This is a genomic window from Pseudotabrizicola sp. 4114 (genome assembly GCF_031457365.1).
Taxonomy (GTDB): domain Bacteria; phylum Pseudomonadota; class Alphaproteobacteria; order Rhodobacterales; family Rhodobacteraceae; genus Pseudotabrizicola.
Genome location: NZ_JAVDWP010000009.1, coordinates 57,672 through 115,148, shown reverse-complemented (window position 1 = coordinate 115,148; position 57,477 = coordinate 57,672). Strand labels below are relative to the sequence as shown.

Sequence of the window (57,477 nt, the reverse complement as noted above, 5' to 3'; positions counted from 1 at the left end):
CAGTTCCAGCCGCAGGCGGCGCGCGCCGTGGTGATGCAGCGCCAGCGTGGCACAAAGCCGGTCCAGCAGGCGCGAAAGGCCTGCCATCACATCCGATTGCAGGCCTATCGGCTCCGGCAGGGTCATCCGCACCCCGAAATGCGGCGGCTCCGCCCCGGCGGCAACCGGCTCTGGCTGGTGACCCAGCAGCTGATCCAGACGCAGCACCAGCCCTTGACCAAAGCGGCGGGCCAGAGGTGCGCGCGGTTGAGCCAGAAGGTCGCACATCTGCGACAGGCCGACACGGGCCAAGGCCTCTGCCGTGGCATGGTCGATGCGCAGGGCAGAGACCGGCAAGCGGCTGATGCCCGCCGCCAGATCGCCATCGGCAATGATCCCGCCGCCATGGCGGGCCAGCGCATGCGCCGCCCCGCGCGTGCCTGCAATGGCGCTGCGGACCGACAGCCCGGCACGCTCCAGCCGCGCGTGCAGATCCGCGCGCAACTCTCCCTCGCCGCCAAAAAGATGTGCGACCCCGGTGATGTCGGCCATCAGCCCGTCGGTGCCGTCGCTGGCGACCATCGGCGCATAGCGGCTGGCCCAGCGGCGCAGACTGGCCAGTGCCACCGTCTCCCGCGCCAGATCGGCGGGGCGGGTGGAGAGATCGGGGCAGATCGCGCGGGCATCGGCCAGCGGCATGCCACGGTGAACGCCGCGCCGTTCCGCCGCAGGGTTCAGACAATGCAGGTGATCGGCATTGCCCGACCGATGGGTCAGGGCAAACGGCCCTTCAACGGGCCGGTTCCGCAGGCTGGCGTCGCTCGCCAGTCTCGGAAACCAGATCGAAAGCAGCCGACGCACCATGCCAGTTCAACACCCAATGCCCAAGTGTTCCCTTTTTGTTCTTACTAAGAGCCCAGCGATGTAGAGTCGAGTCCGCTGCCGCATGTGTCGCAGGCCCGGACACAGGAACGTGTGCAGACACAGGGTCGCAGCGCCAGCGCGTCTCGGTGGCAGAGCTGCCTTGGCCCTCGCGGATCAGCATCAGCCCGGTGGTCCGCCCGGTCTCTGCCGCCAGTTGCAACCGACGGCCTGCGGTCAGGGACAAGAGCTGCTGCGGCTCGGCAATGACCAGCGCGACCGGGGCCGCGCGCAGCGCCTCTTCAACGCACCACAACAGATCCGTCTCGCTCCTAGGGGTCAGCAGCAGCAACCGCTCGGACAGACCCGCAGGCAGACCGCGCAACATCGGCCGTTGCGGCTCATGCGCGGGCAGCACCCAGAGCACCGCGCCGGGATGGCGCAGGATCTGGAACAGCGCAAAGCTGCGCCGCCCCGGGCCCTCGGCCTCATGCACCCGGGCGCGCGTCAGGGCGAACGGATCGGCAAGTGCCGGGCGGGGGGCAAGGTTATGCAGGGTCGTCACGCGCATCCTCCACCACAATGTCCAGCTCGCCATCCGGCAGGGGGCGTTGCAGATGCAGCGCCTGTTCGATGGGGGCAGTCAGCCAGGCGCGCCATTCTTCGGGGCGGACCAGAATGACCGGCATCGCCTTGGGGTGAATGCGCTCCACCTCACGGTTGGGCGCACAGGTGAGGAAGCCAAAGGCATCCACCGTCACCTCGCCCTCCTTGAGTTTACGCACCGAGGTCCAGTCGGTGCGGATGCCCGCAAAGAATGCATGCGGCTGATCTTCACCAAGCGCGAACCACACCGGTTTGCCTTTGCCGGGGCCCGGGCGGCTGTCCGGCTCGGCAAAGCTGGTGAACGGCACAAGGCACCGATGTTCCACCCCCAGCCAGCGCCGCCAATATGGTGAGGCGAGGTTGCGGATGTTGGTGACACCGGGATCAGTGCGCTTGCCCGCCAGAAACTGCGGTGGCGTCGGCATGCCCCAGCGGGCCATCGACAGCTGCCAACCGCCCTGCGGTGCGTGCCGAAACACCGGCGCGGAGTAATCCGGCCAGATGTCTGGCATCGGTGGCAGGTTGCCGGTCAGGTCGTCAAACGTCTCACCAGCTTCAACGATGTCGTCAAACACATGACGCATCGCGTCCTGGCTTTTGGTCTGGGAATAGAGATTGCACATGGGCGGGGTCCGGAATCGGGAAGGCCCAAGGGTGCGAACATTTGGGGAACTTGTCCAGTGTCAGATTGCGATGTTGCTCGTGTCCCCACTTCGGCCACCTGAGCCCCGGTGGGGCGATGAATGCGCGGCACGGCCGCTGTAGCCCAAGGCTGAACCTTGGCCCGTCGCTCCGGTAGCCCGGCTGCCATCCCGAAGAATGCAGCCCTCTTCGTCCTTCAGGTCGCGCTTTGGCGGGCGGTCTTTATATGATCAAGGACAAGCGCGGCGATTTTCTCAGGCTGGTCTTCCGGCGCGAAATGTCCGCACGCGTCAAGGACAGTCAACCGCGACCCGGGGATCGCGCGATGGAGCTTGTGCGCCCAGTCGATCACCTGCCAGTGGTCATCAGCGCCCCAGATCAGGTGCACCGGCAGTTGCCCCAGTTCGGACAGCCTGTCCGCAACCTCCAGAGTGTGGATGGGATCGTAATGCCGCACCTGATGCTGAAACAGGCTCGGCTGACCGATCCAGCCGGAAATGTAGTCCAGATAGGTCTCGAGCGGGCCATCGGCGAAGCGCGCCTTGTTATGGACGGCGCTCAACAGCCAGGCGCGGAAATGGCGCCGGTGGTCGTCATCCGGCATCTTTGTCAGCACGTCCAGACCCTTCTCCATCTGCAGCCGGGTGCGCGGTGACGGGTAGCTGTCATAGCTGACCACATCAATCAACGTGAGCGACAGCAGCCGCCCCGGGTGAAAGATGCCGAACCGCTGGGCGATACCGCCCCCGATGTCATGCGCCACGAGGTGAAACCGATCAAGGCCCCAATGATCCAGCATGGCCAAAAGGATCTTTACCTGCGCGGTCATCGAGGTATCGACCTGCGGATCCTGCGGACGTTCCGACAGGCCGAAGCCCAACAGATCGAAGACATGGGTGCGGAAGCCCTGCTGGGCCACGCGCGGGGCAACGTTGCGCCAGATCAGTGATGAAGATGGCGTGCCGTGCAGAAAGACCACAGGCGCGCCGTCTCCGTGACTTCCGCTGGCGATGCGGTGGCCGTTCACAACGACCTGTTCCGTGATGAGCTGGTTCATGGGGGTTCTCTCCATAATCGCATTCAGCACCCAGGATAAATCGTCCGCTACATGCGGTAAAACACAGTGTTTGACGAAAATGATCGAAATCTGTCATGTCTCTGACTATGACAAAGCTGGAAATCGGGGCGCTTCAGGCCCTCTGCGCGATTCAGGACCAAGGCGGCGTGTCCCGCGCCGCAGCTGCGCTTGCGCTGTCGCAATCGGCCGTTTCTCACAAGATCAAGCGGCTGGAGGACGTGCTTGGCTGCGCCCTGCTGGACCGCCGGACCGGCCGCCCCCGCTTCACACAGGAGGGCGAGAAGCTGCTTGGCTATGCACGCCGCATCCTCGCCCTGCAGGACGAGGCACTTCATGCGCTGAGCACTGAGCCTTTGAGCGGCCGGATAAGGTTGGGCGTGACCGAAGACATGACAAGCAGCGGGGTGTCCCGCGTCCTTGGTCGCTTTACCCGTCTTTACCCCGCGATATCGGTGCAGATCAGCGTTGCGCAAAGCCGGGTGATCGCGGATCGCCTAGACCGGGGTGAACTGGATGCAGGCGTCTTTCAGGTGTTCGCAGACGAGCGTCGGCCAGATGACGTGACGCTGTTCGAGGACAGCCTGAACTGGGTCAAATCGCCTGAACTGGCACTGGACATGGATCGGCCGATACCGCTCTTGGCCTTCGATGACGACTGTTTCTACCGCGACTGGGCGCTTCACCGCGCCCCGCAACCGGGGGCAGGGTTCCGCCTCGTCATGGAATGCGCGAGCATTGCCGGCATGACATCAGCAATCCGCGCCGGACTGGGTGTCAGCCTTCTGAACGGTCGGCATGTCGAGCCCGGTTTCGACGTTCTGACAGGCCACGTCCCGCCGCCGCCCAACCTTGCCTGTATCGTTCGCACCGGTCCGAAAGCGCGCAATGCGACCATCATGGCCCTGATCAGGATCGTGGCTGACGAACCCGGCTGGCATGCGGACAAGAGTCTTGGGAAAGCCGTTGATCTTGTGAAAGGCCGGAACAGACGCGGCACCGCTGCGCCATAAGTCATGGTCGAGAGTCGGCTGCTTTGGCAGGGTCAGCTTGGCGCGTGGTCAGGCTGATCCAGAGGCGCAAAGGCTTGCGCGTCTTGCTTTGAGTGATCGACGCCCGTTCCTTAACGTGGCCCGCAGCATAATCGTCGTTCACCTTCAGGCAGATCAGTAAGTGACGACCACCACAACCCTGTCAAAGTAAGTCCCGACCATCCCTTGCTGACCAGCAAGAAGCCTGCCGAAAACGGTCAGGACCTGTTGAGCTCCGGTGCCGACGCTTGTCGCGAGAGTTCCGGCGCCAAGCCCCCAGTTCTGGCTGCGCGATGCGTCATGGTAAAGACCGTAGGCAAGCAAATGCCCGCCGTTTTCCATCCGACGACCCGACGCGCCTGTGTCGACGGCGTGAAGTCCCTGATCCAGACCCACCGTGTAGGCGGACCCATTGGTGCAGGACACGGATATACTGGCGGTCTCGTCCACCGGGGTCACGATCGCGGCCTCAATGGTCCCGAAATCCATGTTGGACACGTTGACCGTGCAGCTTGCGACGACTGTCGCCTGAACCGTGAATGACGTTGCGGTGCCCGTCTGATCGCAGGCCGCCTCGCCATAGGCCAGCAGGACATCTGCGCCAGCCTCAAACCGGGACATGTAAGGTCCGATCGTGGCCTGAGCGCCGATCGAGGTGACTTCGGCATAAATCGTCGGCACAATCGTGGCGCTGCCCGACGCATCGAGCGCGAGGGCGAAACCGGCGGTCTGCCATGTGATACCACCGGCCGAGACCACGTTGTTTGCTGTCAGCTGATACGCAAGCGAAGCTGCCCCGGTCCCCGACAGAAGCCGCGGCGTCAGGCCCGGGCCGCTGCCGCCGCTGCCCGCCCCGATCGTCACGCAGGCCACAGCCGATGCGCCCGGTGTGCCGCCCGAGCAGGAGATGGTCACCGGGCCGCTGGTTTGTGGCGATTGCCCGTCACGCACCGAAATCTGGCCGAAATCCAACGGCACCAGATCTGCTTCGCAGACCAACGCCGCGCGGGCGGGAAGTCCGGCACTGGCAAGGATCACCACGCCTGCGCCCAGAATCAAGGATCGGCCTGTCATCTGCACTCCACTCCCTCGATGTATACCTGATCCTCTGCCTGCCTGGCATAAGCGAAACTGGCGGAGCAGTTGCCACCGGCTGTCTGCGCCGTGATCTGATTGCGTGCCCCGAGCCCGGTGATCCAGACCTCGCCATCGTATCCGACCGGAAACGCCGCAGATGACCCGGCCAACCGGACCTCGGTCCCGGGGGCCAGAAACGTGCCGTTGGCGTCGCGCAGCACCACCAGCGCGGCAGCGTCGGGCTGGCCGCCGAAATCCAGCACCACGCCAGAGCGCCGCGCCGGAACCACATCCATTGCCGTCGCGGCGATGCTGGCCTCTGACGGCAGGTCAAGTGGGTCTATGGAAACCCGGTTCAGTCGATATGATCTGAGGTCCGGTACCAACGCCCGGCCCTGTGGGCCGGTCTGGGCCACCTCTCGATTGTTCAGGCTGACCGGGACACCCGCAAGCCCCAGATCAAGCACGGCAAAGCCATCCTGAATCCGGTTGCTTGCAAACACCCCGCCGCCTGCCATTACCAAAGCCCCGTCAAATGTTGCACTTGCGCTTGCGCCAGCTGTGCTGTCGCGCAGCGCAAGATCCGCCCGGCCAAAGCGGCTCTGATAGGTCGCACCAAAGGCGCGGTTCTGACGCGAAAGGTTGGCCCGGTAGCCATAGCTTCCTGCCCGGCGATCCGCTGCGCGTGACAGGCTGGTGACGGTGTCGGTGCGCCCGTATCGGTCGCGCTGCAAGCCAACGCTCGCATGGTCGGACGTTCCAAGCAGCATGGACAGGCCGATCGAAGCCCCAAAGCCGCCGTCGCCCGCGACATCCTTGAACGCGTTGACCCGCACCGACGCCGCCCGCCAAGGAAGCTGCCGTGCATAGGAAACCGAGAAAATGGTGTTGGTCAGAGCGGCCCGTTCGGAATTGATCAGACTGAGCCCCAGACTGCTGGTGTTGGCCAAGACCGGAAAGGTCAGTGTGAGCGCATCGAGGGCTGTGATGTCCCCAAAAGAGGATATGCCCGGCAAAGTCTCGCCCGACCCGTCAGGCGAGGTCACCGTGGCCAGATCCTGAAACGCGCCAAATGTCCGCCGGCTGCTGAGCCGGACGGCAACGCCGCCGACTTCGGTGCGCATGGCGCCAAAAACGAAACTGCCGGTGTCAGGCCCATTGACGCTTTTGCCGCCCGCCAGAGTGACTTCGGCCCGGTTGAACAGAACCGTGTGAACCCCGAACCCGGCCATCTTCAAGGCGCCAAGCGTTTCGGCGCGGGCCTCGAGTGTCAGGCGATCCGAAACACCGTAGCGCAGACTGGCCGCAACGGCAGTGCCCTTGCCATAGGAAGACCGCCCGTCGCCATAGGGCAGACGCGCGCGCCCGGCTTCGAAGGAATAGTCCAGCATGCCGCCGGTCAGAAGGTTCTGGGTGGCGAAGAAGGGCACCATCGTGGTCTGTTCATTGCCAGCAGCGTCGCGCAGCACAAAGATGGCCTCGCCGCCGCTTGTGATCATCGGAACATTCGACAGATTGAACGGCCCGGCGGCGACCGCCCCGGAATAGGCACGCACGTTGTCGACATAAACCTCGAGGCTGGAGGGAACGGCGGGCGATCCGGAAAAGGACAGCAATGGGCTGGTCACCACATCGTCGCGCAAGGAAAAATCGCGGCGGATCTGAAGCCCGCCAAGGCGCACGGGCCGCGCCCAGGCCGGGCCGGATGTCGTGAAATCCCCCGCAGTCAGCGACATCATCCGGCCGGGGCTGGACACGGTGAAAGCGGTGTCATGGCGGTTGAACGCGGCCGAGACAGGCTCGTTGAACCGGGAGCTGACGGTGCCTGTGGTGGTCAGCACCCCAAGTGGGGTGAAGGCCCGCAGATCCAGGCTGGCAAAGGCCTCTTTGGGTCGAAATCCGTCGGCGAAGAGGTTATCGCCCAGATTGGCCGTGACCCGGTAGTTCAGGACCACCCCAAAGCCCGCCTGAGCTTCGGGCCGGTCCTGTCTTGGCACCGCGGAAATCTCGACAGGAATCAGGGCTGCACCCCGGGCAGTCAGATGCAGGGCTTGCCCGGGTGCATCATAAACAAAGGCAAGGCCCGGTATCTGGTCCAAAAACAAGCTCTGCCCCAGATGGCGTGGCGCCGAGATGCCAATGCCTTCCAGTTCGTGGCGCTGCACTGTCATGCGCTGCGACTGACGCGACAACGCGACCTCGGCCACCAGACCTGTATCGCGTCCGTTGATCGAAATCAGCAGGAACAAGGCTTCATCGGCATCAGGGTCATAGTCTGATCCGCCGCCATTGGCCGCAGGTTCGGCTGACAACTGCGCAATTTCGTCACGCGTTTGCGCGCCCGAGGCAAGGACAGAGGCCCATCCGACGATACAGAGGCCGATCGCCGTTACGGGGAAGTGGGTCCAACTGCGCACTGGTGTTCCCCCTTGTGTCGGACGGCAGCGCAGAGGTGCGCTGCCGCAAGCGCCATCGTGGTCAGACCGGAGGGCCAAAGCACAGGGGCACAGAGTGACGCACGGTGAACTTCACCACCTGATCTTGCTGGCTGGAACCCGGCAGCTGATCCACCAGAACCCGGTAGCACTCTTCACCCCGCACGGCGGACTTGGCGGTACGCACCAGGCGGATGGTCAGTTCCTGGTTCGGAGCCATGCGCATGGCGGGCGGGCTGGCCACAACATCGCGCGTCGCCGTCAGCCTGTTCTTGCCGCCGTCACGGTGCCAGCGCATCACGCGGACCTGACCCAAAGTGGCACCGGGCCCGCCCGCCTTTACGGTCAGCGTCGCCGTCTTGGTTCCGGCGGCAACTTTTATGGAGGTCGGGGAAACGGTGAACTCATTCGCGAGGGCGGGACCGGCTAGCGACAGCACGCTCAGCAGAACGGCAGCGCATATCTTTGACCGTGCAAACATCGACATGTCATGAACCTTTCTGCGCCTCATGGCGCATAGACTGCAGTCAAGATGACCGTGTCGCCGTAGGTGCCCATCGGGTAAGCAGAGTTCGGCTGGATCTTGCCATAAAGAGTCGTGTTGTACGTGTTGGTTGTTCCCACCCGCACCAGCGTGACCGCGCCTTCGGTGGCGATATCCGCACCGCCCGCCTCCAGCACATGCAAGGTGTATGGCACCAGATCAGACCCCGAAGCCAGGTTGCGCTGCGTGGTGGGTGGGGCCGCGTTGGCCCCCATCCCGACCAGAATGGTGGTGACCGTCGAGGTGCCGTTGCACACCAGGGTCACGACAGCAGACCCGTTGGTGACTGCCGAGACGCTCAGCGTACCAAAGGCGAGCGGAGCCGCGGACAGTGTGCAGGTTCTGCTGACCGTCGCGGACACACCCATTTCACCGACGGCGGTCTGTGCCTGAGCCAGACTGACGGCAGCAAGCATCATTCCTGCGGCAACCGCAGGGACAGAGCGAATGTTCATTGGGTTGTTCCTTGTTCGGAACCGGCAGTCCCGAATGCAGCCCGTCATTAAGACCAGCTATGGTTAACATGGCCATTTTCAGCTGAGTTGCAATGCATTTGCACAGCTTCAGGTTGACTGCTTGATGCATCTTTGTGCAATGCCACCCCAAAAACTGACTGGCGCGCGGAATGGTTTCAATGGCCAGCGGTGGGAACGCGTTGAAATCGCATGGTAACTCAAAAAGTAACCTGAACTACAGCAGCAAACGCCAAAGGGTCAACAGGGCCTGAACTTTCTGAGCCAGACCCTTATGCGGGCCTGTACGGCGCCGACAATTCCTGCCCCCTGTGCGCAGTGACGCGGAGCGCGACACCGATCACCCCTTTTCAAGGGCTTCCAGAATACCCCCGTGAGCCGCGTCTTGGTCCGCGACGACATCCGCGACAAGCCTGGACCACTGCCTGATCGTCATTCCCTCGGATCAGGGGAATTTTCTGGGCGATCATTGGCTGGGCGAAAAGACCTTCGGTCACGACGCCTCGGTCAACGCGACCCGAGGCAGGGCGGGCGGCCATAGCTTTTGTCGCAAGGTCCACAATATGGCGTCGCTGAACTGGTATTCTCGTGCTTTCTTCCCTCGCCCACCTGTCCTGGGTCTTATTTGGGTTGCCAGAAGCGGATTTGCAGAAATACTATCTGCGTCAGAGGTTGCGGGTGGTTCCATCTGATGGACGCACCCGAGGGTTGGGAGGCCCTTTCCACCTGAAGGAGGATAGCACATGCAGTTGACCGACACCCGGTCGGAACCTGAAGCGGCGCTTGGCGGTATCGAGACGATGACCGAACCGAAGCGGGCCGAAGGCTGGATGCGTCCGGTCGAATGTCTGGCCGCAGCACTGCTGCTGGTGATGATCACCATGGTGCTGGCGAATGTGTTCTTTCGCTATGTGCTGGCCACGCCGCTGATCTGGGGGGATGAAGTTGCCTCGCTCAGCTTTATCTGGATGGCGATGCTGGGCGCTGCAATCGCGGTGGACCGGCACGAGCACATGAAGCTGACAATCTTTTTGCCGATGATGCCCCCCGCAATTGCCCGCATGGCCGAGATCGCGGGACAGGTGCTGGTCTGTGTCCTGTTGTTGCGCCTGCTGCCGGTGGCGGTCGAATATGCCTATGAGGAATCCTTTATCACCTCGCCCGCGCTGGGTCTGCCGATGACCTGGCGGGCGGCGGCATTGCCGGTGGGAATGGGGCTGATGACGGTGCTGATGGTGCTGTCGGTGGTGCGTACCCGCGAATGGCGGATCATCGCGGCAACCTTGGTGGTGACAGCGGCTGTCGTGGCGCTGCTGTGGTTTGTCCGCCCGACGATGCTGGGGATCGGCAACTGGAACCTGCCGCTTTATCTTGGCCTGTTCGTGGCGGTGCTTCTGGTGGTGGGGGTGCCGATTGCCTTTTGCTTTGCGCTTGGCACGCTGTCTTATCTGACTTTTGCCACCAATGCCCCGGTGTTCGTGATGATCGGGCGGATCGACGAAGGGATGTCGTCGCTGATTTTGCTGTCGGTGCCGGTATTTGTTCTGCTGGGGTGTATCCTTGATGCCACTGGCATGGGCCGGGCCATTGTGATGTTTCTTGCCTCGCTGATGGGGCACATCAAGGCCGGGATGAGCTATGTGCTGCTAGGCTCGATGTTTCTGGTTTCGGGGATTTCGGGGTCTAAGGTGTCGGACATGGCGACGGTGGCCCCGGCGCTGTTCCCCGAGATGAAGCGGCGCGGCCATTCGCCGCCCGAGATGACGGCGCTGCTGGCGACCGGGGCGGCGATGGCCGATACCGTGCCGCCGTCCATCGTGCTGATCGTGCTGGGCTCGGTGGCGGGGGTGTCGATTGCAGGGCTGTTCACGTCGGGCTTTGCCATCGCCATGGTGCTGCTGGTGGTGCTGGCCCTGCTGGCGCGCTGGAAGGCCCGGCACGAGATCATGGACGGCATCCGCCGCGCCAGCCCGCGCGACATTGGCCGTGCGCTGCTGATCGCCGTGCCGGCGCTGGTCTTGCCGTTCATGATCCGCAGTCTGGTCGGCGGTGGCGTGGCAACCGCGACCGAGGTGTCGACCATCGCGGTGGTCTATGCCTTTGTGATCGGGATTGTCCTTTACGGCGGCATTCCGCGCGCAAGATTGCTGCCGATGCTGGTGGAAACTGCCGCGATGTCGGGGGCGATCCTGCTGATCCTGGGGGCTGCATCCTCTATGGCCTGGGCGCTGACCCAATCGGGCTTCGCGCGCGACCTGATGGCCATCGTGACGGCCCTGCCCGGCGGTTGGGCCACGTTCATGCTGGCCTCGGTCGTGATCTTTCTGGTGCTGGGCTGCATTCTGGAAGGGTTGCCTGCACTGGTGCTGCTGGCCCCGATCATGTTCCCCATCGCCCGCAGCCTTGGCATCCACGACATCCATTACGCCATGGTCATTGTCACCGCGATGAACATCGGGCTGATGGCACCGCCCATCGGCATCGGTTTCTACATCGCCTGCAAGATCGCGAAGGTGCCCGCCGACGCGGTGATGGGCCGGATCTGGCCCTATCTGGTGGCCTTGCTGATCGGGCTTGGCGTCATCGCCGCCGTGCCCTGGTTTTCGACCGCATTGCTTTGAACCCTTAAGGAGGAGGAACCCTTATGACCATCACCCGCCGCACCATCCTGATGAGTGCAACCGCATCCGCAGGCCTGCTCGCCGCGCCCTTTGTGCGCCGCGCCGACGCCCAGGCTGCCGAATTCACCTACAAGTTCGCCAACAACCAGCCGCTGACCCACCCCAGCAACATCCGCAGCGCCGAAGCCGCCGCTGCGATCCTTGAGCAATCCGGCGGGCGTGTCGACATCCAGATTTTCCCGTCGAACCAACTGGGCGCAGACACCGACGTGCTGGGCCAGCTGCGCGCCGGTGGGGTGGAGTTTTTCCTGTTGTCACCGCTGATCCTGTCGACGCTGGTTCCCAACGCCTCGATCAACGGGATCGGCTTTGCCTTCCCGGGTTACGATGCGGTCTGGAAAGCAATGGACGGCGACCTTGGTGCCTATGCACGCGGGCAGATCGAAGCTGCGGGACTCGTGGTGATGGACGCGATCTGGGACAACGGGTTCCGGCAGATCACCACCTCGACCAAGCCGATTGAGACCCCTGCCGATCTTGAGGGCTTCAAGATCCGGGTGCCGGTGTCGCCGCTCTGGACCTCGATGTTCACCGCCTTTGGCTCCGCCCCGGCCTCGATCAACTTTGCCGAGGTCTATTCGGCCTTGCAGACCGGGATTGTCGACGGGCAGGAAAACCCGCTGTCGATCCTGAAGGTCGCCAAACTGTGGGAGGTACAGAAATATTGCTCTGTCACCAACCACATGTGGGATGGGTTCTGGCTCTTGGGCAACCGGCGGGCATGGGCCGCCCTGCCCGAGGATCTGCAACAGATCGTGGCCACGAACTTCAATGCCGCCGGGGTGAACCAGCGCGCCGATCTTGCCACGCTGAACGCATCCTTGCGAGCAGAACTGGAAGCCGAGGGTTTCACCTTCAACGAACCCGATCCTGCCCCGTTTGAGGCCAAACTGCGTGAGGCCGGGTTCTATGCCGAATGGAAAGGCACCTATGGCGACGAAGCCTGGGCCATTCTGGAAAGCGCCGTGGGGCGCACGCTGGCCTGAGGACGAAAGGTCATGACCCTGCCGATGCAAGACCCGGATGTGACGGCCACCTCGCAAGGGGCGACCGGCGCACAGGCCGTGCAGCGGGCGCTGTCGCTTTTGTCGCTGGTCGGCAGGGGGGGCAGCGCGGGTCTGGGGCTTGCACAACTGACAGCGGCGGCGCGGCTGACCCGGCCAACCGTCCGCCGTCTGCTTCTGGCGCTGGGGACCGCGCGTCTGGTGGAGCAGGATGCGGTAACGCGGCGCTACCACCTTGGCCCCGAAGCGTATCTGCTGGGCAGCCTTGCCAGCCCGCGGCACGGGATGCTGCGCCATGCCGCCGATGCCGTGCAACGGCTGGCAGATGAGACCGGCGACACCGCCTTTCTTTCGGTGCAGCAGGACGATCATGTGCTGTGTCTGATGCATCAGGAGGGTCGCTTTCCCATCCGTACGCAGGCGCTGAAGACAGGTGACCGCAACCCTATCGGTCTGGGGGCGGGCGGGCTTGCCCTGCTCGCGGCGCTGCCAGAGGCCGAGGCGGACACGCTGTTTGCGCGCATCACCCCTCTCGTGACGCGGATTGCCATCGCTGATCTGCGCGCCGATGTGGCACGTGCCCGCATCTGCGGTCATGCGCTGAATCCGGGACGGGTGGTGCCGGGGTCCTGGGCGCTTGGCGTCGCCGTGCGCTGGCCCGATGGCCGCCCCGCCGCGGCCCTGTCCGTCGCCGCCATCGAGAACCGGATGGCCCCCGACCGCCAGCCTGCACTTGTGGCGCTGTTGCAGCGCGAGGCGGCACTGGTCGAGGCGCGGCTGGCGCAGCATTTTGTATCCTCCGAACGACAGGACACCGCATGACCGATCCGATGATCGTGGGCTGGGCCCATAGCAAGTTCGGCAAATCGCCCGCGCCGGACACCACCAGCCTGATGGCCGAGGTGGCAAAACCTGCGCTTGACCACGCCGGCATCCCGCCCGATGCGGTGGATGGCATCTTTGTCGGCGTCTACAACAACGGCTTTTCGCGGCAGGATTTTCAGGGCGCACTGGTGGCGATGGGCACGCCCGAGCTTGCCGGCATCCCCTTTATGCGCTGCGAGAATGCCTGCGCCACCGGGTCGGCGGCGCTGTATGCCGCAGCGGATTTCATCGCCTCGGGGCGCGGGCGGGTGGCGCTGGTGATCGGCGCCGAAAAGATGACCGCCACCCCGATGGCCGAGGTCGGCGAGATTCTGCTGTCAGCCAGTCATGTCCCCGAGGAAGCCGGGATCGACGGCGGCTTTGCCGGAGTGTTCGGCCAGATCGCCAACAGCTATTTCCAGCGCCACGGCGACCGGTCAGAGGAAATGGCCCTGATTGCCGCCAAAAACCATGCCAATGGCCTGCGCAACCCCTTGGCGCATATGCAAAAAGACTTCGGGTTCGATTTCTGCAACCGACCGTCCGACAAGAACCCGCTGGTCGCAGGCCCGCTGCGGCGTACCGATTGTTCGCTCGTGTCGGATGGTGCGGCGGCCATTGTGCTGGCCGACGCGGATGTGGCGGCGAGTCTGGCCCGCGCGGTGCGGTTCCGGGCACGGGCGCAGGCGGGCGACATCCTTGCCCTGTCGCGGCGCGATCCGATTGCCTTTGACGGCGCGCGGCGGGCCTGGGCAGCGGCCTTGGCGCAGGCAGGCTGCGGCGTGATGGACCTTGATCTGGTGGAAACCCACGACTGCTTTACCGTGGCCGAGATGATCGAATACGAGGCGATGGGTCTCGCCCCCCCCGGCATGGGCTGGCGGGTGGCGCGCGACGGCACCACGGCGCGCGGCGGTGCCCTGCCCGTGAACCTGTCGGGCGGTCTCAAGTCGCGCGGCCATCCGATCGGGGCGACAGGTGTGTCGCAGCACGTGATGGTGGCTGCGCAGCTGATGGGAGAGGCGGGCGACATGCAGTTGCCGGGTGCCACGCTTGGCGGGGTGTTCAACATGGGTGGCGCGGCGGTGGCCAATTATTGCTCGATCCTTGAGAGGGCGCGATGACAGAACCGAAGGGCGGCGTCACCCCGGTTTCGACGCGGGTGATGAACCTGGCCACCTTGCTGAGCCAGTCGGCCCGGCGCGACCCGGGCGGCATCGCGCTGGTGATGGGCGATACCCGCTGGACATGGAGCGCGTTCGAGTCGCGGACCGATGCGCTGGCCGCCGGGTTGCAACAGCGGTTGGGGCTGGCCAAGGGTGACCGGGTGCTATGCCAGTCACAGAACTGTCTTGAAATGTTGCAGGCCATGTTCGCGGTCTGGCGGGTGGGCGCGGTCTGGGTGCCCGCCAATTTCCGCCAGACGCCGGAAGAAGTGGCCTACCTCGCCCAGTCTTCGGGCGCCCGGCTGATGCTGTGCAACGCGGGTTTTCCGGCGCATGCGGCGGCCTGTCCGGGGGTGGAGGTGCTGTCCTTTGGCGAGTCCGGTTTTGCGCCTTCGGTTCAGGCGCTGACCGAGGCTTTCACGGGCCAGCGTCCGCAGGTGGCGGAGGTGGATCGCGACGATCCGTGCTGGTTCTTCTATACCTCGGGCACCACGGGGCGGCCCAAGGCATCGGTGCTGACCCATGGCCAGATGGCCTTTGTCGTGAACAACCACCTTGCCGACCTGATGCCCGGGTTGACGGCTAATGATGCGTCGCTTGTGGTGGCCCCCTTGTCGCATGGCGCGGGCGTACACCAGCTGACCCAGATCGCGCGGGGGGTGAAGACGGTTCTTTTGCCGACCGACCGCTTTGATGTGCCGGTGGTCTGGGCACTGGTCAGGGAGTGGCGCATCTCCACCATGTTCACCGTGCCGACGATCCTGAAACTGCTGGTAGAGCATCCGTCTGTGGCCGGGGCCGACACCTCATCGCTGCGCTATGTGATCTATGCGGGCGCGCCGATGTACCGCGTCGATCAGCAAAAGGCGCTGGAAACGCTGGGGCCGGTTCTGGTGCAGTACTTCGGTCTGGGTGAGGTGACAGGGGCAATCACCGTGCTGCCTTGCGCGCTGCATCAGGCCGAGGACGGCCCGCTGGCGCGCATCGGCACCTGCGGCCATGCGCGGACCGGCATCGAGGTGCAGGTACAGGATGCAACCGGAGCCGAGGTGCCCCCGGGCCAGACCGGCGAGATCTGCGTCATCGGTCCGGCGGTGTTCACGGGCTATTACGACAACCCCGCGGCCAACGCGAAAGCCTTCCGCAACGGCTGGTTCCGTACCGGTGATCTTGGCCACATGGATGCCGAAGGGTTTCTCTACATCACCGGGCGCGAGTCCGACATGTATATCTCTGGCGGGTCCAACGTCTATCCGCGTGAGGTTGAAGAAAAGATCCTGACCCATCCGGCAATATCGGAGGTGGCCGTGCTGGGCATGCCCGACCCGCTGTGGGGCGAGGTCGGCTGGGCGGTCTGTGTCCCCGTCCCGGGCGGACAAGTGACCGAAGACGAAATCCTGTCGCATCTGGACGGCCAGCTTGCCCGCTACAAGCTGCCCAAACGGGTTGTGCTGTGGGAGGCGCTGCCGAAATCGGCCTATGGCAAGATCACCAAAAAGATGATCCGCGAAGAACTGGCCGCCCGTGGCCTGACCGGAGAGGACGCATGATCCACCCCGGCCCCCGAAGTGCCGACCGTGTGCAGGCGGTGCACACCACACTGATCCCGGTGCGGGGTGTGCTGCCGGCGGGTACGACGGTGATGCAGGCGGTGGGCGATCTGTTCGCGGCGCATGGCTGCAAGGGCGGGGTGCTGGCGCTGGATGGGGCCACCTGCGCGCCCTTGCGCTATGTGCTGCCGGCGCTTTCCACCGACGGGCTGCACGCGGCCTGGTATTCTGACACTCACGCGCCGGATGGCCCGGTCACCATCACCCGCGCCACCGCGACTGTGGGCTGGCGCGACGGCGCGCCGTTTCTGCATTGCCACGGCATCTGGACGCCCGGCGAGGTGCCCCGGATGGGCCACCTTTTGCCCTTTGACTCGGTGCTGGCGGCTGATGCGCAGGTCTCTGGCCTTGGCAGTTCTGACGCGTGGTTTGAGGGTCTGCCAGACCCCGAGACAGCCTTTACCCTGTTCACGCCGCAAGGCGGCGGCAACGGCCCTGCCCTGCTGGCGCGCATTCTGCCCGAAGAAGATTGCATGACGGCGATCGAGGCGCTGTGCGCCGCCCATGGCATCCGGGACGCCCGCCTGCATGGCGTGGGCAGCATCGACCACATCCGCTTTGCCGAAGGCCACCGGATGGATTGCCTTGCCACTGAGCTGCGGCTGGACGGGGCCACCATCCGTGCCGGACGCGCGACCCTGCCCATTCAGGTGGTCGACATCCACGGCACCATCGCCACCGGCACGCTCACCCACGGGGGGAACCCCGTCGGCGTGACACTGGAACTGATCATTGAACCGGAGACACTCACATGACCAAAGTTGCCCTGATTACCGGCGCCTGCCGGGGCATCGGCCTTGCCACGACCGAGCTGTTCCTTGAGCAGGGCTGGCGCGTGGTCATGGCCGACCGCGACACTGACGAATTGCATGCGGTGGCGGGCAAGTTGCAGAACGTGCTGGCGGTGCAGGCCGATGTCTCGATCCCCGCCGAAGTTGACCGCATGGTGGCCAAGGCGCTGGCAGGGTTCGGCCGCATCGACGCGCTGGTCAACAATGCCGGTGTGGCGCTGTTCGCGCGGGTGGGCCAGACCACGTTTGAAGGCTGGCGCGAGGTGATGGCGACCAACCTTGACGGCGTGTTCCTGTGCACTCAGGCCGCGACCGAGGCCCTTGCGGAAACGCGCGGGGCCATCGTCAATATCGCCTCGATTTCCGGCCTGCGCGCCTCGACGCTGCGGGTGGCCTACGGCACGTCGAAGGCGGCCGTGATCCACATGACCAAACAATACGCTGTGGAACTGGGCGAACAGGGCATCCGCGTGAACTGCGTGGCACCGGGGCCGGTCAGGACCAAGCTGGCGATGGCGGTCCATGCGCCCGAGATCATTTCGGCCTATTACGACGCTATCCCGCTGAACCGCTATGGCGAGGCGCGCGAACTGGCAGAGGCCGTGGTCTTTCTATGCTCGGAAAAGGCCAGCTTCATCACCGGGCAGGTGCTGGCGGTGGATGGCGGATTTGATGCGGCGGGCGTGGGTCTGCCTGCCCTGCGCAGGGAAAACCAGTGACAGTGGGGGCTGGCCGCAGTCAGGGCGAGGTGGCAAGGCCACCTCACCCTGACTGGCGTCAGCCGCTGAACAGCCCCGCATAGTCCTGTCGCAGCAGGTTTTTCTGCACCTTGCCCATGGTGTTGCGCGGCAGGTCTGGCAGGATCAGGATCTGCTTGGGCTGCTTGAACCGGGCAAGCGACTGACCCAGGGCCGCCGCGATGCCAGCGGTGTCGATGCTGGCACCTTTCTCCGGCACCAGAACCGCCACCACCGCCTCACCAAAATCAGGGTGGGGCACCCCGATCACGGCGCTTTCCAGCACGCCGGGCTGGTCATCCAGGATCAGCTCTATTTCCTTCGGGTAAACGTTGTAGCCGCCGGTGATGATCAGATCCTTTTGCCGCCCGACGATGCTGACATAGCCATCCGCATCAATCTGACCGATATCGCCGGTGATGAAGAACCCGTCCTCACGCAGTTCCTCGCGGGTTTTTTCCGGCATCTGCCAGTAGCCCTTGAACACGTTCGGGCCGCGCACTTCGATCATGCCCGGCTCTCCCTCCGGTACGGTGTCGCCGGTGGCGGGGTCGGTGATCTTCAGCTCCACCCCCGGCAGCGGCAGGCCGACGGTGCCTGCGCGCCGGTCGCCCTCATACGGGTTGGAAGTGTTCATGTTGGTTTCGGTCATGCCATAGCGTTCAAGGATGCGGTGGCCGGTGCGGTCTTCGAACTGCACATGGGTTTCGGCGAGCAAGGGTGCCGAACCCGAGGTAAACAGGCGCATATGCGCAACCAGATCGCGGTCAAACCGCGGATCGTCCAGCAGCCGGGTGTAAAAGGTCGGAACCCCCATCATGGTGGTGGCCCTTGGCAGCAGGCTGATCACCTGATCCGCCTTGAACCCCGGCAGAAAGATCATCGACGCCCCGGACAGCATCACCACATTGGAGGCCACAAACAGCCCGTGCGTGTGAAAGATCGGCAGCGCGTGCAGCAGTACGTCATCGGGGGCAAAGCGCCATTCTGCCGCCAGAACCTCGGCATTCGACAGCAGGTTCTGCTGGCTCAGCATCGCGCCCTTCGACCGGCCCGTGGTGCCCGAGGTATAGAGGATCGCCGCCAGATCATCCGGGCCGCGCGGCACGGGCGTAAACGTCTCAGGGCCGGCATCGGCAAGGTCTGACAGCGTACCTGCGCCCACATCGTCCATTGTCTGGAACTGCGCGCCGTTCCGGTCAGCAACCGCAGAGAGTGCCTCAGCCCGGGCCGGACTGCCGACGAGCAGTGCCGCACCAGCGTTTTCGACGAAATAGGCCACCTCATCCGCCGTATAGGCGGTGTTCAGCGGCAGGAAGACCACGCCAGAGGCAAGGGCGGCGGCATAGAGCGCCAGCGCCTGCGGGGTCTTGTCGATCTGAACGGCCATACGGTCGCCCGGTTGCAGCCCCAGCCCGCGCAGCGCCGTCGCATAGCGCAGCGCAGCGGCATGGAATGCGGCCCCGGACATCGTGTTGCCGCCCGCATCGGTCAGAAACGGGCTTGTGCGCCCGGCCAAAGGGGCGACCAGAGTATCGAACAGCGGATTGGTCATGGTTTTCTTCCTGGAGTACTGCCCTGCGACAGGGCCTTCACCTGTTTCGACGCAGCAACTGTTTTGCTGGTGACGAAGGTTTCGTTATTCCGTTCGACCTTTGCCAGATCGTACAGATAGTTCACCATGGCCGAGCAGGATTGCTGCATGCCGTTGGCCGAGGTATCGGCCAGACCATGCACATCGTGCAACAGCGCGCCATTGCCCAGATGGAACCGCGCCACCGGATCGGCGGGCATTCCGTCACCGCGTTTGGCGGTCAACAGATACTCGGCGGTCAGCGACCGGAGCGTTGCCAGATGCGGGCCAAGCGCGTCGGCGCTGCCTTTGGCTGCCGCCTCCAGCACCGCCGCCGCCTCTGGCCGGTCTTTGGCGATGGCCTTCAGGTGCCGTGACAGTCCCGGCACAGGCGACAGGGTGACAAAGGTTTTCACCTGCGGCAAGTCACGGCGCAACTCGTCAACCACCTGTTTGATCAAGGAGTTGCCAAAGGAAATGCCGCGCAACCCCTCCTGACAATTGGAGATCGAATAGAATACCGCCGTATCGATTTCCGTATCGGGCAGCGGCACCCGCCCCTCGGCCAGCAGGCGCTGGACCGAGCCGGGGATCCCGGCACACAGCGCCACCTCGACAAAGATCAGCGGCTCTTCGGGCATTGCCGGATGAAAAAACGCAAAGCAGCGCCGGTCCGACGGACGAAGGCGGCGTTCAAGGTCATTCCAGTCATTGATGGCATGCACGGCTTCATAGGCGATGATTTTCTCAAGGATATTGGCGGGCGTGCGCCAGTCGATATGACGCAGGACCAGAAAGCCGCGGTTGAACCAACTGGCGAACAGATGCGCGAAATCGAGGTCGATGCGCTGCAGGGCGGGCGATTTCTTCATCTGCAAAAGGTCCAGCCGCATCTGCACCAGTTCCTCGGTCGCGCCGGGGGCCTGGTTCAGGCGGCGCAACAGTTCTTGCCGACGCGGCTCGGCCGCGCGGCTCAGATCTGCGTAGGCAGCGGCATCGCGATCAGTGGCGTAGCGTTCGGCTGCCGCTATGACTTTGCCGCAGTCGATGTCAAATGCCTCGGCCAGATGTTCGAAGAAGGTGTGTTTCTCCTCCGGGCTCATTGCGCGGTAGCGTTGCAGGATATCCCGCGCCAGCCGCATCCCCGACACCTCGCCCTGCGCCGACAGCAGCTCTTCGCACATGGCGGCCATCGGTGCGTGGCTGGGCGTGTCAGCCTTGCCCGGCCGTCGCTCGAACAGCGTTCCCATGATATCGGCAAAGAATGCGATCCTGCTCATGTGTCGTGCTCCTTCAGGACGGGCCCATCACCAGATCGGGCAGCCAGGTTGCGATTTCAGGAACAAGGCAGAGGATGACAATGGCAAGGATCATGCATCCTACAAACGGCGCCGAGCCCACCAGAATGGTTCGCAACGAGATGTTGGGGGCGATGGAATTGATAACAAACAGGTTAAGCCCGACTGGCGGCGTGATCAGGCCGATTTCCATGTTGATCGTCAGGATCACCGCGAACCAGTAGGGGTCGAACTGCGCGGCATCAAGGATCGGCAGCAGGATCGGCGCTGTCATCAGAATGACGGCAACCGGGGGCAGGAAAAATCCCGCGACCAGCAGGAACAGGTTGATGATCGCCATCAGCACCCAGCGGTTCACATCCAGTTCCGCAATCCACTGCGCCACCGACTGGGTGATGAACAGCGATGACATCATGTAGGCAAACACCCCGGCTGCGGCCATGATGAACAGGATCATCACGCTTTCGCGGGTGCTGTCGCGCAGCACGGCCCAGATCGCCAGCGGGTTCCACATCCGGTAGATCACGATGGCCATGCCAAGGCAGAGCACCGCCCCCACCGCCGCCGTTTCCGAGGTGGTGGCGACCCCGCCATACATCGCGTAGAGCACACCCAGAATGACAACCAGAAACGGCAGGATGCGGGGCAGGATCTCGAGCTTTTCGCGCAGGGAATAGTGGCGAGGTGACAGCACGGCAATATTGCCCGACCGCCAGGTGGCAAAGATCGCCCAGGCCATGAACAGCGCCATCAGCATGATACCGGGCACCACGCCTGCCAGAAACAGCCGCCCGATCGAGGTTTCGGTGGCGATGCCGTAGACGATCATGGTGACAGACGGCGGGATCAGGATGCCAAGCGTACCGCCCGCCGCAATCGCACCGGCGGCGACGCCATCGGGGTAGCCACGCTTTTGCATTTCGGGAATGCCCATCTTGCCAATGGCGGCGCAGGTGGCGGGGCTGGACCCTGACATCGCGGCAAACAGGGCACAGGCCCCGAGGTTTGACACCACCAGCCCGCCGGGCACCCGCGTCAGCCAGCGCTCCAGCGCCTCAAACAGATCGGCACCGGCCCGGGTCGAAGCAATGGCCGCGCCCATGATGATGAACATCGGGATCGACAGGATGGTAAAGCTGTTGAGATCGGCAAAGAAGATCTCGGGCATCATTTCCAGTGACCGCGCGCCGTCAAAGATCAGCAGGAATGCCGCAGACACCACCAGCAGCCCGACGGCCACCGACACACCGGAAAACAGGACAACGATTGTCGAGAGGGCGACCAGTCCGCCCAGAAGCAACGGATCCATCACGCCTCCCTTGCGCCGAAGGGCGCGTCAATACCTGTGGCCAGCGCAACCAGATCGGCCAGCAATTGCAGAACAAACAGCCCGAACCCGATGGGCAGCGCCAGATAGGGCACCCATAGGCGCGGGGCCCAGACACTCGACGACTTCCAGTTCCGGTCGTAAGCCTCAAGCCAGATGTGCATCGAATGCCAGGCCAGCAGCGCGATCACCACAATCGTGGCGCTCAGCACGACATAGGCCAGCACGCGGCGCGCTCGCAGCGGCAGCGCAAGCGGGATCAGGTCCACATTCACATGGCCGCGCAGCTTTTGCACATAAGGAAGGCCGATGACGGTGGCGGCGATCATCAGATAGATCACCGCTTCGGTCTGCCAGATCGTCGACTGGCCCAGCACTGTGCGCACAAAGATCATATGACACGTGACAAACAGGGCGATCACGGTGAATGCGGCGGCAACCCAGCCGCAGACAGTGGACACGGCGCGAACTGCACGAACAAAACCTGCCCCTTTGCGGTCAGCAGGGGTGGAGGGGGAGAATACGGGCATGAGGCGTCTCCGAGAGAGGCGAGCAATTTGGTCTGCCGGTCGGGCGCGGAGGACTGGCCCCGCGCCCGCGCCCGGTCACTCTACCGAAAAGGCGAGGTCGAGCAGGCGCTGTCCGTCCGGCACCTCGGCCACAAACTGCTTGTACGAAGACTCTTGTGCCAGAGCTTTCCAGGCGTCGAAATCTGCCTGCGTCATTTCAGCGATCTCGACTCCCGCAGCGCGGAATACCTCGACCGACTGCGCATCCTCCTTTTTGGCCTCTTCCAGATAATAGGCTTCTGCCTTGGCCGCACCGGCCATCAAGGCTGCCTGTTGCTCGGGTGTCAGCGCATCAAAGGTGCTCTTGGTGATCAGCATCGGCTGATACATGAACCACAGGGCCACATCGGCGGCCGGTGTGTAGCACTTGGCCAGTTCCTGCAGCCGGAACGATACAAAGGATGAGGACGAGGTGTTAAGCGCGTTCAGCACATTCTGCTGCATTGCATTATAGGTTTCGGACGACGGCATCGACGCGATAGAGGCCCCTGCGGCCTGCAGCATCTCTTCAAACCCCTTGCCGGCGGCACGCACGGTCATGCCCTTCACGTCTTCAGGGCTGGTGATGCATTCGCCCATGCTGGCAAAGCCACCGGCCAGATAGCCGGGAACCAGTGTCATCACGTCATCTTCGTTCAGAATGGTCTCAATCTCATCCATGAAGGGTGAGTCGTTCAGCCGCGCGGCGTGGTCGTGGTTCTTGACCAGTCCCGGCATCAGGGTCAGGTTGTATTCGGGGCGCTGACCGCCCGCATAGGACAGCGGCAAAACTGTCATGTCCAGCTGGCCACGGCTCAGCGGCAGGTATTGCTCGGTCGCCTTGAACAGCGAGCCGGATGGAAAAATCTTGATGGTCAGATCCACGTCTGCCGCCGCGACCTCTTCGGCCACAATCTCGGCAATGCGGTGGCGCAGATCACCCGGCGAAAACTGGTGCGAAAGCCGAAGCTCCTCGGCTCCGACTGATGTTACGCACAGGGCCAGCGATGCTGCGGCACAACCCGCGATTGTTGTATATTTCATGGAAACCTCCTCCCAAAGGCTGCATAGATTGCGTCGTCATGAAGATCATGATTGCCGTTGCAAATATACAATGTCAATCTTATTGTATACAAGAAGAGACATCAGGTATTCCAGCCATGCAAGAGCTTCCCCTCGACAGGCGTACAGACCAGATCCGCGAAGCGTTGGAAGAAATGATTGTGGAAGGTCACTTCCAGGACGGTGACCGTCTGGACGAAGTCAGCCTTGCGAGGCAGTTCAATGTCTCGCGCACACCCTTGCGAGAAGCCTTTCAATCACTTGCAGCATCCGGACTGGTAGAGCTGCGCCTGAGACGCGGGGCCTTTGTCAAATTCCCGGCGCTGGAAGACGTGATCGAGATGTTCGATGTCATGGCCGAGATAGAGGCGATGTGCGGTCGATATGCGGCCCGCCGGATGACAAAAGGCGCTGAAGCAGAGATTTCTGCCGCCCTTCTTGGCTGCGAAAGGGCCTTTGCTGCCGATGACTTTGACGGCTACTACCATGCAAACCATGCGTTTCACGCGTTGATCTATCGCGCGTCGGGCAACCGCTTTCTGGCGGGCGAAGCAGAACGCCTGCACCGCCGCCTCAAGCCCTTCCGCCGTCTGCAACTGCGTCTGCGGGGCCGGATGCGGGAATCGCTCAAGGAACACCGCATGATCTTTGATGCTCTGGTCGCCGGCGACGAGGTGGCGGTGACTGCCAAATTGCGCGACCATGTCGCAGTACAGGGAGACCGCTTCAACGACCTTGCGGCCCAGTATCGCCGATCAATCGGCGCTGCAGGACGGCAGAGCGAGCGGATGTAGATGTGCGGCACCAGCCGGATACGGACCCGGTCGCAGATCCTTGTCCGCCCGATGCCCGATGCCTGGTGCAGTTCGGACACCTTGGCCTCGGCAGGCAATGCATGCAGCTCCGGCAACCGCCGGGCCTGACCGCGGTCAGCCGATGGTGCGGCGCAGCACGTCCATCCAGTTTCCCCAGCAAAGCCGCGCGATCAGATCCGTGCCATACCCGGCCTGTTCCATCGCCTGCGTCAGCCTGGGCAGGCCCGCCGCTGAGCCAATGAAGCGCGGGATCATCGTGCCGTCGAAATCCGACCCCAGCGCCACGCCGCCCTCACCCAGCCGTGCGATCAGATGGTCGACATGGCGCAGCATCACCTCGGGCCCGGTATCGGCGTTCTTGATACCGTCCTCACGCAGAAAGGCCACCCCGAAATTCAGACCCACCAGCCCCTTGCTTTCGGCAATCGCGTCAAGCTGGCGGTCGGTCAGGTTGCGGGTGGCGGGCGCCAGCGCATGGGCTGCGGAATGGGTGGCAACCAGCGGCGCATCTGACAGCTTTGCCACATCCCAGAACCCAGCCTCGTTCAGGTGGCTGAGGTCGAACAGGATGCGCAGGCGGTTGCAGGTCGAAAGCAGGTGTCGCCCCGCCGCTGTCAGCCCCGGCCCGGTATCGGGCGAGGCGGGGAAGTTGAATGGCACGCCATGGCCAAAGATGTTGTCCCGGCTCCAGACCGGGCCGAGGGACCGCAGGCCAGCGGCGTGGTACAGGTACAACTCGTCCAGATTGGCGCCGATCCCCTCGCAGCCCTCGATATGCAGCAAGGCCGCGATTGCGCCCGCCGCCTGCGCGGCCTCGATGTCAGCGGCACTCCGGCACAGGCGGATCGCGTCGGGCCGGTCTGCGGCCATGCGGTGCAGGATTGCGGCCATTTCCAGCGTCACCTGACGCGCCATCTTGGGGTCGACGGGTTCAAAAGCACGATATGTTGCCATCGGATCCGGTGCCGTCGCCGGATCGCCAGGAGCCCAAACTGCGAAAAAGCCGCCCGCAAACCCACCCGCGCGGCACTTTTCCAGGTCAACATCGCCATTCGCCCCCTTGAAGAATGCAGCCCCCGTCCGGTCGCCAGCCGACCAGAGTTTGCTCAGAATATCATTATGACCATCGAAAACCGGGCACATCGGCATGGGTTTCTCCTTCTTTGTGACAGCAACAAGACTCGCCTTGACAGGGGGGTGCAAAAATTGCCCAGTTGGTCAAAGTTGCGCCTGCCCGGTCCGGGTATAGACGCTTGGCAACAAGAGAGACAGGGAGTCTTCCATGAAGTTTGACCTTACCCTTCGCCGTGCCGGTGCCCTCGCGCTGGCATCTTTTCTGGCCGGGACCGCACCTGCCGCGCTGATGGCGCAGACCCCCGCCGATACATTGGTGATCGCGGATGCGATCGACGACATCGTGTCCATCGACCCGCATGAGGCCTTCGAATTTTCCGGCACCGACCTTATAAACAACACCTATGACACGCTGGTCGAGCTGGACCCGACAAAACCGGGTGAACTGGTCCCCGGTCTGGCCGAGAGCTGGGACGTGGCAGAGGATGGCGTGACCTATACGTTCAAGATGCGCCCCGGCGTCACCTTTGCCTCGGGCAACCCGGTCCGGGCCGAGGATGCGGCGTTTTCCCTGCAGCGCGTGGTCAAGCTGAACAAGACCCCGGCCTTCATCCTGACCCAGTTCGGATTTACCCCCGAGAATGTCGAGGAAATGATCACCTTTGACGGTGACACGGTCACTTTCAAAACCGATCAGCCCTATGCGCCGAGCTTTGTCTATAACTGCCTGACGGCGGCTGTGGGGGCAATTGTGGACAAGGAAACCGTCATGGCCAATGAGGCCAATGGCGATATGGGCAATGAATGGCTGAAGTCGAACACGGCCGGGACAGGGGCCTATGTGCTGCGGTCCTACAAACCGTCTGACAGCTATATCCTTGAGGCGCGGGAAGGCTATTGGCGCGGTGATGCCAAGCTCAAGCGCGTCTTCATGCGCCACATCCCGGAAGGCGCGACCAACCGCCTGCTGCTGGAGCGTGGCGATATCGACATCAGCCGCGAGGTGACTTCGGTGGATATCGAAGGCATGGAAGGCAATGCCGATATCCGCGTGGACACCGACCTTGCGGGCTATATCTATTACATCTCCGCCAACCAGAAGAATGAGGCACTGGCCAATCCCAAGGTGCTGGAGGCGATGCGTTGGGCCATCGACTATCAGGGCATGACCGAAAGCTTCCTCAAGGGCGAACAGACCGTGCATCAGGCCTTCCTTCCGCGTGGCTATCTGGGTTCGATCGAGGAAACCCCGTATTCGCTGGACATTGAAAAGGCCAAGGCGCTGCTGGCAGAGTCCGGGGTCGACCTGCCCCTGAACATCAAGATGTCGGTGCGCAACAGCCAGAACCGCACGGATATGGCGCAGTCGGTGCAGAACACCTTTGCCCAAGCCGGGATCAACCTGACCCTTTCCATCGGCGAGGGCGCGGAAGTACTGGGCGAATATCGGGCCCGGCAGCATGATCTGACGCTGCAAAGCTGGGGGCCCGACTATCCCGACCCGCATACCAACGCCTCTACCTTCGTGATCAACGGCGACAACTCGGATGAGTCCCAGTTGACCGGCAGCCTTGCCTGGCGCAACGCCTATGATCCGGGCGAGCTGATGACCATGACCGAAGCTGCCGTGATGGAGCGTGACACCGACACGCGCCGCGCCATGTACGAGGACATTCAGCGCAAACACCGCGATACCTCGGCGTTCATCATGATGTTCCAAGAAAACAACCGTACCGCGATGCGTACCAACGTCAGCAATTTCTACACCGGCGGCACCGTGGATTCGGTGACTTACTGGCTGGTCGAGAAGTAAGGGCCTTTCGGCGGGCGGGATCTTCCCGCCCGCCGATGCCTGTCGCGCATGACCGCAGCCCCCGACACCCCCGCCCCTCCCCAAGGCCGCTTGTCCGGCCTGCCCCGTCTGTTGCGCCTGATCGGCGGCACGGCGCTGTCGCTGGCCATCACCATCCTGGGCCTGTTGCTGGTGACCTTCATCATCGGGCGCGTGGTGCCCATCGACCCGGTTCTGGCCATTGTCGGCGAACGCGCCACCACCGCGCAATACGAGGCGACGCGGCTGGCGCTTGGCCTTGACGAGCCAATGTGGAAGCAGTTCGCGATCTATGTCAGCAACGCGGTGCAGGGCGATCTGGGTCAGTCCCTGCGCACCAAGCGCGAAGTGTCTGAGGATATCATCCGCTATTTTCCCGCCACGCTGGAACTGGCGACCATCGCCACGCTGTTCGGCGTGCTGGTGGGCGTGCCCGCAGGTGTGTTGGCCGCCACCCGGCCCGGCACATGGGTCGATCAGGTTGTGCGGATCGTCGGGCTGATGGGCTATTCCATGCCGGTGTTCTGGCTGGGGTTGCTGGCGCTTCTGGTGTTTTATGGCATCCTTGGCTGGGTGGGCGGGCCGGGTCGGCTGGACGCCGGGTTCTCGATGATGTTCGAGCTGGATGTGCAACAGCGAACGGGGATGATCCTGATCGACACGGCGCTGGCCGGTGAATGGGAAATGTTCCGCAATGCGATCAGCCATATCATCCTGCCGTCGGCGGTGCTGGGCTATACCTCGATGGCTTATATCAGCCGCATGACCCGCAGTTTCATGATGAACGAGCTGGGTCAGGAATACATCACCACCGCGCGGGTCAAGGGGATGCCCGAATGGCGGGTGGTCTGGGTCCATGCGCTGAAAAACGTGATGGTGCCGCTGATCACGGTCATTGCCCTGTCTTATGCCTATCTGCTGGAAGGGTCTGTGTTGACCGAGACGATTTTTGCCTGGCCGGGGCTTGGCAGCTACATCACCGACGCCTTGTTTGCCGCCGACATGCCCGCCGTTCTGGGGGGCACGGTGGTGGTGGGGGTGGTGTTCGTGACACTGAACATGGCGTCCGATCTTTTGTACCGCCTTGTCGATCCGAGGGCGCGCTGATGGCCGGGATGACCGAATGGCTGCGCGACCCCAGCCCCGCCTCGCGCACGCAGGCGCGGCTGGGGCAAAGTTACCTGGCATGGCTGCGGATGCGGCGCAATCCGCTGGCGATGGTCGGACTTTTCATCATTCTTGTCCTGTTGTTCGTCGCGGCGTTCGCGCCTTGGGTCGCCACACATGACCCGCTGGCGCAAAACCTGAGCCAGCGTCTGTTGCCACCCGGAACGGCAGGGCATTGGCTGGGCACCGACGATTTCGGGCGCGATATCTGGAGCAGGATCGCCTACGGCTCGCGCATCACGCTGTACATTGTGACGCTGGTCGCGGTGACGGCCCCGGTGCTGGGGCTGCTGATTGGCACGGTTGCAGGCTATTTCGGTGGACTGACCGATCAGGTGCTGATGCGGATCACCGATATTTTCCTGGCCTTTCCACGGCTGATCCTTGCGCTGGCGCTGGTCGCGGTGCTTGGCCCGGGGATTGAAAACGCGGTTCTGGCCATCGCGCTGACCGCATGGCCACCCTATGCGCGGGTGGCGCGGGCTGAAACGCTGACGGTGCGGACATCGGATTACATCGCCGCTGTGCGCCTGCAAGGAGCTGGGTCGGGCAGGATCATCTGGGGCCATGTGATGCCGATGTGCCTGCCCTCGGTCATCATCCGCGTCACGCTGGATATGGCGGGTGTGATCCTGATCGCCGCCGGTCTGGGCTTCCTTGGCCTTGGCGTGCAGCCACCGACCCCGGAATGGGGCTTGATGATTTCATCGGGGCGCAAGTTCCTTTTTGAGCAGTGGTGGGTCGCGACGATGCCGGGGCTTGCCATCTTTATCGTCTCGCTGGGCTTCAACCTGCTGGGCGATGGCTTGCGCGATGTGCTGGACCCAAGGAGTTCGGGCAAATGACGCTGCTCTCGGTAAAAGACCTGCGGGTGACCTTTGACACCGAGGCGGGCCGCGTCGAGGCCGTGCGCGGCGTGTCCTTCAGCCTTGGCCGCGAACGGCTGGGCATCGTGGGCGAAAGCGGATCGGGCAAGACCATGACCGGGCGCTCGGTGTTGCGGCTGATCCGCCCTCCGGGGCGGATCGAGGCGACCGAGATGGTGTTTGACGGCACCGATCTTATGGCTGCGTCAGAACGCGAGATGCGCGCCTTGCGCGGCCAGCGGATCGCCATGGTGATGCAGGATCCGAAGTACTCGCTGAACCCGGTGATGAAGGTCGGCGCGCAACTGACCGAAGGTCTGCGGCTGCGCGATGGCATGTCGGCCAAGGCCGCCCGCGGGAAGGCGATTGAGGCGCTGGAGGCCGTGCAGATCCGCGGCCCGGAGCGGGTGATGGAGGCCTATCCGCACGAATTGTCGGGCGGTATGGGCCAGCGGGTGATGATCGCGATGATGCTGATCCCGAACCCTGACCTTTTGATCGCGGATGAACCGACCTCGGCGCTGGATGTGACCGTGCAGGCAGAGGTTCTGTCAATCCTTGACGGGCTGGTGCGGGACCGGGGCATGGGGCTGATCTTCATCAGCCATGATCTGCGGTTGGTGGCGCGGTTCTGCGACCGCGTTCTGGTGATGTACAAGGGCCGCGTGGTCGAGGAGCTGGAGGCAAAGAACCTGATGCAGGCAAAGCACCCCTATACCCAGGGCCTGCTCAACTGCCTGCCCCGGATCGGTGGGCCTCGCGCCCCCTTGCCGGGGCTGGACCGGGCTGCGGAATGGGCGGAATAGCGCGATGGCACTGATCGAGGTTGAAAATCTGTCGGTCCATTACGGGATCAAAGGGCAATTGGTGCGTGCCGTCGAAGGCGTGAGCCTGCGTGTCGACGCCCGTGAAAGTTATGGTCTGGTGGGGGAAAGCGGGTCGGGCAAATCCACGATCCTGCGCGCGATCTGCGGGCTCGCACCCATGACGGCGGGCGAGATCCGCATCGACGGGCAGCCCGTGCCTACCCCGCGCGGCCGGGCCTTCAGCCGACGGGTGCAGATGGTGTTTCAGGACCCCTACGCCAGCCTGCATCCGCGCCACACGCTGGACCGCACCCTGTCGGAACCGCTGGCGATCCATGGCATCGGCGGCAGTGATGCACGGGTGGTCAAGGCGCTGGAGGATGTCGGCCTGCCCGCCAACTTCCGCTTTCGCTATCCGCATCAGTTGTCGGGCGGGCAGCGGCAGCGGGTCGCGATTGCCCGCGCGCTGATGCTGGAACCGGAAATCCTGCTGCTGGATGAACCGACTTCGGCGCTGGATGCCTCGGTGCAGGCCGAAACGCTGAACCTGCTGAACCGCTTGCGAGACGAGCGCGGGCTGACCTTTCTGATGGTCAGCCATGACCTTGCCGTGATCGACCATATGTGCGACCGCGTGCTGGTCATGCAGCATGGCCGCGCGGTAGAAGAGCTGACGCGCGACCAGCTTGCTGGTGCGCAGATGACCACGGATTATGCCCGCACGCTGTTCGACGCGAGTGCGGACCGGATGCTCGGAGCCTGAGCGCTCCGGAAAGGACAAGATGGATTTCCCGGTTTTTGACGGCCACAACGATTTCCTGCTGCGGCTCTACAACGCGCCTGACCGGCGCGAGGCGCTGTGGCTGAAGGGCGAGGTGGATGCGACCGGCAAGCCAGTCGGGCATCTGGACCTGCCCCGCATGCGGCAGGGTGGTTTCGCGGGCGGGCTATTTGCGATCTACATTCCTTCGCCCGTTGCGCATGACAGCATCGACTATCAGGCGCTGATGGACACGCCCCCCTATGACCTGCCGCTGCCCGAGCTGATTGACGCCAGGGGCGCGCAGCCGGTGGCGCTGTCGATGGCTGCGCATCTGCACTGGATGGCGCGGGCAGCACCAGATGATTTCACCCTGTGCACCACCGCCACCCAGATCCGCGCGGCGATGGCCGACGGCCGCATCGCAGGCGTGATGCATATGGAAGGGGCCGAGGCGATCAGCCCCAACCTTGATGAGCTGCCGCTCTGGTACGCGATGGGGCTGCGGTCGATCGGGCCGGTCTGGTCGCGCCCCACCGTGTTCGGCCATGGCGTGCCCTTCCGCTATCCGGGCGACCCCGACACCGGGCCGGGGCTGACTGATGCGGGCCGCGCACTGGTGCGCGCCTGCGCCGAGATGCGGATCATGCTGGACCTGTCCCACATGAATGAGGCCGGTTTCAACGATGTGGCCCGGATCTCCGATGCACCCCTGGTTGCCACGCATTCCAATGCCCATGCGGTGACCGCCTCTACCCGCAACCTGACCGACCGGCAGCTGGCGATGATTGCGGAGAGCGGCGGGCTGGTTGGGCTGAACTTTGCAACCTCGTTCCTGCGCGAGGATGGTCGGCAATCCCCCGTCATGGGCTGGGATCCGGTGATGCGCCACCTCGACCATCTGCTGACCCATCTGGGCGAGGATGGGGTTGGCCTTGGGTCCGATTTCGACGGCGCGACCATTCCCGAAGGCATCGGCGATGTCACCGGCCTGCCCGCCTTGCTGCAGGCGATGATCCGGCATGGGTTTGGTGCGGATCTGGTGGAAAAGATCGCGCATCGCAACTGGATTGCGCTCCTGCACAGGATCTGGGGCGCGTGACCTGCTGCCCGTCCGGATCCGGATCGCGGTTTCAGGTTACCTAAAGGCAGGCACAGGATCCAAGGCCATCGTGGACCGTTGAAAACGCACGCAATTTTGTTTTCATGCGGCACAGGATTCACAGTAATGTCCAGATGATGGGGCAGTCCAAATCTCAGCGACTCAGTATGGCCACCAGGCATAGATCCCGTCTTCGCGATCGTTTGCTGGATCGTTTTCTCAAGCTCACCGAAAGGACCGGCACGCGGCATCTGAACACGATCTTTATCGCGGCAATTTTCGCCTGCAGCCTGTTTATATCGCTCACGATGGCGCTGATTCTTGATCCGCTGATCGGGTCAGGGTCGCATCCAGAGCTCTACACGATTGTACTGATCATTGCCGGCATCGTGCCGCTGGTTATTGCGGTGCCTGCGGTTTTCTACGCTGACGCCATGATGCGGCGCCTGCATCGCACACGGCAAGAGCTGCATGATGCTCTGGCTGTGGCAATACTGGCAAGTCGTACAAAGTCAGAGTTTCTGGCCAATATCAGCCATGAAATCCGCACGCCGATGAATGGCGTTCTGGGGATGGTGCAGGTTCTGGACGCCACCGAACTGACAGATAGCCAGCGCGAAAGCTTGCGTCTGATCCGGGTTTCCGGGGACATGCTGATGGCGCTGATCGACGATATCCTCGACCTGTCGCGGATCGAGGCCGGGCGGATTGACCTGGAACCGACAGCCAATGCGCTGATCACGTCGTTTGCAGACACAGTTGCGCTGTTTCAGGCCCGGGCCGAAGAGCGCGGCACCACATTGCGCTTTGATGCCGCCCCCGACACGCCGGAGCAATTGATTTATGATTCCGTGCGGGTCAGGCAATGTCTGGGCAATCTGGTGTCCAACGCGGTCAAGTTCACGAAAGACGGCACGATTACAGTGACCCTGGCGACCCAACCGGCCGATGCAGGGCACTCAGAGGTCGTGGTGACGATAACGGATAGCGGGATCGGGATTGATCCGGTGTCGCAAAGCCGGCTTTTCGAAGCGTTTAACCAGGCAGAAACCAAGACGGTCAGGGAATATGGCGGCACCGGGCTGGGGCTGGCAATTTCGCGACGGTTGGCCAGGATGATGGGCGGCGATATCACAGTCACGTCGTCCCCTGGCAACGGATCAACCTTTGTGTTCCGGTTCCGGGGTCAGACAATTCTGCCACGTGCCGAACCGCCAACCGACGCAGAGCCGCCAAAAGCCGTCTCAAAGTATGAACTAAAGGGTGTCTCTATTCTGATCGTTGATGACAGTGCGGTAAACCGGCACGTGGCGAGCTGCCTCTTGGCCCCTTTGGGTGCCGTGTGTCATGAGGCATCGGGGGGCGTTGAAGCACTGGCGCTTTTGTCCAACAATCAGATTGATCTGGTTTTGCTGGACATGCAGATGCCGGGCATGGATGGAGCCGCCACATTGCAGGCGATCCGCGCATCGGGCACGCCCTGGGCCGACCTGCCGGTCGTTGCCGTCACAGCAAATGCAATGGGAGGTGAGCGGGAGCGCTGTCTGCAGATGGGCATGCAGGGCTATGCCAGCAAGCCGGTGCGTCTGGCGGTCCTGCTGGAAGAAATCAGGCGTGCCATGTCTTTTACCAGTCCCCGCAGGAGCGATCTGTCATGATGCTGCCCGGGTCGCCGCAATCGCCTGAGAGCAACTGTAGGCTTGCCCGCCGGGACTGTCCGAGGTGACCGGCCTCGGCTTCGGCTCTGTCCTTGCCGGTCACTGTCGAGGCCGTCGAAGCATATGTTTAACAATGTTGCCTGTTGTTGAACATGGCCGTATGTTCAACACAAACTATCATTGTTGAGCACGCCGATGAACCGCCATTCCGCCATCGCCCACGCCGCCTATCACGACCTGTTGCGGCTCTTGCTGGATGACCGTGTGTCTGACCTGCGCGGCACCCCCAGCCGGGTGGAGCGTGGCGCGCGGGTCTATTGGTATGACAGTTACCGTGTCGGCAGCGAGGTGCGCAAAACCTATATCGGCGAGGACAGCGATGCGCTGCGGGCGCGGATTGACCGGCACCAGCAGCTGCGCGCTGAAACCGATGCGCGGGCGACCGAGCGCGCGCGTCTGGTGCGGATCTTGCGGGCAGAGCGGTTCATGAGTCTGGACGCCACCACTGCCAGCCTGATCGCCGCCTTTGCGCAAGCGGGGGTGTTCCGGCTGGGCGGCACCATCGTCGGCACCCATGCTTTCCGGCTCTATGAGGGCGAACTGGGGCTGGCCTATTCGCTGGATGCCACCGCGCAGACCGGCGATCTGGACATCGCAAGCTTTGAGCGGCTGTCACTGGCGCTGGACGACCGCACCGATCCGCCGGTGCAGGACGTACTGCGGGACTTTGCCTTTGACCCGGTGCCCGCGCTGGACAACGCCCCCGCCTGGCGCTGGCGGCAGACGCGCGGGCAGGCGCTGGTGGAGTTTCTGACCCCGGCCTTTGGCGATGAGGGCATCCGGCCTTTGGCCGCTTTGGGCGTCACAGCGCAGGCGCTGCATCATCTGAATTACCTGATCGCCGAGCCGATCCATGCGGCGCTGGTTTACCGCTCTGGTGTGCTGGTGCAGATCCCGCGACCTGAGCGGTTTGCCATCCACAAGCTGATTGTCGCCGAACGGCGCGCCGGGCGCGACCGGACCAAGGCGCAAAAAGACCGCGCGCAGGCAGCCATGTTGATTGAGGCGTTGGCCGAAGACCGGCCCGATGATCTGGCCCTGGCTTACCGCGAGGCGCTGGCAATGGGACCGAAATGGCGCGAGCGACTGGAAAACGCGGTGACGCGGCTGCCGGACGCTTTGCGCGCAGCTTTGCCCGGCTGATCTTGCGGGAAATGCAAAGGGGCGCAGCTTTTGCCACGCCCCAACATATCCGCGCCTCTGCGCCGAGCCGGAAGCTCTGCGTCAGAACCAGAGGACGTGTTACTCGTTTACGATCATGAAGACTTCATCCGAGAGCCGCTCTGCAAAGGCGAAGCGCTCATCCAGAAAATCGTCATAATGCCGGAACCGCTCGGCAAGGCGTCTTTGTGCCTCCATGTGTGCTTCGGCTACGGCGAGATCGGGGGCGAAGGCAACAATCTTTTCGACTGCGGCAGACGGTGCCAGATCGTACAGGTTGAGATAGCTTTCGGGTGGCGCGATCTGATCGACCCGATGGTTGGGTGAGGCCCAGTAAAGCGGAATCCCTCGGGCTGCAAAAGCATCGAAAATCTTCTCGGACACATAGTCACGCTGGTTTGTGTTTTCGATGGCCGAGATGATCATGCTGCGCCCACGTAACGTCGTCAGCTTGTCCAGATGCCAGTCCGGCAACTGTTGGCGGATCGTCGTTGAAGACCACCCTGCCCCGACCCGCATTGTGCCCTTGTCGGGCATGCCCTTGGCCACATCGGTCCGATACACCGACAGACCCCAAGTGGCGATCTCTGGCCAGGAAACGCTGTACTTCTTTTCCAGATTGCGGTTTTCGGCGAAAAACGCATAGCGGATCGGCGCCGCTTCCCAGCTGTGCAACAGGGCCTTGGGCGTCTCACGGGCATTTTCACTGAACGCCCGTGAGTATCGAAGATAGAATTGGTCATCCGTGGTAACGAAATAGGGAAACCGACGGAACGCATAAACCTGCGATGTGTGATGGTTGATCACCGAATAGGGGATGTGACCATCGGGAAGCGCCATCACATTATGCCGTTTACGGAAGTCACCACTGTTTGTGGTGTCCCACAGCGGTTCTTCCGAAACCACAATGACTTTCAGGTCTGGCTTTGCCCTGATCAGGGCCTGTAACCTGCCGCCTGACTCACTCAGGTTGCGCGCATAGGAAAAGATGATCGTATCCGCCTCGGCCGGGTCCTGCACATAGGTAAATCGCCGTTCGAACAGACTGCGGTACACCGGATATGCAAAGGGAGTCCGGGAATGATTTGCTCCCATCAGGTGGATACGCATATCAGGCTTTTTCCCAAATGTGGTCGATGTTCCGCAGCTGAAGCGCCCGGACAAAGATGTCCTTCTGTTCAGCGCTGGCTTGCGCCACCAAGGTTTCGATCTCGCGTCTGCTATCCTGCAGCCGCGACGCTGCTTTTTCGGGATAGACCAGGATATCGCACATCAGGCTCGTCCAATTGGCGAAGTGGGAAGCGTCTGCAGGCGTGCTGTGTATCGCCGGGGGCGAGAGGGCGGGTGCCGACAGCCGGTTCTCCTGACTTTTGCGCAGCAACAAAGCTCTGACATCATACACAAAGCTGTCTATCCCGTAGAGCTCCCAGAGCTGCGCCATCGCGTGGCGCTTTGTCTTGAGAGCTTCAGGATCACTGTGCAGCTTTGCCAGTCGGGCCGGAAGCGCCATGATGCTTGCACGATCTTCCGCACAGAATACTGCCGCCTGCTCCCAGAGCGCAGGATCGCCTGGCAAGGCCAGAGTGTCGGCAATGATTACCGGGATAGAGCCCAGGCCGATTGATTCCCACAGACGGATCGAGTTTGGTCCGGTTCCCGAAGGGCAAAGTGAGAAAACGCTTTCCAACAGAAGTTGGCGAAACTGCTCTGACGCGGAATTGTCTACCAGTGCATCGGGCTTGTCGACCAAGCCCCGCACCTGGAAGTCATAAACCACCTTGTTGTAATGCCAGGTCTCGTTGCCGACGATGAAGCCGGTTTTCGTCTTCGACAAATCATCAATAATGATATTGCGCGCTTCGGTCAGGTAATACTGGTTCGCCTTGGCGCCGACAAAGGAATACAGGTGCTTCTTGCGCTTTGGCGGTGCATTCCAATGCCCCTCAGCCTGAACAGGGTAGAGCGGGAACGGATGCAACGCGATTTCCGGATGGTCTGGTAAGCCGGGCAGGCCTTTTACCGCGTGTGACCAGAAAATGTCGGTGACGCCCATTTCGTGAAAAATGCTCTGGAAACGCAACATGTGAATGTGTTGACAGACCGTCACGACGGTCCGCGCGCCCTGAAGTTGCGGCTTGAGCGACAGCAGTTTTTGCTTGAAAAACGCGGTACGCTCGGGGTTCTTTTTGTTGTGCAGCAGGTTGTCGATCAGGGTGGCCCAGGGAAACGCCAGATAGCGCACGCTTTCGTCCCCGTGGCGCAGGTGCGTATCCTGCACAAGCTTCTCGTAGGCGTGTTGCTCGGTGATGGCCGGAAACTGCCAGTTGTGGTCATAGGCGACGATCAGGCGATCAGCCTCTTTGCGCGGACGGCCCAGCCCCTGCTTTTCCTTGACGATGATCGTGTCGTTGACCTTGATACGCTCTACCGGTTCCGGCTTCAGTGTCCAGACATCGAAGACCATGCGCGACGGGGTGTCGATGGCTTCGGACGCATAGACCCACGCAGTCCCGCCGAGTATCCGCTTGTCGACGTGTTGGTCATACGCGCGCAACCGGGACTCGTGCAGGTGGTAGCTGCGCACAAACTGACATGGGTTGAAGATGTCATAGCCATGCAGCGAGAATATATAGGCGACCTTGTTGTCGCACCGGGGCACGCCAAGCGGAATCGACAGTTTCAGGCGCAGCGCATCCGGCAAAGACACACGCCCGTCAATCGCCCAGGCATCCTGCGACCAGTGTGGGTTCGGGTGCATGGAGATCTCGTCGCCGACAACCTCGTAGCGGCTGAGTGCGACGAACGCATGCGGGCTCGCTGCCAGAACCTTTTCCATCCCGACAATGCCCTCGTCGAAATAGATATCAGAGTTGGCAAGAACCGATATCGCATCCTGGCTGTTTTTCTGTGTAAATTCAACCCACTGAGCATAGTTTGGGCGCCCTTCGGTGTGGATCTGGGTGATTTTGTCCGAGGTGATGGGGGGCTGATGCCCATCGTCGATCAGGAGGAATATCCGGTCGATCGCTCCGACTTCGGTGTTCTTTTGTAGACACCTGTCAAGTTCCTTCTGCCGTTCGAAATCGTCAGAGAGATAATAGGGTAGATAAAGATGGATTTGCCGCTTCATGCTGAACTTCCGGCCCTCAGAACATTTGAAAATCGTTCCGCTTGTCTTCGTCACGGTGGAGCAAGCGGAGTCTGCGTGAGTGATGCTATACGTGTCCAAAAAATTCATGACAACCGTAGTCGAGGCATTCACCGGGGCCCGCAGCACAGTTTTGTGCCTTGAACGGAAAAGTGATGCTCCACGCACAAATGATAGACTCTGGACGACGTTTCGGCCCGCACCCCAGATCGGTCGACGATCAGCGGAAACGAGGCACCCAAAGCGAACCACCACCGCTTCAACGCCCGGAGTATCGAAGCGATTTGTTGCCAGATCGTGCTTGGCCGTCGCCGCATGGCGACACCTGCCGCCATCAACGGGCACTTTCCCCGACGTCATGAACCCAGCTTTCGTGGCTCAGATGACACTGGAAAGTTGACTGGCATCCATGTGGCCATCGCGCCTACCCTCCGCTATGGTAATGACGAACCGTAGTATCGCTACCCTCGGTACTTTCTGTGGCGTTGCACAGGGTTGATACAGTCGGGTGGGGTGCCGAAGGTATACCTCAGGGATGAAGCATGGTTGTCAGCGGCATTTTTCCCGGCTAAGCGGCTGTTGTCTATTCTAGATGAAGCATGAGGACTTATTATGAAATTCTTAGTTTTTGGGTTTAGCGTAACCGCCGAAACAGGCGGATTTGTAGAACAATGTGCCGCTAAACACCCCGAAAATGAGATAAAAAAAGTCGCAATAGGCGGCATGCAACCCAATCATGCAAGACATTTAATCGAAGGCATTTTACGGGAGCATAGGCCCGATGCGCTCATACTTGAGATAGCCACAGCAATCTATCGTCTGCGGCCCAAAACGGATGCTCAAATATCAGATCACGTCACAACCATGGAGGCAATTTTCGATGCTTGCAAGCGCCACTCTATTCGTTGCGGCATCTTAATTTTACCTCAAGTAGGAATACGTGAAGACGACTGGATACCGACGACGGATTCTGAGCTTGCAAGAAAGTACAACCTACCGATCATCAATATTGATTTGAACGAACAGGCGCTGCGCGATAATGTTCATCCCAATGCTATTGGCAAAGAGCTATATGCTGAAGCACTTTACAACCTGATCACAAAGGTTGCCGATACCGCACCCGACTTTTCCCGGCTGGAAGCCAAGAAAAGGTTTGATGCGGTTAAAGTGGAGGATATGGATATTGATCCGCCGGAATTCGAATTCCGGGATTTTGCACGGGCTGAATTCCGGGCAAAAATCTTGTCTCTTCCCGCAGACAAGTCATTTCTGTTGTCACTGCCAAGGAAGGTAAATGTTGTTGGTCTCGTTGTTCTGATGGGGCCCACAGTCGGCACGATCAAGGTTCGGACCGGCACCCGCAATACGGCGGTGAATTGTTTTGATCGCCATTGTTATTATGAACGGATTAATGGCCGCACTCTTGGTTCCGAAGTTACAGATAAAGTATGGTTGATTCAACAGTCAGACCTTCCAACGGAAGAGCTGATCAAAGGGGATAGAAATGTCGGCGCACGAATAGGTGGCGTGTCGCATGTTTTGTTTGAGGAGTAGATTGCGCATTGAAAATGCACGCGGCCTGCCGGCTGCTTGTGGATACCGGACCGCAGCACAGCAGGTCGTCCGTGCCCTTGGCCAGGATGAACCGTCCCATTTAAGCCGCACCATCAGGCGCAGTCTGACCCGCTGTCTGGCGCGTGCATTTCTGCGGGTCGGGAATCCGGTTGTCCCCCCTGCCCCGCGCGACTCCGCTCAGCCTTTGCCGACGTAAAAGTCGCGCAGATCGCGCCGCATGTGCATAAGCCCCAGAATGCCATCGCGGGATTGCCGGATATGGCAACGGCTCAAGGTGCAGGCCCGGGCGGCATCTTTGGCTGCGATGGCCCCGACAATCGCCCGGTGATCTGCACGCGCAGTTTCAAATTCCTGCATCTGGGTCAGCTCCATCCAGACAAAGACCTGGCACTTGATCAACAGCCCGTCCAGAGTCTCTGCGAGCAAGGTATTGCCGCTGCATCTGGCAATGGCGCGGTGAAGATCCATGCCTAGTTCCATCTCGGCCAACCGGCCGAGCCTTGTGGGGTCAGTGCGGGCCACCTCGTCACCTGCGTTCAGCAGATCGTCCAGCACCTTCAGGTCAGCCGGTGTGATGCGGTCAACCGCCAGCCGGGTGGCATAGGCATCAAGCTCGGCCCGCAGGTCGAACACCTCATGCAGCATGGTTTCATCAAAGGCGACCACGGCGAAACCCGTGCGCGGGCGTTCCACCACCAGACCATCCCGCTGCAGCCGGTTGAGCGCCTCACGCACGGGGGTGCGGCTGACCTGCAACTGCTCTGTCAGGTCTTGTTCGGTCACACGGCGGCCCGGTGCCAGATGACCGGTCACGATCATCGCCTTGATTGCTTCATAGGCAGAATGGCGGCGCGCGCCTGGTGGCAGTGCGTTCATTGTTCCCCCCGGAAGCCATGCCGCCCGAAACTTCAGGTCAGGCACTGTTCCGGACATTAGTAGAACTTGACTGTTTTTCAAGCAAGCATGCCTGTATACAAAAAAGGTATGCACTTGAAGCGCTTCAAGAGCGTATGAGTCACAGTGAGCCGCCAAGATCAGGCCGAATTGACCGCCGGCATGATCTGCCGCCTGTCGGCATCCTGACGATGGGTGACGGGGCGCCATTCTTCCTCGGGCTGACAATGGCCGGGTGATGTCTCGCCGCCTTCTGTCAAAGGCGAGACGGAAATGCGCGAAAAACATCCGCTCCCATGCCGCTGCAGATGCCGTCACAAGCTTTCGGCTTGCCAGAGGGGCGCGGGGTGCGAGGGGGCCGACAAGAGTGGATCGGAGGGGCTGAGCCGTATTGGTCTATGTCCGCGAGCGTGCAGACATCATGGCAAAGCATGGCCGTGGCGGACCGTGCGACGCTGCATTGCAGCAGTTTTTCCGGCACACCGCGACCGCGAACGGTGTGCCGACGAGCGTCTTTCGCCCTCTCGCGCTATTCAGCTACCGTCACGGCCGGATGTGACAGTGCGGTCATGATGCCGCGCAGTTCCGCCAGACCTTTGAGCCGACCAATGGCCGGATAACCCGGCTGTGCTTTGCGGGTCTGGTCATCCAGAATATCCTGCCCGTGATCGGGGCGCATCGGGATCTGCCAGTCGGCACGGCCTGCTGCCTTGCGACGGTTCTGCTCTGCCAGAACAGCCGCGATCATCGCCACCATATCGGTGTTGCCCTCCAGATGCGCCGCCTCGTGGAACGAGCCGCCCAGATCACGGTCCTCCAGCGCGACATTGCGCAGGTGAAGGAAATGCACCCGGTCACCCAGCCGCGCCATCATGCCCGGCAGATCATTGTCGGCGCGGACACCGAGGGATCCGGTGCAAAGCGTGATGCCATTGGCCGGAATGTCGACTGCATCCATCACCGCCCTGTAATCGGCCTCTGTCGACATGATGCGCGGCAGGCCCAGCAGCGGGAACGGCGGATCATCGGGGTGGCAGCACAGCCGCATGCCGATGTCCTGCGCCAGCGGGCTGACTGCGGCCAGAAAATCAATCAGATGGCGGCGCAGCTTGTCTGCCGATATGGTGTCGTAATACGCCAGATGGGTCTTCACATCCTCCATCGACATCCGCTCTGCCGCACCGGGCAGACCGTAAACGACGTTCCCGCACAACTCTTCCTTGCGGGCATCCGACATGGTGGCAAAGCGCGCACGCGCCGATTCTGTCACCTCGGCGCTGTAATCCCCTTCAACGCCTTTGCGCTGCAACAGGAACAGATCAAACGCGGCAAAGTCGATGGCGTCATAGCGCATGCAGGTTGCGCCATTGGCGAGCCGATAGGCCAGATCAGTCCGCGTCCAGTCGAGGATGGGCATGAAATTGTAACAGATCACCTCGATCCCGGCCTCCCGCAGGTTCCGCATCGAGGTTTTCCAGTTCTCGATATGGGCTTTCCACTCCCCACTCTGCCGTTTGATGTCTTCCGACACCGGCAGGCTTTCGACCACCTCCCATTTCAGACCGGACGGCGCGCCATCCTTCATCACGGCCAGTTCCGCCTGACGTTGCGCAATCTCGGCGGGGGACCAGACCGCGCCGGTCGGAATATGGTGCAGCGCTGTGACCACCCCCTCGACCCCGGCCTGCAACATGTCGTCAATCGAAACCAGGTCTTTGGGACCAAACCAGCGCCACGTCTGTCTCATGAGAATGTCTTTCCGTCTGATATGCCGCGCCTAGGCGCTGACAAAGGAGAGTTGAACCTTGACCGATTTTGCGCGGTCGCGGGCGGTGTCAAAGGCGGCCAGCGCCTCGGTCACCGGAAAAGTGCCGGTAATCATCGGGCGCGGGTCAATCGCGCCGGACCCGATCAATGCGACAGCGTCGGCGAATTCCACATCAAAGCGCTGCGAACCGATGAACAGAATTTCCTTGCCGACCATCACGTTCAGCGGCATCTGCGTCGGCCCGGCCACGCCGACTTGCACCAGCGTTCCGCGCGGGCGCAGACAGGTCACCGCATCGCGGATGGCGGGGGCGGCGGCAGAGCATTCAAAGACCAGATCAACCTGGCCTTTGCCCGCTGTCCACTGTGCCAGCCCGTCCGGGTTTCTGGCCGTATTGACTGCGTGATCTGCCCCCATCTGCCGCGCCACTGCGAGCGTGGCGTCCTGAATATCGGTCACGATGATTTCGGCCGCCCCCCGCTGGCGCGCAACCGCCACACACAGCGCTCCGATCGGCCCTGCCCCGGTGACCAGCACCGTTTTACCAGACAGGCTGCCGCCGACGGCCTCGCCGCGGTTGGCAGCGTGCAGGCAGACCGCCAGCGGCTCGGCGCAGGCGGCGGCGCCCGGGTCGGTTCCGTTTGGCAGGGCAAAGCACTGCGCCGCGCTGATGACCATCAGATCACGGAACATGCCCTGCTGATGCGGCAGATACATCGCCGAGCCTTTGAACTTCATCGCGCTGCAGTGAATCGTCAGCCCCTGCTGACAAAACGCGCAGACCCCACAGGGCTGCGACGGATTCAACGCCACCAAGGCGCCGACGGCAAGCCCGGTCACACCCTCGCCCAAAGACTCGATCCGGCCTGCCACCTCATGTCCCAGAATGATCGGCTCCCGCACACGGATGGTGCCGATGCCGCCTTCCAGCCAGTAGTGCAGATCCGACCCGCAGATGCCACCCGCCAGAACCGCCACGCGCACCTCACCCGGACCGGGCATCTCAACGGCCCGGGTTTCGAGCTTCAGATCATCCTGGCCATGCAGGCAGACGACACGGTTTTCGGAAGGGTTGGTCATAGGGGCCTCAGGGCATTAAGTGTCTGGCATGAAGAAAGGATTTGTCTGCGAACCAACAGGCGTTGCGGTCAGGATCGCATCGGGTCGTGGGATAGTGCGGGCCGCCATCGTGCCTGCCTGGCAGGCAGGTCGTCGCCACCAGCCGCAATCAAAGGAAATACTCGGGCTGTTCCTGCTTTATCACCGGCAGGTCGGTCAGAATGCCTTGCAGATGTCGCCGGATAGCGCGCTCAGCTTTGATCGGATCGCCACCGGCAATGGCCTCAACCACATCGCGATGCTGGTCGATCAGCCGGTCTACCGGAAAGTGCGTACTGGACAGGAAGCGCACCCGATCCATCTGCGCCTTCATTTCAACCACGATGTGCCAGGCTTTGCCCTTGCCTGCGCCCTCGGCCAAGGTGCGATGAAAGGTTTCGTCAGCTTCCATGAAATCGCGCGCAGAACCGCCGATCAGATCCTGCTGACGGTCAACCTGCCCCCGCAGGTCGGCTATCAACGCGGAATCCGGCGCCTGCGCCAGCAGTCTGACGATATCCGCCTCGACCGCTTCGCGCACGAAGCGGGCATCCATGACATCGGGAAGCGAAATCTTGGCAACATATGTGCCGCGTTGAGGGCGGATTTCCAGCAGGCCCTCATTGGCAAGAGTGATAAAGGCTTCACGCACCGGCTGACGGCTGGTGCCGTATTGCAGGGCAACATCAGCCTCAGAAATCCGGGCGCCGGGGTGCAGGGCGTTGTCAATGATCGCGGACCGCAAAGCTGTGTAGAGCTGATCCACAACGCTGGTGTGCAGCGGTTTCAAACGGTCCGAGATTTCAGCGCGACGCAACATTCCGAATCCTCCTCTGCTGACACAAATAAACCATACTACCATACCAGTCAATCCGGATCTGCAGCGTTTCCCGTTGCAGGTGTCTGACCGGGATCATTGCTGGCCCGGCATCTTGACGCTACCATACAGGCAGTGTGGGGCCGCTCTGACCGTGAACGTCCCGCCGGGTTTGAAAGGTGGGGCGGCATGAATACAGTGATCGACAGCGACCAGATAGATCAGCGTGGATCTGTCGGGCGGCAACTGGTCGAGATTCTACGCGAACGCATCATAGAAAACAAAATGAAGCCCGGTGAGCGGGTATCCGAGGCAGAGCTGAGCGTTCAGTTCGGCGTCAGCCGACAGCCGGTGCGTGAGGCGTTCATCAAATTGTCCGAAGAAGGTCTGGTTCAGGTGCGTCCGCAACGTGGCACCTTTGTCTGCAAGATCTCACTCCGCGCGGTCGAGGACGCCCGGTTTATCCGGGAATCGATTGAAAGTGATCTGGTACGCATCCTTGCTGTTGCCCACGAAGCCCAGTTGCTGAAGGAACTTCGCCGGCAACTCGAAGCCCAGATGCGGCTATGCGCCGGCGGCACAACCCAGCAGAACCGTACCGAATTTCTGCGGCTTGACGATCTTTTCCACCGGACCCTGGCCGAAGCAGCAGGGCGTCAGCATCTTTGGCAGATCATGGATGGTGTGAAATCGCAGATGGACAGGGTCCGCTACCTGACAACGCAGAACCTGGATATCGAACGGCTTGTCGCCCAGCATACCGCCGTCGTTGATGGCATTGAAATGCAAGATCCCGCTCAGGCCGAAGCCGCCATGCGCCGTCACTTGCGGACCATCCTGCAGGATCTGATCATTCACCAGTCACGCACACCCGAAATATTCGAAAGCGCAGATGTTGATCTGCAGCATATGCTCCGCGTTCCGATGGATATGCCGGAGCAGTAAGGGGGCAGACGATCCCGCCTGCCCCCCATCTTTTAGTCGCGCAGGTTTCAGTCGCGCAAAGCGTCGATTGCTTCCAGTTTATCCGCCCCACCGAACTCTGCGATAAAGCCCTCGCGCACCGGCGCCGTTGCCGCAACAAACGGGGTCTGGTCAAAATCCTCTGACACAGTCTTACCCATCGCCCGCAGTTCTGCGACCTGCCCTGCCAAAGCGTCGCTATTCAGCTGCCGCTGAAACGCTGCAGTCTCGACCGCCGCATCAATCAGCATCTGCTGCTGTTCCGGGGCCAGCGCATCAAACTTGGCCTTGCTCATCGCGACAACCAGCGGGCTGTAGGCATGGCGGGACAGAGTGATGTTGTCCTGCACCTCAAAAAACTTTGCCGACATGAACACGCCCAGCGGATGCTCTTGCGCGGTGACGGTTCCCATTTCAAGCGCGGTGTACAGCTCGCCAATCGGCATCGGAACCGGGTTTGCGCCCAAAAGCTCGAACGCCTTGATATGCACCGGCGCACCGGTGGTGCGGATTTTCATTCCGGCCAGATCTTCCGGTTTGGCGACGATGCGGTCCTTGGTGGTGATCTGGCGCCAGCCGTTTTCCCAGAACGCCAGGCCCTTGAGGCCGACATCATCCAGTTGGTCCAGAAGCGCGCGGCCCACTTCACCGTCAAGGGTGCGGTAGGCATGGTCGCCGTCCTGAAACAGGAACGGAATGTCCAGCATCCCCATCTCGGCCTTGAGCCCGCTCAGGTTGGAAGAGCCGGTCACGAACATATCCACGGTGTTGCCGCGGGTTCCGGTGATCACGGCCTGCGCATTGCCAAGCGTCCCGCCCGCAAAAATCCGCAAGTCAAGCGTCCCGCCGGATTTTTCGGCCAGCAGCTCGTTCATATGCTCGGCAGCCTTTACCTGCGAATCCGTGGCCGGCGCCTCGGCGGCAAAGCGAAAGGTCTGGGCCTGGGCAGTTCCCGCGCAGATCGCCAGTGCAGCCCCCGCAGCAAGCAGCATTTTCTGATAGCTCATTTGGTTTCTCCTCCTCTTGGTTTTGGTAGAATCCGGGGCTAACGCAGCCATTCGAGTGGCGTGATGATCAGGCCCGGAAAGATGACAAACAGGACAAGCAGCCCCAGCATCGCGCTCAGGTAGGGCAGCACCCCGACTGCGCACCGGTCGAACGGCATGCGCGAAACCCCGGCAATCACGTTCAGCACATTGCCCACTGGCGGCGTGATCAACCCGATCGAGCAGTTCAGAATGAACATCACGCCAAAGTAGACCGGGTTGATATCGGCCGCGATCACCACCGGCATCAGGACCGGACCCAGGATCAGAACCGTGGGTGTCAGGTCCATGACCATTCCGACCGCCATGACCACCAGCATGATGGTCGCCATCAGCAGGATCGGGTTGCCGATCAGCGGCTCCAGCATCGCCACAACCTGCGCCGGAAAGTCGGCAATCGTGATCAGCCAGGCCGACACCGCCGCCGCTGCCACCAGCAGCATGACAATCGCCGTCGTCTCTGCCGCGCTGTAGAACACCTCGAACAGATCCTTGAGCGCCATCTCGCGATAGACAACCGTGCCGATAAAGATCGCATAGACAGCGGCGACAACACCCGCCTCGGTCGGCGTAAAGATGCCCGAGCGGAAGCCGCCGATGATGATGACCGGCAGCATCAGCGCCCAAAGACCGGACCGGACCGAAGCCGCAACTTCGCGCCGCGTCGCCTTTGGCATCGGCGTCAGGTCCAGCGACTGACACTGCCACCACCAGACCAGCGCCAGCGCCACCCCCATCATCACGCCCGGCGCGATCCCTGCCAAAAACAGCTGCGAGATCGAAACCCCGGTCGTTGCCCCAAAGATGATGAACGGAATCGACGGCGGGATGATCGGCGCAATGATGCCTCCCGTCGCGATCAGTCCGACAGACCCTTCGGCGGGATACCCCGCCTGCTTCATCATCGGCAGCAACACCATCGCCAACGCCGCAGTATCCGCCGCCGCTGACCCTGACAGGCTGGCCATCAGAACCGCCGCGATGATGGCGACAAAGCCGAGCCCGCCCCGCCGGTGCCCGACCAGCTTCATCGGCAGGTCGATGATCCGGCGCGAGATGCCACCCGCATTCATCGCCTCCCCCGCCAGAATGAAGAACGGAATCGCCAGCAGCGTATAGCTGTCGGCACCGTTCATCAGATTCTGTGCCATGATCTGCGCATCGAACAGGCCAAGGTCCAGCATCAGCCCCACGGCCGCAACCAGCAGGGCCAGCGCGATCGGAATGCCCATCGCAATGGCCACCAGCAAACCGCCCAGAAAAATCAGTACGGTCATGTCTGCTGCTCCCCGGTCGTGCCGCGCAAACGGTGTGCCATCTGCCGCAGCACAAGACCCGCCACCGCAATCCCGAACGGGATGCCAGCCGCATACAGCCAGGCGACCGACAGACCGGTGACCGGCAGGAAGTTGACCGTATTCAACGCGGCCAGCTCATAGCAGCCGCGCACGATCAGGTAGCAGCAGACAAGGATGATGATATCCCCCGCCAGCAGAACCACCGTCCTCGGCCGTTTCGGCAACATGTTCACGAACAGATCCATCCGCACATGCCGGTTGCGGGCAAAGGCCAGAATGCCGCCCAGAAACGTCAGCCAGACGAATGCATATCGTGCGATTTCTTCGGTCGAAATAAGGCTGGTGTTAAAGCCGTATCGTAACACGACGTTTGTAAACACCAGCACGCTCATGGTCAGGATGCACAGGACCATGAGCACCTTCAACACCTGCTCCGCCAGACGCACAATCAAGCCTTGGCTCCGATCTGTCATGGGTTCCTCCTCCCTTGTCGATCATCGACATGCCCGTGTCCTGCGGACCGGGCATGAGCCGTTTGTTCAGGTCGGGCGCTTCTCCCCGGCCAGCGCCTGAACGTCCCGCCAGATGTCATCGTCGACAATCACACCGTTTGCCCGGTGATCCTGCCGCGTGGCCAGGGTGTTCTGCCCCGGATAGGTCACCTTGCGCCCCGCTTCGGCCGGCGTTGATCCGTTGACATAGTCCGCCATGCCATCAACAATTTCCTGCAGATGCTCTGCAGAACCGAGACGTTCGGGATCAAAGACCAGAAAGATCTGCGAACACCCTGTGCAACTTCCCTGATCAATCTTGTCGATCTGATAGGTGGCTGAACCCTCCGAAAGCGCCGCAGCCAGAACATCGAGCAGAATCGTCAGGCCAGATCCTTTCCAGAACCCGGTCGGCAGAATGCGACGCGACGCCTCGATCGAGCCGGGGTCGGTGGTCAGTGTGCCATCACTGTCAAAGCCGCCGGCATAGGGCAGTTGCGCGCCGCGCAGCCGCGTGGTCTGCAACTTGCCGTAGGAATACTGTGACATCGCCATGTCCAGCACCACATGACCCCCGGCGCGCGGCACCGCCATGACCAGCGGGTTGTTTCCCAGCCGGGTATCGCTTGCGCCCCATGCTGGCATACAGGATTCGGTGTTGGTCCAGGCGATCATGACCTTGCCGCGATCTGCCGCATACCAGCCAAACGCACCACCGCGCATCCAATGCGTTGTATTGCGCAGTGCCACGATGCCGACGCCATGTTCGGACGCAAGTTCCAGTGCCCGGTCTGTGGCATGCAACGCATTCAGAATGCCCGGCCCGCGCTGACCGTCCAGGACTTCGATCGGGCCGATCTGCCGCACAGGGGCCGGCTCAGCCTCTGCGTCAACCCAGCCCTTGGTCAGGTATTCAACAAAGCGTGGCACCCGGTTCAACCCGTGTGAATAGACGCCATCGCAACTTGCTTCGGCATGAAAACGGGCACTCGTCCGGGCCTTGGCCGCGCTCATACCCGCCCGGACAAATGCCCGCGCAATAGTATCCTCAAGCTCCTGATAGGGAACCCTGCTCATGAAATCTCCTCCCCTCGTCGCGGCACCTCCGCGATGCGGCTTGCCTCAGATCCACAATATGCATACTACCATACTTGTCAACAACCGTCGTTTGGACCCTGACTTTCAGGCATATGGGATTGCTGGTTGCCCCAGAGGTGCCCACCCGGAAAGGCGCGTCCAGTCACAGACAGAAAGGTGCCATCATGCTGACCCGCTATGTGTTTTTCGAAGGCAAACCCCTGATCGACAGTGACAGTTTCCGCCAGCAGATCAATCGGGAGCTGTTCCCGCTCTGGCAGGCTATGCCCGGCAATACCGGCGTCCGGCTGACCTTTGCCGATTCGCGCGATCCGGATGCACCGGAGATTCTTATGGTCCTCGCCGTCGACTATCCGGATCACGCGACGCTCGATGCATCCCTCGCCAGCCCACATCGCTACACAACCCGTGACCACAGTGCAGTGGTTCTGGCCCGGCTGTTTGCAGGTCGTGTTCATCATCATGTGACACGGATGCAGCCCGCTGACTGATCCTGTCAATCGTAGCCGACAATAGGCGAAGGCGAAGGTTGTCCTGCCACACGCAGCGGGGGTTGCTCGCGGAACAGCCCCTAAAGTGCCGAGGCACGCCACATCCGATACCGCCCCTGCCCGGTCACTTCGCGGATCAGACCGCGCGATTCCATCCAGGCGAGGTTGCGCTGTACTGCAGCACGGCTGGCTCCGGTCAGAGCCTCTGCCATCGGCGCGGACACGAGGGGCCATTCGGTCAGCACGGCGCGCAGAGCTGGGGGTGTCTTGCCCGACAGCGCCGACATCTCGGCTCCCGCCCGCGCCGACCAAGCCTCGATATCATCGAGATGTCGCATCGCGGTCAGACAGGCCGTCTCCATCCCGTCGAGCCAACGCACCAGACGCGCAGCGGGTGAGCCACCGGCGCGCAGCCCCCCTGCCCCACCCAAGGCCAGCGGCGCAAAGACCGCTCCCCCACTCGCAGTCGGACCCGCGCTGACCGCGATGCGGGCCGCGGTGACCGCCGCTTCCATCCGGTCGCCCTGCTGCCCAAGACCCGCGAGGCTCCAGATGTGAAACCCCATGCAGGCGCGCGTGATCGGGTGAAGAGCGGCGGCTTGTGCCATCAGGTCCAGCCAACCACCCGCGCGGTCTGCGAACGGCTCTGCTTCGATGCCCAGGTTTTCCGGGTCGCGGCGGTCAAGGAAGGCCGACAGATCCACTTCCGGCCCCGGTCCGCCTGTCAGACGGCGTACCGCCCATCCGACACGCGCGAGCGCCGCTGTGTCGTCCTGCACGCCGCACAGGCGCAGGGAGATCCAGAGCGCCAGCCGATCCGGTCCAACCCGGTCGCCGACAAACCAGCTGAGATCTGCTGCTTCGATCAGCGCGAGCCGATGCCGCCAGCCCTCCGGGCCGCGCTTCAGCCTGTCGTCCAGCGCGCCGATTCTGGCCGCGACACGGGCGAGACGCGCGGCATTGCCTGCCTCAGCTTTTCGCCAATCGTCGCAAACAGCCGCCTCGCGCGGTTCGGCTTTTGGCCCGGGCGGCAGATAGTTCTGCTCCTCTTCCATCGGTCCGGGCAAAAACCACAGGTCATCCTCGGTCGTGTGGTCCACCCCCTCTTCGTCAATGACGCGTGGATGGGACTCACTATAGTGATAAGAAGTCTTGGAATTCATCTGTGCAAAATATGGCCATTTTGCATTTTACCCAAGCGTTATATTAGAATCCGTTCATAAGCCATTTATAGCACGCTGTGCGCGCTGTCTGAACGCTTGAGAATCGGTCCAAGTATTACGCGCAGGATCACCTTTTACAACCTGATCCGATCCCGAGCGTGAGCGCACGTGGCCCACAATTATCCTGCCTCTGAGGCGCAGCCAGCGTCTTCCGCGGTGGTTTCAGGCAATCCTCTGTCGGGCATTGCGATTGGCTGACGGCGCATCTGTGGAACTGACAGCCCGACATCCCTTCATCTGCCATTGGAGCGTCGAATTTGCCGACCTGTTCGGTGATTGGGTTGAGCAGTGTTTGTTCGCTTAGGGCCCATAAGTCATGGAGGGAAATGTCGCCGGTCGAGTCTTTAACCCGTGCGCCAGCCTTGGTCTGACACACGCAGCCTTCGGAAATTGTCCGCGGACAATCCTTGCTCGGGGGATGGAGCGGCATATCCACTGCCCTCTCGCTGCTGTTGTCCGCGGACAATTTCAACACCTTTGCAGAGCATTCTGCTTCATAAGGCTTTTGACCAATGCCCAAGGATTGAAAGTCTGGCTTCGTTTCCCTGTGGTTATCGCGCGAAAGTAGGCTCCGGTCTTTCGGATCTTTCCTTGCAGCTGAAGCAGGCTCCAAACGGTAACGGCAGTTCCGATAGTACCATGCCTGTCTTCTGCCGCATGGTATGCCGCGCTGTCGATCCCCATCATTGGAGCAAGGGTTCGTGCGTGACCTATCACATCAGCCATGCTTTCAACCGGGTGCTGTAGGTAACTTGCCGCTTCGTTGCAGGCTTCCATCAGATTTCTGATCGTCACCTCTTTTCCTTGTGACTGTGCGCTTGCGACCCGCTCTGCACCATCAGAATCTATAAGTTCTTTTTTTGAGTTCTGATGGTGGCGGACATTTTGTCCGTCAGTTGCGGACATTTCGACCTTGGTTGACATATCAGCGTCGGTGTCTGTTGCCTGATTTTCTTCGTCAGAGGCAAAGCCATCGAGTATGTTGCAGAGCTCTTCAGCACTTAGCTTACGCCGCAAGGCGCGCAATGCAGTTTCCGTATCACTGTTGGCTTCATCCAACTCTCTGGTTCGGGCAATGGCGCACCTGATTTTTGTCCGCAGGAAAGAAATATGACTGGCCTGTCTGGTGCAGTCTTCCGCCATCGCGCAGATCTGGTCATAGCTTTTGAAAAGCGGGGAAAGATCGAAACCAAAGCGCAGGATGCTGCCTGTGGACAGGTCGCTTTTGGTGAAGCGCTTGCCGTTGGGACTATCGGAGCGCATGAGCAAGCCAGCATTCGCCAACTGAGTTATGTGTCTACGGATTGTCCGGTCCGAAATGCCATTGCGTTTGAACGCAAGTGTCGCGTTCGACGCAAAAACGAAGTTGTGGCTTCGTTTTGGGGGCAAGCAGGACAACAATGCGTCCAGTGTTCCGATGACGGGAGCCTTGAGGCCGAGGAGTGTACTGGCCTTGCGGATAACTTCGATCAGGCTGAACCTGTCGGGTTGACCGTTGTTCGCGGGCAATACTTCTGTGGCCCGCGACCCCGAAGGTGCGGTGATGTGTTGAAAGCGCATGTTTTTTCACGGCAAGCCTGGGCAAAAGTTGCCACAGCAAGGCACCGATGAGTTCGCCTTTTGGCAAAACTTATTCGATCAACCAAATCGGTTGTTCTTGACTGACAGGGAGAAGCTGGTAAATCTGATGATGCTAGGCAACAGATTGGGCTCTCCGAGGGTGACCTTGGGGGGCTCTTTCTTTTACTTTGGTTGCGAGTGCTCCCTTTGTTGTTGATCTGCTCGGTTCTTATCAGTCGGCTTCAGTTGCCGACCGCCAGGCCTGGTAGAGGCGCAAGACCTCTGTTTCGGCATGTTCTCTCATCCATCTTGTGAACTCTGGTTGGTCAGAGCCAGTAAAGCGGATCGTCAATGATCGCGGAGTGTCTTTGATCTCGGCGACCTTGGACCCGTTGTAAGTGACCGGTAGGGCAGGGGCCGTGCCAGCCTGCGTGGTGCCCGAATGACCCACTTTCAACGCCGCATCAGACAGACGTGCGAACCGCTCATCTGAGGTAAGCAAACGAGAACCTTCATCGAAGGTAGCGACAAGAGCGTCGAGGTCGATCTCTTTATCGCGCACCAGGTCAGCCAGCTCTTCCCAGCGACGGCGCCCGATTCCATGGGCTGCGCCAATGAACTGAACCACGCTAAGCGGCAGCGTCCGGGCCACTTTGGTCATGCGGGACAGCATGGGCCTGTCAATCGCCAAGGCATCCAGCACCACCGACTGGTCATAACCGCCATCGGTCAGATCAGTGACAAAGAGAGCCTTTTCGATGAAACTCGGATCGAGTCGCACACTGTTCTCCTGGCCCTGCGCCAGGATCGCCTGTTCGTCGGTGAGCGTTCTGATCAGGGCTTTCGCCGGGATGCCCGCCAATTTCAGGGCAAGCAGTCTCCGCCTGCCGTAAACGATGCGATAGCGTCCCGGGTTTTCCAGCAGCGGGCGCACCATGATTGGCACTTGCTGACCATGAGCCCGAATGCTCTGCACAAGATCGGCAACATCGGCATCAGTGATCGTCAAACGGTCCTTCGGGCCGCCGTCGTCAATCAGTGACGGGTCAATTTCCCGGACCGCATTCGAAGACAGGTCGCGCAGTGTCGACTTGACACCTGACATCGCTCCGGTGTTGGGGAACCGGGGTTTGCTGTCCGGCTGGTTTGCCTCCGATGCGGACTCGGGTGGCGGCGGCGGCTGAAATATGTTGCGACGAGCCATTAGTCAGTTCTCCGTCCCCAGGCTTCCTGGATGACCTTTTCAAACTCATCCGCGACGCCGTTCACGCTTTCGAGGATGCGGTCCAGCGTCTTGCGGATGACCTGAGTAGGGTCCAATTCATAGATCGTCTGTTGGGTCATGCCCGCATCAGAAATCGCGGTGGACTTCAGCATGGGGGTGTTCAAGACCTGATCCAGCAGGATTGATCGCAGAAACCCTGCCATCTGCGATTGCGGAACGTCCGTCGGCTCATAGCGCGCGATCAGGAACTTAAGGAATTTCCAATCAGTCGGCCCGGTCGACTCTTCAAGAACCCGGACTGTTTCTCCCGCCATTTCAAGGAATTGTGCCATCGACGCCACGTCCAGCATGCTTGGGACGACCGTGATGAGAAGTCCGGTCGACGCCAGCAGCGCGGTCATGGTGGTAAAGCCAAGTTGCGGCGGGCAATCAATTAGAACGAGGTCGTAGTTTTTCTCGACTTCCTCAAGTGCAATGGCGAGGCGCTGGGTAAACGGCGGATCAACCCGGTGTTGCAAAGCATAAGCCGTCTCGGTTTCATACTCTGACAAGATCAGACCCGCCGGGGCGAGATCGAGATTGTGAAAGTATGTTTTGCGAATGACCTGGCTGAGCGGGACGGGATCTTCATACCGCAAGGCATCATAGATCGTCCCGGTTTCCGAAAACTCGATCTCCGGGCGGTAGCCGAACATTGTTGTCAGGCTTGCCTGTGGGTCCATATCCAATGCCAGGACCCGGTAGCCACGCAGCGCATAGCGTTGAGCCAGATGGATGGCGGACGTTGTTTTGCTGCTGCCGCCCTTGAAGTTAACGACAGAAATAACCTGTAGCCCGTCGCCGTCACGGCGACCGGGCAGATAAGCTTCCCCATTGCGCCCTGTGCGCGCCATGACCTTGCGGATGGTGTCAATTTCTTCGGCAGTGTAAAGACGTCTGCCACGCGCGTCAGTCTCTACTTCGGGGAAGTCGCCTTCCTGATGTCGCGTCCGCAGGTTAGACATGCTGATACCCGTCAGCCCCGAGACTTCGGCAGGATGGAACTTGCGCAGAGTCTTTCGGCTTTCGGGCTGAAAGCTGTTGCGCATATGGGTATTCAGGGCTTCAGACAGGCGTGCAGCGTTGGCACTGATTGTGCTGGCAATTGAGCCTGGGGAAGGGTGATATGTGCTCGCGTTCATCTGTCCTCAATCGCCTCTTGATGGGCTTTTATAGTTTCGTCGCAAGAAGGCGTCATAATCGTGTTTTTGCGACAACTGAAGTGATGGCACGCAACTTACAGTGCGGCAACTGTTTTTTATGCTGCACGGTGACCGGCAAGCGGTTCGAGTTCATGTAAACTCTCAGCGTATCTCTGTAAGCTGTTGATAAAAAAGCCAAAAGTTCGATTTTACTGGATCGAAACACATCTTGTATCGGATATACGTCATCCTACAAAACCTAGACGTGAAAAGGAGGGGGCGAATCGCCCGCCGCATTTTTCTCGCTGCCAACGTGCTAAACCGGGGCAGGGGGCTTCGCTTTTCATAGCGGCAAATGTGAAGGTGGGGCAGGGAACCTTTACCGGGTCTCATGCAGATTGCAAAAGGCGTGAAGCCCTCAGCAGCGACTCCAGAGCTTTGTGATTGACATTCAGGCGCTCGGGCCGTGGGGGTCACGACAGCGCTGGCAAAGCCCCTGCCGTTTTCTGGGTGAACTGGAGGCGCTTGTGCTGGACATTCCGCCAATGCGGCAGAATCTGCCACAGGGTTTCCCTAAACTTTGACAACAGGTCAACTTAACAGGAACCCACAGACATGGATCGTTTCCGCCCGAAATATGTGACGTTCGACACCCACGGTACCCTGATCAATTTCCAGATGGCGGAAGCGGCCCGCGATCTGTACTCCGATACTCTGGACGCGGCCCGGATGACTGAGTTTATCCGGAACTTTCAGGGCTATCGGCTTGATGAGGCAATGCAGGACTGGAAGCCGTTCGCAGATCTCGTTCACAACGCGCTTGAACGTACCTGCCGCCGCAATGGCGTTGCCTTCCGCGAGGAAGATGCGCTGATGATCTACAACCGCATCCCGACCTGGGGCCCGCATCCGGACGTTCCGGCAGGGCTGGCAAAGCTTGCCAAAGAGATCCCGCTGGTGACCATCACCAATTCGATGAAGGTGCAGATTCCGTCAAACATCGCCAAGCTCGGTGCGCCGTTCCATGCCGTGCTGACCGCTGAAGAGGCGGGCGCGTACAAGCCGCATTTCAAGGCATTCGAATACATGTTCGATACGCTGGGGTGCGGGCCGGAGGACATTACCCACGTGTCTTCGTCCTTCCGCTATGACCTGATGTCGGCCTATGATCTGGGGATCAAGAGCAAGGTATGGGTCAACCGCGGCCACGAGCCTGCCAACCCCTATTATGAATACACCGAAATCCGCGATGTATCGCAGCTGCCGGGCGTGTTCGGCATCTGATCCGGTAACAAAGAGTATGGCGCTCTGTCACAGGAGCGCCATACTGGCCGGTAAAGCACTCCCCATTGGAGCGGAGACCTTTGAAGTGACCACATGCGCGACTGAGACAGAGAGCCGTGGCCTGCTGGCTGCTGCACATGTGTCGACGGAAGCATTTTTCTGTGCGGCAGCCGCAGTTCTTGCGGCGCGGACTGACCCTGATGAGCCTGACATTGCGGCAGAGCTGCTGCACCGTCACTATGGTCTGACCGGATGCCTCTCGACCCTGTCCTCAGAGGTTGAGCGCACCGTGGCGCTTGATCTGGCGGATGGCCGTCGCCTGATCCTGAAGACATCCACCAGACCGGAAGCCATGAACAGTTTCCGGTTTCAGGCCGGGGCGATGGCTGGTCTGCGGGGCGCGCCGGGCTGTGTTGCCCCAACGGTGCTGCCGACACTTGAGGGCAGGCTGGTCTTTGCCGAAGCCGGAGTGTGTGGCTATTTGCAGACCCGGCTGGACGGCACCCCGCTGCATCAGGCGCAGCTGACGCCCGACCTGCTGTTCCGGACGGGTGTTGCGCTTGCCCGGCTGGATCTGGCGCTTGAGCCGCTGCACTTGCCGTCAACCACCCGCCCGATCCTGTGGCACATCGGCTGCTGGCCCCGGCTTATGGAATTTGCGGACTACCTGCCCTCCGGGCCAGTCACCGTGCAAGTCGCCGCTGCGATGAGAAATTATGTGGATGTGATCGAACCGCAGATCCGCGATCTTGTCTGGCAGGTGACGCACAACGACCCCAGCCCGTTCAACATGATGGTCACGGACCGGGGTCTGGGGTTCATCGACTTTGGCGATGGTTGCCTTGGCCCGCGCATTCAGGATCTGGCCATTGCGGCAAGTCATGTTGTCAACGATCCCCGCCTTCCGCTGGGTGGGGCAGAGCATCTGATTGTCGGCTATGCGTCTGTGCTCCCGCTGTCAGAGCGGGAGGCCAGCCTTCTGGTTGGTCTTATGCGGGCCCGCCAAAGTGCCCTGATCCTTATCAATTACTGGCGCGCCCAACTTTTTCCCGCTGAGGCCACGTATATAAAAAAGAATGTGGCCCGCGCCGAAGGTGGACTTGCCATTCTGGCAAACCTGAACCCCGCCTCTGGCAAGGCGGCGGTTCTGGCGGCCCTGTCACGCCGGGATGGCGTCGACACACCGTAGACCCGCGACGTTATCAAGGCACTCTTTCAAACAGGCGCAACTACATGTCCACAGATCTTATGCCCAATCGCTACAGGCCCGGCGAAGCCGAACTTCCGCAACGCGAAGCATCGCTGATTGCCCGCCGGGACAACGTGCTTGGCGCGTCCTACCGGCTGCAATATCGCCGCCCGGTGCATTTTGTCCGTGGCGAAGGCATGTGGCTTTATGACCCCGACGGGCGGCAGTATCTGGATTTCTACAACAACGTGCCTTCGCTGGGTCATTGCCACCCGGAAGTGAACGCCGCGATGATGGAGCAGGCCGGACGGATCAGCGCCAACACCCGCTATCTGGAACCCCGGCTTGTTGACTATGCCGAGCGGCTGGTCGCCACCTTTCCCGCAGAACTGGACCGCGTGGTCTTCACCTGCACGGGCAGCGAGTCCAACGATCTGGCGCTGC

The 57,477-nt window shown here is 61.6% G+C and carries 51 protein-coding genes (2 of these 51 running past the window's edge); 23 read left to right on the top strand and 28 right to left on the bottom strand.

Going from position 1 to position 57,477, the window contains the following annotated elements:
• From J2X53_RS17750 to J2X53_RS17735, 4 genes are all read right to left on the bottom strand, one after another.
• On the bottom strand, positions 1–843 hold the 5' portion of the coding sequence (locus J2X53_RS17750) for a DNA polymerase Y family protein (RefSeq protein WP_349038834.1). The gene continues 657 nt to the left of window position 1, outside the view; only the first 843 of its 1,500 coding nucleotides appear in the window; it begins with the start codon at positions 841–843; its stop codon lies off the left edge, out of view.
• Positions 770–1,405 carry a hypothetical protein gene (locus tag J2X53_RS17745; RefSeq protein WP_349038833.1) on the bottom strand — a complete coding sequence of 212 codons (636 nt, stop codon included), beginning with the start codon at positions 1,403–1,405 and terminating at the stop codon, positions 770–772. Before J2X53_RS17745 ends, J2X53_RS17750 begins: the two co-directional genes overlap by 74 nt.
• Positions 1,389–2,069 (bottom strand): SOS response-associated peptidase family protein, encoded by a 681-nt coding sequence (locus J2X53_RS17740; RefSeq protein WP_349038832.1) that lies wholly within the window; start codon positions 2,067–2,069, stop codon positions 1,389–1,391. The genes J2X53_RS17745 and J2X53_RS17740 overlap by 17 nt, the downstream gene beginning before the upstream one ends.
• Positions 2,070–2,284: 215 nt before the next feature.
• Positions 2,285–3,145 (bottom strand): alpha/beta hydrolase, encoded by an 861-nt coding sequence (locus J2X53_RS17735; protein ID WP_349038831.1) that lies wholly within the window; start codon positions 3,143–3,145, stop codon positions 2,285–2,287.
• 95 nt (positions 3,146–3,240) lie between these two features.
• On the opposite strand from J2X53_RS17735, the gene J2X53_RS17730 reads away from it, so the two are divergent.
• Positions 3,241–4,176, top strand: coding sequence for a LysR family transcriptional regulator (locus J2X53_RS17730; RefSeq protein ID WP_349038830.1), 936 nt, complete (start codon positions 3,241–3,243; stop codon positions 4,174–4,176).
• 153 nt (positions 4,177–4,329) lie between these two features.
• Here the strand turns inward: J2X53_RS17730 and J2X53_RS17725 are convergent, their stop codons facing one another.
• The 4 genes from J2X53_RS17725 to J2X53_RS17710 form a co-directional block, all read right to left on the bottom strand.
• Positions 4,330–5,268 carry a spore coat U domain-containing protein gene (locus J2X53_RS17725; RefSeq protein ID WP_349038829.1) on the bottom strand — a complete coding sequence of 313 codons (939 nt, stop codon included), beginning with the start codon at positions 5,266–5,268 and terminating at the stop codon, positions 4,330–4,332.
• Positions 5,265–7,688 carry a fimbria/pilus outer membrane usher protein gene (locus J2X53_RS17720; RefSeq protein WP_349038828.1) on the bottom strand — a complete coding sequence of 808 codons (2,424 nt, stop codon included), beginning with the start codon at positions 7,686–7,688 and terminating at the stop codon, positions 5,265–5,267. The genes J2X53_RS17725 and J2X53_RS17720 overlap by 4 nt, the downstream gene beginning before the upstream one ends.
• A 61-nt stretch (positions 7,689–7,749) precedes the next feature.
• Entirely contained in the window at positions 7,750–8,193 is a 444-nt protein-coding gene (locus J2X53_RS17715; RefSeq protein ID WP_349038827.1) for a fimbria/pilus periplasmic chaperone, read from the bottom strand.
• 20 nt (positions 8,194–8,213) lie between these two features.
• Complete coding sequence (locus J2X53_RS17710) at positions 8,214–8,705, bottom strand: spore coat protein U domain-containing protein (RefSeq protein ID WP_349038826.1); 492 nt, start codon at positions 8,703–8,705, stop codon at positions 8,214–8,216.
• Positions 8,706–9,466: 761 nt separating this feature from the next.
• Between J2X53_RS17710 and J2X53_RS17705 the strand changes: the two genes are divergently transcribed.
• From J2X53_RS17705 to J2X53_RS17675, 7 genes are read left to right on the top strand one after another with little or no spacing between them, the layout of a single operon-like run.
• Entirely contained in the window at positions 9,467–11,344 is a 1,878-nt protein-coding gene (locus J2X53_RS17705) for a TRAP transporter large permease subunit (RefSeq protein ID WP_349038825.1), read from the top strand.
• Positions 11,345–11,367: 23 nt separating this feature from the next.
• Entirely contained in the window at positions 11,368–12,390 is a 1,023-nt protein-coding gene (locus J2X53_RS17700) for a TRAP transporter substrate-binding protein (protein ID WP_349038824.1), read from the top strand.
• Between the two features lie 12 nt (positions 12,391–12,402).
• Positions 12,403–13,230: an IclR family transcriptional regulator gene (locus J2X53_RS17695; protein WP_349038823.1), complete on the top strand. Its 828-nt coding sequence runs from the start codon at positions 12,403–12,405 to the stop codon at positions 13,228–13,230.
• Positions 13,227–14,396, top strand: coding sequence for an acetyl-CoA acetyltransferase (locus J2X53_RS17690; protein ID WP_349038822.1), 1,170 nt, complete (start codon positions 13,227–13,229; stop codon positions 14,394–14,396). The genes J2X53_RS17695 and J2X53_RS17690 overlap by 4 nt, the downstream gene beginning before the upstream one ends.
• Positions 14,393–15,988: an acyl-CoA synthetase gene (locus J2X53_RS17685; RefSeq protein ID WP_349038821.1), complete on the top strand. Its 1,596-nt coding sequence runs from the start codon at positions 14,393–14,395 to the stop codon at positions 15,986–15,988. Before J2X53_RS17690 ends, J2X53_RS17685 begins: the two co-directional genes overlap by 4 nt.
• On the top strand, positions 15,985–16,803 hold the full coding sequence (locus J2X53_RS17680) for a DUF296 domain-containing protein (RefSeq protein ID WP_349038820.1): 819 nt from the start codon (positions 15,985–15,987) through the stop codon (positions 16,801–16,803). Before J2X53_RS17685 ends, J2X53_RS17680 begins: the two co-directional genes overlap by 4 nt.
• A complete protein-coding gene (locus J2X53_RS17675; RefSeq protein ID WP_349038819.1) occupies positions 16,800–17,558 on the top strand; it encodes an SDR family oxidoreductase in 759 nt (252 codons plus the stop codon). Before J2X53_RS17680 ends, J2X53_RS17675 begins: the two co-directional genes overlap by 4 nt.
• A 58-nt stretch (positions 17,559–17,616) precedes the next feature.
• Here J2X53_RS17675 and J2X53_RS17670 read toward each other — a convergent pair whose 3' ends face one another.
• The 5 genes from J2X53_RS17670 to dctP form a co-directional block, all read right to left on the bottom strand.
• Positions 17,617–19,131, bottom strand: coding sequence for a malonyl-CoA synthase (locus J2X53_RS17670; protein ID WP_349038818.1), 1,515 nt, complete (start codon positions 19,129–19,131; stop codon positions 17,617–17,619).
• Complete coding sequence (locus J2X53_RS17665; RefSeq protein ID WP_349038856.1) at positions 19,128–20,420, bottom strand: malonyl-CoA decarboxylase; 1,293 nt, start codon at positions 20,418–20,420, stop codon at positions 19,128–19,130. Before J2X53_RS17665 ends, J2X53_RS17670 begins: the two co-directional genes overlap by 4 nt.
• A 22-nt stretch (positions 20,421–20,442) precedes the next feature.
• On the bottom strand, positions 20,443–21,756 hold the full coding sequence (locus J2X53_RS17660) for a TRAP transporter large permease (protein ID WP_349038817.1): 1,314 nt from the start codon (positions 21,754–21,756) through the stop codon (positions 20,443–20,445).
• Positions 21,756–22,304 carry a TRAP transporter small permease gene (locus J2X53_RS17655; RefSeq protein WP_349038816.1) on the bottom strand — a complete coding sequence of 183 codons (549 nt, stop codon included), beginning with the start codon at positions 22,302–22,304 and terminating at the stop codon, positions 21,756–21,758. Before J2X53_RS17655 ends, J2X53_RS17660 begins: the two co-directional genes overlap by 1 nt.
• Positions 22,305–22,379: 75 nt before the next feature.
• Complete coding sequence (gene dctP / locus J2X53_RS17650) at positions 22,380–23,366, bottom strand: TRAP transporter substrate-binding protein DctP (protein ID WP_349038815.1); 987 nt, start codon at positions 23,364–23,366, stop codon at positions 22,380–22,382.
• A 116-nt stretch (positions 23,367–23,482) separates the two neighbouring features.
• On the opposite strand from dctP, the gene J2X53_RS17645 reads away from it, so the two are divergent.
• Positions 23,483–24,178: a GntR family transcriptional regulator gene (locus J2X53_RS17645; protein WP_349038855.1), complete on the top strand. Its 696-nt coding sequence runs from the start codon at positions 23,483–23,485 to the stop codon at positions 24,176–24,178.
• 135 nt (positions 24,179–24,313) lie between these two features.
• Here the strand turns inward: J2X53_RS17645 and J2X53_RS17640 are convergent, their stop codons facing one another.
• Positions 24,314–25,342, bottom strand: a complete 1,029-nt coding sequence (locus J2X53_RS17640; protein ID WP_349038854.1) for a membrane dipeptidase — start codon at positions 25,340–25,342, stop codon at positions 24,314–24,316.
• A 139-nt stretch (positions 25,343–25,481) separates the two neighbouring features.
• Here J2X53_RS17640 and J2X53_RS17635 point away from each other — a divergent pair, with 139 nt between their 5' ends.
• The 8 genes from J2X53_RS17635 to J2X53_RS17600 all read left to right on the top strand — a co-directional run bounded on the left by J2X53_RS17635 (position 25,482) and on the right by J2X53_RS17600 (position 34,666).
• The gene (locus J2X53_RS17635; RefSeq protein WP_349038814.1) at positions 25,482–27,086 is read left to right on the top strand and encodes an ABC transporter substrate-binding protein; all 1,605 of its coding nucleotides are present in this window, start codon (positions 25,482–25,484) and stop codon (positions 27,084–27,086) included.
• A 48-nt stretch (positions 27,087–27,134) separates the two neighbouring features.
• A complete protein-coding gene (locus J2X53_RS17630; RefSeq protein WP_349038813.1) occupies positions 27,135–28,211 on the top strand; it encodes an ABC transporter permease in 1,077 nt (358 codons plus the stop codon).
• Positions 28,211–29,116, top strand: coding sequence for a nickel transporter permease (gene nikC / locus J2X53_RS17625; RefSeq protein ID WP_349038812.1), 906 nt, complete (start codon positions 28,211–28,213; stop codon positions 29,114–29,116). Before J2X53_RS17630 ends, nikC begins: the two co-directional genes overlap by 1 nt.
• Entirely contained in the window at positions 29,113–29,943 is an 831-nt protein-coding gene (locus tag J2X53_RS17620; RefSeq protein ID WP_349038811.1) for an ABC transporter ATP-binding protein, read from the top strand. The genes nikC and J2X53_RS17620 overlap by 4 nt, the downstream gene beginning before the upstream one ends.
• A gap of 4 nt (positions 29,944–29,947) precedes the next feature.
• Positions 29,948–30,706 carry an ABC transporter ATP-binding protein gene (locus tag J2X53_RS17615; RefSeq protein ID WP_349038810.1) on the top strand — a complete coding sequence of 253 codons (759 nt, stop codon included), beginning with the start codon at positions 29,948–29,950 and terminating at the stop codon, positions 30,704–30,706.
• Between the two features lie 19 nt (positions 30,707–30,725).
• Positions 30,726–31,805, top strand: a complete 1,080-nt coding sequence (locus J2X53_RS17610) for a dipeptidase (RefSeq protein ID WP_349038809.1) — start codon at positions 30,726–30,728, stop codon at positions 31,803–31,805.
• A gap of 203 nt (positions 31,806–32,008) precedes the next feature.
• A complete protein-coding gene (locus J2X53_RS17605) occupies positions 32,009–33,463 on the top strand; it encodes an ATP-binding protein (RefSeq protein ID WP_349038808.1) in 1,455 nt (484 codons plus the stop codon).
• Between the two features lie 195 nt (positions 33,464–33,658).
• Entirely contained in the window at positions 33,659–34,666 is a 1,008-nt protein-coding gene (locus J2X53_RS17600) for a GSU2403 family nucleotidyltransferase fold protein (RefSeq protein ID WP_349038807.1), read from the top strand.
• 99 nt (positions 34,667–34,765) lie between these two features.
• Here J2X53_RS17600 and J2X53_RS17595 read toward each other — a convergent pair whose 3' ends face one another.
• Together J2X53_RS17595 and J2X53_RS17590 are read right to left on the bottom strand one after the other, a co-directional pair.
• Entirely contained in the window at positions 34,766–35,794 is a 1,029-nt protein-coding gene (locus J2X53_RS17595) for a glycosyltransferase family 10 (RefSeq protein WP_349038806.1), read from the bottom strand.
• Position 35,795: 1 nt separating this feature from the next.
• Positions 35,796–37,814 (bottom strand): exostosin family protein, encoded by a 2,019-nt coding sequence (locus J2X53_RS17590; protein WP_349038805.1) that lies wholly within the window; start codon positions 37,812–37,814, stop codon positions 35,796–35,798.
• Between the two features lie 630 nt (positions 37,815–38,444).
• Between J2X53_RS17590 and J2X53_RS17585 the strand changes: the two genes are divergently transcribed.
• Positions 38,445–39,386 (top strand): hypothetical protein, encoded by a 942-nt coding sequence (locus tag J2X53_RS17585; protein WP_349038804.1) that lies wholly within the window; start codon positions 38,445–38,447, stop codon positions 39,384–39,386.
• A gap of 198 nt (positions 39,387–39,584) precedes the next feature.
• On the opposite strand, the gene J2X53_RS17580 is transcribed toward J2X53_RS17585, so the two are convergent.
• From J2X53_RS17580 to J2X53_RS17565, 4 genes are all read right to left on the bottom strand, one after another.
• A complete protein-coding gene (locus tag J2X53_RS17580; RefSeq protein WP_349038803.1) occupies positions 39,585–40,283 on the bottom strand; it encodes a GntR family transcriptional regulator in 699 nt (232 codons plus the stop codon).
• 547 nt (positions 40,284–40,830) lie between these two features.
• Positions 40,831–42,048 carry a mannonate dehydratase gene (gene uxuA, locus J2X53_RS17575; protein WP_349038802.1) on the bottom strand — a complete coding sequence of 406 codons (1,218 nt, stop codon included), beginning with the start codon at positions 42,046–42,048 and terminating at the stop codon, positions 40,831–40,833.
• Positions 42,049–42,078: 30 nt separating this feature from the next.
• Positions 42,079–43,149 carry an L-idonate 5-dehydrogenase gene (locus tag J2X53_RS17570; RefSeq protein WP_349038801.1) on the bottom strand — a complete coding sequence of 357 codons (1,071 nt, stop codon included), beginning with the start codon at positions 43,147–43,149 and terminating at the stop codon, positions 42,079–42,081.
• Between the two features lie 148 nt (positions 43,150–43,297).
• Positions 43,298–43,987 (bottom strand): GntR family transcriptional regulator, encoded by a 690-nt coding sequence (locus J2X53_RS17565; protein WP_349038800.1) that lies wholly within the window; start codon positions 43,985–43,987, stop codon positions 43,298–43,300.
• 186 nt (positions 43,988–44,173) lie between these two features.
• Between J2X53_RS17565 and J2X53_RS17560 the strand changes: the two genes are divergently transcribed.
• Positions 44,174–44,929, top strand: coding sequence for a GntR family transcriptional regulator (locus tag J2X53_RS17560; protein WP_349038799.1), 756 nt, complete (start codon positions 44,174–44,176; stop codon positions 44,927–44,929).
• A gap of 47 nt (positions 44,930–44,976) precedes the next feature.
• Here the strand turns inward: J2X53_RS17560 and J2X53_RS17555 are convergent, their stop codons facing one another.
• From J2X53_RS17555 to yiaK, 4 genes are all read right to left on the bottom strand, one after another.
• Complete coding sequence (locus tag J2X53_RS17555) at positions 44,977–45,954, bottom strand: DctP family TRAP transporter solute-binding subunit (RefSeq protein WP_349038798.1); 978 nt, start codon at positions 45,952–45,954, stop codon at positions 44,977–44,979.
• A 38-nt stretch (positions 45,955–45,992) separates the two neighbouring features.
• The gene (locus J2X53_RS17550; RefSeq protein ID WP_349038797.1) at positions 45,993–47,270 is read right to left on the bottom strand and encodes a TRAP transporter large permease subunit; all 1,278 of its coding nucleotides are present in this window, start codon (positions 47,268–47,270) and stop codon (positions 45,993–45,995) included.
• Positions 47,267–47,764 carry a TRAP transporter small permease gene (locus J2X53_RS17545; protein WP_349038796.1) on the bottom strand — a complete coding sequence of 166 codons (498 nt, stop codon included), beginning with the start codon at positions 47,762–47,764 and terminating at the stop codon, positions 47,267–47,269. The genes J2X53_RS17550 and J2X53_RS17545 overlap by 4 nt, the downstream gene beginning before the upstream one ends.
• Positions 47,765–47,830: 66 nt before the next feature.
• Complete coding sequence (gene yiaK, locus J2X53_RS17540) at positions 47,831–48,859, bottom strand: 3-dehydro-L-gulonate 2-dehydrogenase (protein ID WP_349038795.1); 1,029 nt, start codon at positions 48,857–48,859, stop codon at positions 47,831–47,833.
• A gap of 185 nt (positions 48,860–49,044) precedes the next feature.
• Between yiaK and J2X53_RS17535 the strand changes: the two genes are divergently transcribed.
• Positions 49,045–49,371 (top strand): hypothetical protein, encoded by a 327-nt coding sequence (locus tag J2X53_RS17535; protein ID WP_349038794.1) that lies wholly within the window; start codon positions 49,045–49,047, stop codon positions 49,369–49,371.
• An 80-nt stretch (positions 49,372–49,451) separates the two neighbouring features.
• Here the strand turns inward: J2X53_RS17535 and J2X53_RS17530 are convergent, their stop codons facing one another.
• The 4 genes from J2X53_RS17530 to repA all read right to left on the bottom strand — a co-directional run bounded on the left by J2X53_RS17530 (position 49,452) and on the right by repA (position 54,560).
• The gene (locus J2X53_RS17530) at positions 49,452–50,534 is read right to left on the bottom strand and encodes a hypothetical protein (protein ID WP_349038793.1); all 1,083 of its coding nucleotides are present in this window, start codon (positions 50,532–50,534) and stop codon (positions 49,452–49,454) included.
• A 528-nt stretch (positions 50,535–51,062) separates the two neighbouring features.
• Positions 51,063–52,154, bottom strand: a complete 1,092-nt coding sequence (repC, locus tag J2X53_RS17525) for a plasmid replication protein RepC (RefSeq protein ID WP_349038792.1) — start codon at positions 52,152–52,154, stop codon at positions 51,063–51,065.
• Positions 52,155–52,386: 232 nt separating this feature from the next.
• Positions 52,387–53,358 carry a plasmid partitioning protein RepB gene (gene repB / locus J2X53_RS17520; RefSeq protein WP_349038791.1) on the bottom strand — a complete coding sequence of 324 codons (972 nt, stop codon included), beginning with the start codon at positions 53,356–53,358 and terminating at the stop codon, positions 52,387–52,389.
• Positions 53,358–54,560, bottom strand: a complete 1,203-nt coding sequence (gene repA / locus J2X53_RS17515; RefSeq protein WP_349038790.1) for a plasmid partitioning protein RepA — start codon at positions 54,558–54,560, stop codon at positions 53,358–53,360. The genes repB and repA overlap by 1 nt, the downstream gene beginning before the upstream one ends.
• A 615-nt stretch (positions 54,561–55,175) precedes the next feature.
• Between repA and J2X53_RS17510 the strand changes: the two genes are divergently transcribed.
• From J2X53_RS17510 to J2X53_RS17500, 3 genes are all read left to right on the top strand, one after another.
• Entirely contained in the window at positions 55,176–55,844 is a 669-nt protein-coding gene (locus tag J2X53_RS17510; RefSeq protein WP_349038789.1) for a haloacid dehalogenase type II, read from the top strand.
• Positions 55,845–55,983: 139 nt separating this feature from the next.
• Entirely contained in the window at positions 55,984–57,033 is a 1,050-nt protein-coding gene (locus J2X53_RS17505) for a phosphotransferase (protein ID WP_349038788.1), read from the top strand.
• Positions 57,034–57,077: 44 nt separating this feature from the next.
• Positions 57,078–57,477: the 5' end (the start) of an aspartate aminotransferase family protein gene (locus J2X53_RS17500; protein WP_349038787.1), read on the top strand. The gene runs 938 nt beyond the window's last position; 400 of the gene's 1,338 nt are visible here — the first part of the coding sequence; the start codon lies at positions 57,078–57,080; its stop codon lies beyond the right edge, outside the window.

What these genes read in the sequence shown, in the direction of transcription:
- J2X53_RS17740 (WP_349038832.1), bottom strand. Translation starts at nt 2,069, where the DNA reads ATGTGCAATCTCTATTCCCAGACCAAAAGCCAGGACGCGATGCGTCAT.
- J2X53_RS17735 (WP_349038831.1), bottom strand. Translation starts at nt 3,145, where the DNA reads ATGAACCAGCTCATCACGGAACAGGTCGTTGTGAACGGCCACCGCATC.
- J2X53_RS17730 (WP_349038830.1), top strand. Translation starts at nt 3,241, where the DNA reads ATGTCTCTGACTATGACAAAGCTGGAAATCGGGGCGCTTCAGGCCCTC.
- J2X53_RS17725 (WP_349038829.1), bottom strand. Translation starts at nt 5,268, where the DNA reads ATGACAGGCCGATCCTTGATTCTGGGCGCAGGCGTGGTGATCCTTGCC.
- J2X53_RS17715 (WP_349038827.1), bottom strand. Translation starts at nt 8,193, where the DNA reads ATGTCGATGTTTGCACGGTCAAAGATATGCGCTGCCGTTCTGCTGAGC.
- J2X53_RS17710 (WP_349038826.1), bottom strand. Translation starts at nt 8,705, where the DNA reads ATGAACATTCGCTCTGTCCCTGCGGTTGCCGCAGGAATGATGCTTGCT.
- J2X53_RS17705 (WP_349038825.1), top strand. Translation starts at nt 9,467, where the DNA reads ATGCAGTTGACCGACACCCGGTCGGAACCTGAAGCGGCGCTTGGCGGT.
- J2X53_RS17700 (WP_349038824.1), top strand. Translation starts at nt 11,368, where the DNA reads ATGACCATCACCCGCCGCACCATCCTGATGAGTGCAACCGCATCCGCA.
- J2X53_RS17695 (WP_349038823.1), top strand. Translation starts at nt 12,403, where the DNA reads ATGACCCTGCCGATGCAAGACCCGGATGTGACGGCCACCTCGCAAGGG.
- J2X53_RS17690 (WP_349038822.1), top strand. Translation starts at nt 13,227, where the DNA reads ATGACCGATCCGATGATCGTGGGCTGGGCCCATAGCAAGTTCGGCAAA.
- J2X53_RS17685 (WP_349038821.1), top strand. Translation starts at nt 14,393, where the DNA reads ATGACAGAACCGAAGGGCGGCGTCACCCCGGTTTCGACGCGGGTGATG.
- J2X53_RS17680 (WP_349038820.1), top strand. Translation starts at nt 15,985, where the DNA reads ATGATCCACCCCGGCCCCCGAAGTGCCGACCGTGTGCAGGCGGTGCAC.
- J2X53_RS17675 (WP_349038819.1), top strand. Translation starts at nt 16,800, where the DNA reads ATGACCAAAGTTGCCCTGATTACCGGCGCCTGCCGGGGCATCGGCCTT.
- J2X53_RS17670 (WP_349038818.1), bottom strand. Translation starts at nt 19,131, where the DNA reads ATGACCAATCCGCTGTTCGATACTCTGGTCGCCCCTTTGGCCGGGCGC.
- J2X53_RS17660 (WP_349038817.1), bottom strand. Translation starts at nt 21,756, where the DNA reads ATGGATCCGTTGCTTCTGGGCGGACTGGTCGCCCTCTCGACAATCGTT.
- J2X53_RS17655 (WP_349038816.1), bottom strand. Translation starts at nt 22,304, where the DNA reads ATGCCCGTATTCTCCCCCTCCACCCCTGCTGACCGCAAAGGGGCAGGT.
- dctP (WP_349038815.1), bottom strand. Translation starts at nt 23,366, where the DNA reads ATGAAATATACAACAATCGCGGGTTGTGCCGCAGCATCGCTGGCCCTG.
- J2X53_RS17645 (WP_349038855.1), top strand. Translation starts at nt 23,483, where the DNA reads ATGCAAGAGCTTCCCCTCGACAGGCGTACAGACCAGATCCGCGAAGCG.
- J2X53_RS17640 (WP_349038854.1), bottom strand. Translation starts at nt 25,342, where the DNA reads ATGTGCCCGGTTTTCGATGGTCATAATGATATTCTGAGCAAACTCTGG.
- J2X53_RS17635 (WP_349038814.1), top strand. Translation starts at nt 25,482, where the DNA reads ATGAAGTTTGACCTTACCCTTCGCCGTGCCGGTGCCCTCGCGCTGGCA.
- J2X53_RS17630 (WP_349038813.1), top strand. Translation starts at nt 27,135, where the DNA reads ATGACCGCAGCCCCCGACACCCCCGCCCCTCCCCAAGGCCGCTTGTCC.
- nikC (WP_349038812.1), top strand. Translation starts at nt 28,211, where the DNA reads ATGGCCGGGATGACCGAATGGCTGCGCGACCCCAGCCCCGCCTCGCGC.
- J2X53_RS17620 (WP_349038811.1), top strand. Translation starts at nt 29,113, where the DNA reads ATGACGCTGCTCTCGGTAAAAGACCTGCGGGTGACCTTTGACACCGAG.
- J2X53_RS17615 (WP_349038810.1), top strand. Translation starts at nt 29,948, where the DNA reads ATGGCACTGATCGAGGTTGAAAATCTGTCGGTCCATTACGGGATCAAA.
- J2X53_RS17610 (WP_349038809.1), top strand. Translation starts at nt 30,726, where the DNA reads ATGGATTTCCCGGTTTTTGACGGCCACAACGATTTCCTGCTGCGGCTC.
- J2X53_RS17600 (WP_349038807.1), top strand. Translation starts at nt 33,659, where the DNA reads ATGAACCGCCATTCCGCCATCGCCCACGCCGCCTATCACGACCTGTTG.
- J2X53_RS17595 (WP_349038806.1), bottom strand. Translation starts at nt 35,794, where the DNA reads ATGCGTATCCACCTGATGGGAGCAAATCATTCCCGGACTCCCTTTGCA.
- J2X53_RS17590 (WP_349038805.1), bottom strand. Translation starts at nt 37,814, where the DNA reads ATGAAGCGGCAAATCCATCTTTATCTACCCTATTATCTCTCTGACGAT.
- J2X53_RS17585 (WP_349038804.1), top strand. Translation starts at nt 38,445, where the DNA reads ATGAAATTCTTAGTTTTTGGGTTTAGCGTAACCGCCGAAACAGGCGGA.
- J2X53_RS17580 (WP_349038803.1), bottom strand. Translation starts at nt 40,283, where the DNA reads ATGAACGCACTGCCACCAGGCGCGCGCCGCCATTCTGCCTATGAAGCA.
- uxuA (WP_349038802.1), bottom strand. Translation starts at nt 42,048, where the DNA reads ATGAGACAGACGTGGCGCTGGTTTGGTCCCAAAGACCTGGTTTCGATT.
- J2X53_RS17570 (WP_349038801.1), bottom strand. Translation starts at nt 43,149, where the DNA reads ATGACCAACCCTTCCGAAAACCGTGTCGTCTGCCTGCATGGCCAGGAT.
- J2X53_RS17565 (WP_349038800.1), bottom strand. Translation starts at nt 43,987, where the DNA reads ATGTTGCGTCGCGCTGAAATCTCGGACCGTTTGAAACCGCTGCACACC.
- J2X53_RS17560 (WP_349038799.1), top strand. Translation starts at nt 44,174, where the DNA reads ATGAATACAGTGATCGACAGCGACCAGATAGATCAGCGTGGATCTGTC.
- J2X53_RS17555 (WP_349038798.1), bottom strand. Translation starts at nt 45,954, where the DNA reads ATGAGCTATCAGAAAATGCTGCTTGCTGCGGGGGCTGCACTGGCGATC.
- J2X53_RS17550 (WP_349038797.1), bottom strand. Translation starts at nt 47,270, where the DNA reads ATGACCGTACTGATTTTTCTGGGCGGTTTGCTGGTGGCCATTGCGATG.
- J2X53_RS17545 (WP_349038796.1), bottom strand. Translation starts at nt 47,764, where the DNA reads ATGACAGATCGGAGCCAAGGCTTGATTGTGCGTCTGGCGGAGCAGGTG.
- yiaK (WP_349038795.1), bottom strand. Translation starts at nt 48,859, where the DNA reads ATGAGCAGGGTTCCCTATCAGGAGCTTGAGGATACTATTGCGCGGGCA.
- J2X53_RS17535 (WP_349038794.1), top strand. Translation starts at nt 49,045, where the DNA reads ATGCTGACCCGCTATGTGTTTTTCGAAGGCAAACCCCTGATCGACAGT.
- J2X53_RS17530 (WP_349038793.1), bottom strand. Translation starts at nt 50,534, where the DNA reads ATGAATTCCAAGACTTCTTATCACTATAGTGAGTCCCATCCACGCGTC.
- repC (WP_349038792.1), bottom strand. Translation starts at nt 52,154, where the DNA reads ATGCGCTTTCAACACATCACCGCACCTTCGGGGTCGCGGGCCACAGAA.
- repB (WP_349038791.1), bottom strand. Translation starts at nt 53,358, where the DNA reads ATGGCTCGTCGCAACATATTTCAGCCGCCGCCGCCACCCGAGTCCGCA.
- repA (WP_349038790.1), bottom strand. Translation starts at nt 54,560, where the DNA reads ATGAACGCGAGCACATATCACCCTTCCCCAGGCTCAATTGCCAGCACA.
- J2X53_RS17510 (WP_349038789.1), top strand. Translation starts at nt 55,176, where the DNA reads ATGGATCGTTTCCGCCCGAAATATGTGACGTTCGACACCCACGGTACC.